Below are 57,671 nucleotides of genomic sequence, written 5' to 3'. Positions count from 1 at the left end.
TCACTATTGGTGACAGCTAGTACATTGATAGCGTGAAGAATATCTAGCATTTCACGCTTTCGGATTACTTCTACATTGTCGCGTGAAACCGTTGCGGTATTTTCAATATCAGCTTCATTTAAGTTGAAATCGTTTCTCAGTGATTTAGGTAATAGAGAACTTACTGCCAATGCTATGCGGCGTTGGTTGATATTAGCTTGGTCATTAAAACGGATTGTGTTGTTCAACAACTCACGAGACTCGCTTAACGCTTCTCGGGCTTCATCCCTAAACTTTTTAGATTCTTGGTTTAACTTGATTGCTTGTTCTAATTCACTCATCTTCTATGCTCCTACGCTAAGACGAAAAAAGCCCCCTGTTACAGGGGCAAGGCTGGCTAGGTGATTAATTCACGTTGCAAATATCGGAGTGTTTCAAGCGGCGGACATCGCCTACTTTGCGGTCAAACTTCAACACCATTTCTTTTAAAAACTGCATACCAGAACGGACTTTCTGCAGCTCTAAATCATCAAATGAATCGAATGAGCGGTTGTAGTCTTTCGGTGACATACCTCCTGCGATCAGGATTAGCCCACGGCTGCGATCACTCATTTCGTCATACATCTTGCGAAGCTTTTGACGCTTTGCGCCTTTATCGAAAAGCGACTTACACGCAGCAATACTTTCTAGTGCGCTTGGTGTACTTACTTGATGAACAGGCGGTTGTAGTTCTTGTTTATTAGCTAACTGACTCATGGTTGCTCCTTAGGCTAAGCCGGGGATAGGTGCACCATTAGCCAAAAAGTCTGTGCCCATTTGTACAAGTGGGTGCAAGCCTGTGGTGCGGTGTTCAAGGTCATTAATTAGCAAAACCAAGTTGCCTAAAGCAGCTTGTGCCTTGGCTAGTGTTTTGCGTTTGGTAGATCGCGGTAAACGCTCTGCGGTGCACATGGCTAACGCATCGCTAGAAAGCTCACCAGAATGGGTGTTGAGTTGTAGAACTCGTTCAAGTAGGTTCAGATCATCATCAGCTTTTGGTAGTGGGATAGTGACCACCCCATCATCTGCAAATAACGTATTTACGATTGAGTAGTCACCAGAAACACGGCTGATAGAAGCAAGCACAACAGGTTTAAGCACGTGCGGTTGGTTTGGGTTCAGCATGTTGCGAAGCATTGTGCCGTTAAGCTCAAGCTTTCGGGCAATCGCTTCAACATCGTGATTGACAACAAAATCACAGCAAGCCGCATCAAAAGCTTGTTGTTTGCGTTCACGCAATACGCACATTGAGTTATTTGCGTCCATAACTAATACTCAATTGAAGAAGAACGGTACGAAAACGAAAGCCCAGCCAATTACTTCTAGCCATACTGGGCATTTGTTCGGGTATTTATCTTCCCAAGACTCACTCATTGCATCTTGCTGGGTGAGTTTGGTTTTAGGTGGGATAGCGAAGCTCATACTTGTTGCTCCGCAGCACGTTGATAAAGCTTTACCAAGTTGATTAGAACGCTGCCGCTTCTGCCTTTTTTTTCTAAGATAGGGATTTCGCCAGCAGTAATTGCGCGGTCAAGTGAAGATGACGACCAACCAGTGCGACGCAGAAACTCTTTTTTAGTACAAAAAGGTGCGTCAACCGCTATTTGAATACTTGCCATAAGTGGTATCCTACTTGTTTGTGTGTATTTGATGGTGATTGAGTGAGATTGATTCACCAATTTTGTGTATGTGAAAAGCCTACGATCATTTTTTCTTGTTTGCAAAATTTATTTTTCTCTAACGAGGAATTTAAATCACTAACGTGATCTAGAGCAATTCATTTACCTATTTGAATAGGAAAATTTCTCTTATGAGCAGGTTGAAAGCAAAAATTCCCCCATTTGAATATCTTGGAGGTCGAGATTTCACTGAAAAGCTCAAAAAAGTTACTGGTTGTAAGACTTTTGAATTAATGAGTGACCGCTACGGTGTGCCAAACTCAACTTTCTCTACATGGCACACTCACAATCGAACTGGTTTTGAACTGATAGTTAGGGAGCACTTAGCTACTGGTGCATCTGTTCGCTATATGGCTTTAGGCGAGGGTGAACCTTATGACAATGGTGAAGACAGAACGCCAACCGACTCTATAGTTGTTCATTCGATAATGAATGGTGCACTTGTTGAATCAAGCCAAGTTGCCATTGATGCATTGACTCTTGACGGCTACGGATTGAAAGCAGGTTCAACACTTATAGTTGAAATTGAAAATCAACGTTGTTTTCTAAATACAGAAGAAACCAATGCGACCTCTGGCAGGTACTTGATTGAAATAGATGGTGCTCACTCAGTAAACCATGTTCAGCGCCTACCCGGCAAAAAGCTGGCGATCAGCTTTGGAAACTCGACCATTGAAGTATCAGAAGAAGGCATAAATGTGCTTGGTCGAGTAACCATGAGCATGAACAAAGAATAATAATTTTGTTAATTGGCTAGGAGCAAAAAATGAAGTTTTTAATCGGTGTATTCCTCTCTTGCGTGACTTTGTTTAGTTATGCCCAAGACATGAATGTGGTTTTAGTTGGTGATGGATTTACCAAAAACAATCAGCCGGCTGCAACCATCTACTACTGTGCACCAAATGAAACAGATTGTATTCAATACACATTCAATCGTTCTTCTTTGCAAAAGTTACTCGATGGGAAAAAAGTTTCAAACAAGATGCGAAACAATCAAAACATTGAAGCTACAGCAGACTTTTCCGGGCAACACTTTGTAATCACAAACAAACATGCTTCTGTTTTTTCAGCAAAGATATCCGAACATGATGCAGCTACCAAAAGGCTGACTTTCAACTATAACTTACTGCTCATTTCAACTAACGGCAGTCAACAACTAGCATTGAAAGACCGTTATCTTTCCGTGGGCGGCGAGTACTACCAGACTCTAATGAGTATTTTAAATTAATGTCTGTTCGTAAAGTCGAAGACGGAAACAAAAAGCCATGGCTCTGTGAGTGCTACCCGCAAGGGCGAAGCGGAGCAAGAAAACGTAAACGCTTCGCTACCAAAGGTGAAGCATTGGCTTACGAAAAGTTTTTAATGAAAGAAGTCGATGAAAAGCCTTGGCTGGGCGACAGAAAGGACTTGCGGTCACTTCAAGATTTAGTCGAACTTTGGTACAAGCTTCACGGCCAGCACCTAAAATCTGCGAAGAAAGTTTACCCTCGCCTTTGCACGATAGTGGAAGAACTCGGCAACCCGTTTGCAATCAAGTTTACTGCAAAAGACTTTGTTCACTGGCGTTCTAGCCGCAAGGCAAAAAACCGATACGGGGATGAAACTACCGCAGGCAAATTGATTTCTGCACCTACTAATAACCTCGACCTGAGATATTTACGCGCCGTCTTCAATGAGCTGATTTCACTTGGCGAGTGGACGCAACCAAACCCACTTGCCAGCGTTAAATCGATTCAAGTTTCAGAATCCGAAATGGGCTTTTTCTCAAATGACGATATTAGTGCGCTATTCGACAGAATAAACAAAAGTAAACGAGCCAAAGAATATGAACTAGTGTGCAAAATTTGCTTGTCTACTGGTGCCCGTATTTCCGAAGCTAATAACCTACGTTTGCCGCAAATTACGAAATACAAGATCACGTTTCTTGATACTAAGAGCAAAAGAAACCGTACTGTGCCGATCACCGAAAAACTCTATAACGAGTTGATAGAGTTTAAGCGAACGGGCGAAAAGGATAAGTTGTTTAAATGCTGTCTCCACGGCATTGCGTATATCGTTAACAAGACATTTCCAGATTTACCGGAGGGGCAAAACACACACGTGTTTCGTCATACCTTTGCCAGTCGATTCATGGAAGCAGGCGGCAACATTCTGGTATTGCAAAAAATCCTTGGTCACAGCGACATCAAAATGACAATGCGCTATTCCCATTTCTCACCCGATCACCTGATTCAAGCAGCCGAATTAAACCCTATTTCTAGGTTAGGTCTGTAGCCACTTTTTATCGAAAAATGGCGACAAAGTGGCGACAATTTTTATTAACACTGATGGATATTGAGTGACATTGATTAAACAGGCGTTTTGCAAGGCATTGAAATAGCAGTGAAATCCTTGGTTTTACCGAACTCTAAAAACCACTATTGATTACACTAAGTAATTACGTCCTGTAATATTTATTGAGATTACTCCATATCTCAACAAAGATTGATAAAGGTCTAGCAGAAGTGCTAGACCTTTTGTTTTGCAATCAATCATACTCCTCACCATACATTTCTCTCAGCACATAGCACTCCGCGCACGTTCATCTGCATTTTTCTGCGCCTCTAACCTACCCACGTCGTTGAATCAGTTGAATATTGTTTTGCTTTTTTTCTATGTAATCCTCAAAAGTTACAGAATGATGTTTCGTTTATATTTTTTGTCTGGTATTATCGGCTCTATATGGAGATGGCACATTAGGTAATATGAAAGAGTCACTTGTTGTTTCGATTTCTACCATTGATGGTTCGAAGCACTTTTTTATCGGTAAAAGCCTTAAGCAGTTTTACAAATTCTTAGTGGTTTTATTCGCATTGAGCGCAGCCAGCGTCGCTCTGTGGATTTATTATCTTTCTGACGAAGTCGTCAAGGCCAAGTTCAAGCAAGATGAGCTCATCACTCATTCAATGTCGCTAAGTGAGCAAGTCACCTCTTTGAATGCTTTAAAAAGTGAGCTCGAAAGTGACCTCTTTGAACGAGAGGAACGTCTTGCACAGATATCTGACCGTTTAGGCGACATCGAAAAATCGCTTGATGTCGATGCCTCGTTTGGCGAAATCGAGTCTCGACTGGATGCTGCTGCTATTACGTCAAGCGTCCGTGTGAGCATGCTTACTCAAATACCAAATGGCTCGCCAGTTCAGGGCGGGCGCATATCTTCCAGTTACGGTAAGCGCCTACACCCAGTAACAGGTAAATATCAAATGCATCGAGGCCAAGACTTTGCAGTGAGTATTGGGACTCCCGTTTACGCACCTGCTGATGGTGTGATCTCGATGGTTCGTCCAAGTAAGAAAGGGTCAGGAAACTTTATTAAGCTACAGCACTCTCATGGTTTTGAGAGTACCTACTCTCATTTAAGTAAATTTAAAGTGCGAACGGGTGACTTTGTTCGAAAGGGTGACCTTATCGCACTTACAGGTAACAGTGGTCTGTCTTCAGGTCCACACCTACATTATGAAGTGCGTTTTCTAGGAAAAGCACTTAATCCAAAACCCTTCGTCCGTTGGGGCGTGGGAGATTTTGAGTCCATTTTCAGTAGTATACAGGGGGTACAATGGGCATCTTTGGTAAACAGAGTGGAACAGCGAATAAGCAATCAGCTACAACTGTCATCGCACAAGGCTGCCGAATCTCCGGGAAGTTAAGTGTTGAAACAGATATCCAAATCGATGGCTACGTTGATGGTGATATCCAAGTCGATAAAACACTGATCATCAGTGAAGTCGGTCGTGTAGAAGGCGATATCATTGCGAGCAGCGTCATCATTAATGGCAGCTTTGATGGTACATGCCGTGCGAACAAAATAGAGGTTTTAGCGAAAGGACAAGTCAAAGGCACTATTTATACAGATGACTTAAGTATTGAGCCTGGTGGTAAATTTTTCGGTACGACGAAAACCAATGACTCTGATCAAGTTGTGGCTATTAAATCAACCGATAAAAACGACAAAAAAGCCGATAGTGCTGGTAAAGCTAACAACCCGAAAGCCAAAACCGCATAAGCATTTAGCAGATTGGCTAGAGATGAGAATCTCACCGTAGAAGAATATTGTTGTTTAATAGAAGCCCGTATAACACGGGCTTTTTCATTTGCACCGTTAGATTTCGCCAATAAAACTTGGGGCGACAATCTCAACTGGCACACCATTTTGGGCCAGTATCGCTGCTCTTGCTTTCACATCCGATTGTTCAAACGCTTCCAACCACCAGCTTAGCTCTTGCGGGATTGCAAGGTTCTGTTTGATGCCATCGCTACGGGTTAGAGGTTCATGCGCTTCAAGGAACACACTGCGATCAGGTTCTAGTGCGACTTTAATCGGCTCATTAATCACCGTTACTTTTTCACCCAGCTTGACCTGAGGGAACAACCACTCGATATCTTTAGGTTCCATACGAATACAGCCGGAACTAACCCGTAGCCCGATACCAAAATCTTTATTCGTTCCATGTATCAAATAATCGCCAACACCATGTGCCAGTCTTAACGCATATTCACCCAATGGGTTTTCAGGCCCAGCAGGAACAACTCTAGGCAACTCGATCCCCTTTTCTAAATACTCTTGGCGAATTGAGTTAGGGGGTGTCCATGTTGGATTAGGTCGTTTTTGGCTAATTGACGTTTCCATCTCAGGTGTGTCGCGACCAACACGCCCAATCCCAACAGGGAAAATATGCACTTTGTTGATTTCAGGTTCGAAATAGTACAGTCGCAGCTCGGCGAGGTTAATCACAATCCCCTCTCGCTGTACATTAGGCAAAATAATCTTAGTTGGTATGGTCAGAACATAGTCTTCTTGAGGAAGGAATGGATCAACCCCTTTGTTAGCGGCCATTAAAGACAGAAAGCCAACATCATACTGCTTAGCTATATTGGCAAGCGTATCGCCCTTCTCAATTTGATGATATTGAGTTCGGCCAACAATACTGCTCCCTTCTATCGGCAGATCATATGTCGCTGCATAGAGGGGAGAACTTAGACAGGCAATAAGCGCGATAAGTTTACGCACGATCCACACTTTCCTTTGCTTCTTTGTAAAGATCTAAGGTTATCGCTCTTTCGGTCTTGTGATCAACTATCGGTGAAGGATATGACAGCACTTTTGCATCTAACCATGTCCACGGCTTGTGTAAGTGTTTCAAAGGAACCTCAGTAAGTTCAGGAACCCAACGACGTACAAACTCACCATTCGGGTCGAACTTCTCTCCTTGAGTGATTGGATTAAAGATTCGGAAATAGGGCTGGCCATCACACCCCGTTGACGCACACCACTGCCATCCGCCATTGTTGGCTGCGTAGTCACCATCAATCAAGGTGGACATAAAGTATTGCTCCCCGATTCGCCAATCTACATGAAGGTCCTTCACAAGAAAGCTAGCGACAATCATCCTAAGACGGTTATGCATCCATCCCGTTTGATTTAACTGTCTCATTGCCGCATCTACAATCGGATAACCTGTTTGTCCCTGCTTCCAGGCTTCAATATGTTGAGGATTATTCTTCCAATGAAGCTGGTCTCCCCACGCAACGAAGCTCTTTCCTTTCGAGAGTTTGGATTCAAAATGAAGCAAATGTTGATAGAACTCCCGCCAGATCAATTCGCTTTGCCAGACTTCTCTCCCCGTACTCAGTGGAGATGATTGTTGATAAAGCAGCCTCGCCATACATTGACGAACCGAAAGCGCACCTATAGCTAAATACGCAGAAAGTCGACTCGTCCCCTCAATTGCAGGGAAATCACGCTCGTCGTTGTATTGATTGGCTTGTTCGCTAACAAATTCTCTCAACTGCAGGAGGATATCTTCTGTCTCGACCGAGTACGCCTGACTGTCTTTCCTAGGGTAGGTAAACTGGCTCGATGGAGAGAATTCTTCAAGGCCAACACACTTCGCTGTCCCACCAGTAGAAACCGGCTTACTTACAACAAATGATTCTTGCTCAAGCTTAGCGAGATAGGCTTTTTTGAAAGGGGTGAACACTTTAAAATACGCACCCTGCTTATTAAATACACTGCCTGGTTTGAATATGCACTTGTCGTCCAAACCAATACACTCGATGGAGCTAGATTCCAAGAGTTCTTCTAAGTGATGATCACGTTGTTGCTCGTCGAACTCATACTCTCTATTAAAGTAAACGCCGGTAATACCATTCACTTTAGCTGTTTCTGCAACAAAGTCAGCAGCACTGCGGTAAGTGCTAACTTCGGCGTAGTATAGAGGAATATTTTGCATCTCTAGTTCAACGCGAAGGGACGATAAGCGCCTAAACATCAAATCTGCTTGAATAGGCGCTAGGCCATGACGCGACCATGTTTCTGGTGTCGCGACATACAAAGCGGCTACCGGTTCACCAGACTGGCTAGCAGCGACCAATGCTGAGTTATCAATGGCTCTTAAGTCACGTCGCAACCAAACCAACTTCATCCTTCCCTTCCTTCTATTTATATATCGTGAAGCGTCGAACTAGACAGCTCACCTTGATAAGACTCCCCTATTTTTTCAATAGCGGTTAACTGCGCAGATGTCCAAGGGCGTGAACTAAACAGAGCCAAAGAAGCGTAGCCATTTAAACCTTGATGCTCAATGAATCCAGAAAAGTCGTCCACACCATCAAGAAGCACCACGTACTTTCCTTGCTCACATAACTTCAGGGCTTGAAGACGCGCTGCTATAGAACCGCTCGCATCTCCGCTAACCATCAAACACTTACCGCCGCGTGCCGCTTTATTTTCTGACTCAATGATGGCGTTAATTCTCGAAAGTATAATGCCCTCAAACAAGCTAGTTTGTATCGTCCTAAGCGCGTACCTCACCACTGATAAAGCGTTATAAACGGGTTGAAGAAACTGACTTTCGACAACATCGAGGGGATACTCTTTCATGACGTTACCAACAATAGAGTCTGCTTTCGTCTTGTTAAGATCAGAAAGAGCCTCGAGAAGCGCCTGAACTTCTTCTAACTCGGAAGTACCGACGCCTTCCTCGTTATCCAACTCGTCTGTTTTACCCAGCAAGTCTTTGACCTTCCCAATCGGTACCCCTTTGTTGAGCCAGCTTTGTATTTCACCAATCAAAGCGATGTGCTCTTCGCTGTATAGTCGGTGCCCTTTCTCTGTACGCAATGGCTGAACGAGATTGTAACGTCTTTGCCACGCTCTCAGCGTAACGGGTTTGATACCAGTACGTTCAGACACCTCTCGAATAGCAAAGTAATTTTTCTCATAATCCATATCGTAAACGTAACTCCTGAGGGTAAGGGGTAAAGAAAGCTTGTTCCGCTAGATAAGCGTCTGGGTGTGCGGATAAATAGTGCTTAATCAGCGTCAATGGTGCGAGTAAAGGCAGCAGTCCTACACGATAGTCATCAATAACCTGACGAAGCTCCTGCTTTTGCGACTTATCAAGGTCGCGTTTAAAGTAGCCTTGGAGGTGCATCAAAACGTTGGTATTGTTTTTGCGACTTGCTCTATGCTTAATCGCTTGCATTAGCGCCACACGGTATAGCACGAAGAACTCGTCGATATCATAATCTTTAATGTTAGCCACCAGCTTACCCAGCTCTTTGTAGGACTCAGGATGGTGCGCCATTAATGTCAACTTGTAACGTGAGTGAAAGGCAACAATCTTGCCTCGTGTTGGAGCATCACCCATCGAACGATAGAAATCATCAAGGGTATAGACGCGAGTAATAAAGTTCTCTTTCAAAACGGGATCGTTAAGTCGACCATCTTCTTCCACAGGTAACCATGGCATCGATTCCATCAACTCTTTTGTGTAAAGACCGATACCAACCGCTTCAGAGCTCTGAGTTTTGTACACTTTTACGCGCTCCATGCCACAGGTCGGTGATTTCGCACACACTATGTAACCACGAAGATGCTCTTTTTCTAGTTCAGCAACACGCTGCTTAGAGTAGCTGACCATTTTCTCTGTATGGTCCTTCGAAGGGTCTTTCGTTTCAACCAAAGCAATGCGTTCTTCATTCGATACCAAACGGATTGTCGGTCTAGGCACGGTCATTCCTGAGCCAACTTCTGGGCATACAGGCAAAAAATCAAAATAGGGTGACAGCTCCTTCGTTACAAACTTGCTAATTTTGTGTCCAGAGTCAAAACGCACTTTGTCGCCTAACACACATGCACTAATGCCGATTTTAATTTGTGAGTCCATACCCAGCTCCTTGTGGTGACGCTATACAAATTTAATTCTTGTATAAGTTTTAGCACCAAATTGAAAAACTGTACAACTTTTATTTTTGTACAACGTGTTTTTTCCTTACGTTGAAAACTCTTTTTTGGTTCACAAGAGAGGCAAACGTTTTTACGAATCGATTGCCTTATTACTTTCAACATATTTAGTTATTAACTTGTAGTGTTAGCCAACAACAAGGCTCTTTTGTGATATACCTCTCATGGAGTCTTGCTATATCTAGCTAGTATTGCCTCAACAGATTTTTGAGAATCAACACATTTAGTAATCAGAAACTGATTGACTAAGAAGATTTGGAGTAAAAACTATGGCAACCCCACATATTAATGCACAACCAGGTGATTTCGCTGAAACAGTACTGATGCCAGGCGACCCGCTTCGTGCAAAATACATTGCCGAGACTTTCCTAGATGACGTTAAGCAAGTTTGTGACGTTCGTAACATGTTCGGTTACACAGGTACTTACAAAGGTAAAAAAGTATCAGTAATGGGTCATGGTATGGGCATCCCATCATGCTGTATCTATGTTCACGAGCTTATCGCTGAATACGGCGTGAAAAATGTCATTCGTGTAGGTAGCTGTGGTGCAGTACGTGATGACGTGAAACTTATGGACGTTGTTATCGGTATGGGTGCTTCAACTGACTCTAAAGTGAACCGTATTCGTTTCAACAATCACGACTTCGCAGCAATTGCTGATTTCGGCCTACTAGAAGAAGCGGTTAACCAAGCTCGTGCTCAAGAAGTACCAGTAAAAGTGGGTAACGTTTTCTCTGCAGACCTTTTCTACACACCTGAAGCAGACATCTTCGAGAAGATGGAAAAACTAGGCATCCTAGGTGTAGACATGGAAGCAGCAGGTATCTACGGCGTAGCCGCTGACCTAGGCGCGAAAGCACTGACTATCCTAACAGTATCTGACCACATCATCCGTGGTGAGAAGCTAAGCTCAGAAGAGCGTCAAAAGTCGTTCAACGACATGATGAAAGTGGCTCTAGAGACAGCAATCAACATCTAAATCGATTCATTTTGCCACCGAGCGTCCGCTTGGTGGCCTGAATAATCCCGAGGGGGAGATAGTGACGACTGGCAAACTGCCACAGGAAGCAGACGGATTACAGCTCAACTTTTGTAAAACATTGGCGTGTGACAACTTTGGATTGAGTGATGCACATCGTTACGTTGTGCAGCATGCGAATCCTAAGCGCCCTGCGATGGTATGCCGTGAATGTGGCGCTTTCCCCCCCTTACTTAATAACCAAGAAGTTCTGAATGAACTTCATCGCCTACGCTATCTTCATAGTGATGGCCTGCCAGCTTGTCGCAGCGACGACTGTGAGAATTTCGGCCTCTCTGTTCACACTCATAAACACCTTTATCACGCCTTTGGCTACAGTGGTGATCGCCAACGATACCGTTGCAAATGTTGCCAATCGACCTTCGTAGACAAATGGTCTGGTGCAAATAAAAAACTTCACTTTCAAGAGAACCTTCTTGGCTTGCTCTTTATGGGGTATTCCGTTCGCGAGATATGCCGTAAGTTAGAGATCAATCCAAAAACGTTTTATGACCATCTCGATCACATCGCTAGTCGATGCCGACGCAAGCTTGCAATGTTTGATGCAAGGTGGGTCAATCACGCCGCCAGTTATGAGCTTGCTTCCCACTATGTGCCTCTGCAGCCTAAAAGTAACAATGGCGTATTATGGATTGCCACTGGAGAAGCACACAGCGGTTATATTCTGTGCCAACATGTCAACTACTCTTCAGCGGAAGACCCCGTAGGCGAAGTTGATCATGACCCCTATCAATACCCAGCGAGGTTTGTCTCTCGAGATCACTCTTCAGAAGCAAACATGCCCGCACCGACGCCATCTCCGATTCTTCGTGAGCGTATTGATCAGCAGTATCAAACCATTTTGGCGCGCGGCAATGTAGAAGATCCTATGGGTAACCTGACGGTATTCAATTACCCATCAAAAGGAGCATTGATTCGCCCACCCTACACATCTTATGCGCACTTTTTGCACGTGCTCGATCTGTGTCAGGATGAGCGACGGGTCTCCATCTATCTGCCACAAGATCCGGTGCTTCGCTCTGCAGCCCTCAGTATTTGTCTGCCGCGTATACAGCGTCAAAATATCGACCTTATGTATGTTGAGGAAGATAGTAACTGGCAAGCTCAATACAATATCAACAAGATCGATATTGTTCATATGGGGTGGTGGCGCGACCGCTGGGCGATCACAACCGATCAAGATGCTTCTAAAGGGATCTGTTACTTAGCCGGTGATAATAATCAGCCGAAACACTGGCTACGTAACGCCTCGATACGTCACACAAAGTTTTATCAGAACCGTTTTCAGACTCTGTTTGAAAGCTTCATTAATGAACCAAGGCGTAAATTGCGTCCTGGAGGTTTGCTGCCAATGCTCGATATTTTCCGTGCTTGGCACAATTTGTGCTATCAAGATAGGAACGGAAAAACGGCCGCGCAGACGCTAGAGCTAACACAAAATCCTTTAACGCTGCGTGAGCTACTATCATAAATATTAGTAATGTGACGAGGAGCGTTAAACCGTTCGCGTTTTTTTACTTTTTGTAGTGTTAATGAGACCTCTATTCATATAATGACATAGTGTAAGATGACATCTCAGCGGTAAAGGATTGATTCATTGGATAAAAGCCAGCGACTATTAGAAGTAGAAATTGATCAGCTAAAGGACAGAATTGAATCTGAGCCAGACAAAGTGTGGGCGATTGCTGAACAGTGTGCTTCCCGCTCCGCGCAAATCCTTTATCCTGAAGGTGAAATTCAGTGCCTGATTATTATGTCACGCTGCGCATGGTGCAGCATGGACTACCGCAAAGGGCTCAAGTACATCAAAGAGGCGTTTGGAAAGCTAAATGCACTCGATACCGACGACCTCCTCCCTGAAATTCTTCATATCCATGCACTCCACTACTGGGGACAAGCGAAATACTACTCTGCCCAACAATTCTGGATAAACGCGTTAGAGCAATCAGCACTGGTTGACGAAGTCGAAGTCCAACTTGAAGCGTTAATCGGCCTGGGGAACGTATGGCGTATAACTCACGAGTATCAACTGGCGAAGTCTACACATGAGTTGGCAGTAATGGTTGCCAATAACGCACGGATCTCTTGGCTTGAAGGTAAAGCAAGAATTCTGTTGGCTTGGGATCACTATCTACTCAATAACTATGTTGAGATGCTGTCTGTACTCGATGGCGCAAATGAGGCATTGATTGGCCATCATGACAAAACATGGCAAGCGGAAGTATGGGACTTTAGAGGTTTAGCACTGCTTGGGCTTGAACGAATTGAAGACGCAGAACAAGCGACTAAGAAGGCCCATGAACTCGCCGTAGAGCATGATTTGGTCTGGATGAAAGCGCACTCTTTCATTAGCCGAGCCCGCGTTGAATTATTGAGAAAACGCCCTCAAGAAGCCGCAGAGCTATTGATTCAGGCAGAGCAGTCTGCCAATTCCTTTGACAACGGTGAACTGCTTTCACAGATATGCTTTCAGCAATCTCGGGTAGCGGAAGAGTCTGGAGACTTCAAACTCGCACTTGAAGCTTTTCAAAAATACCGCAAACACTCTACTACGATGTTGCGTGAACAAACCGCTCGCGTTAGCAATGACAAAGCCCGCACCTCTAAACGCCAACTAGAGCAACGTGCGCGCAAACTGATCAACCGAATTCGTGGTCAGCACGAGTTTGATCCTGAGAAGCAACTCAGCCAGATGGTGTCAGAGACCTACTGGTGGGAGCAGCTAATCCTATTTAAAACGGAATTAAAACGTTCAAATCACGCCGTTATCATGATTCAACATGAAGACCCTGGCTACCTCGAAGTGTGCGCTGAACTCGCGCATTCTATCTGCAATAAACAAGACCTCCTATCGCGCCTCAGTAGTGAGCGTTTAGGGCTGTTGCTAGCAGACAAAGGGGATACCGCCCTTAATGTATTCAAAGTCTTAGCGCAGATGATCGAAATTTACCCTTGGAGCAGAAAAGGACTCAACAAACCATTACCGAAAGTGATTTATCAAGATATCCTCTCTTTCCCATTTACGTTAGAGCAACTCGAAGAAAACCAACGACAGGAAGCACAGCATGGACACCCTACTGAATAAGATTTCTGATTCTGGTCTCGATGCTTCTTCGGTTTATGGTGAAGAGGCACTGATTTTTTGGAATCACGTTAGGCAACATGTCGCGACCACTCTTCAAGAAAAAGCGCAATGTTTGGTGATAAGTGCTGAGTTTCGCTTTGAACTTAAGCAATACCAAACCAGTATCGATGAACTAAAAGAGGCATTGGGCTACCTGAGTTTGCCTGAAGACTCTGAGCTTATTCTAGAAGTTCGTAATGCCTTAGCAGATAAACTCATCGAAAATGGCGATTATCATGGTGCGTTAAATGAATACATCAGTGCCTCAACGATTGCGGTTGAAAATGGCTATATCGATGCGTACGTACTGGCGATTCTTGGCATGGGCAACCTGTGTGATGCCTACGGAGATCACAACCGAGCATTACGTTACTATCAAAAGATAGACAGTATCGACCATGCGATTGAAAGCCGTTCACTTCGTCTTCGCTACAAGCTCTATATGCTTGCCTGTTACATTGAACTGAATCGTTTAACCGCGGCTAACGACCTCATCAAAGAGTGTGAAGAGTTAAGTATTCTCGTCAGTGATAAAGTCCTTTCTGGTCAGATACTTCTCTATCAAGCTAAGCTCTATCGCCAAGCGAAACAGCTCGAACAAGCAATGAGCTGCTTAGGTAACATACAATACGCCACGGGTAACATTCACTCAGCTTGGTTATCTAATTCCGTGCGTTTAGAGCTTGCAGCCTGCCTGAGTGAAGAGAATAAGCCACATATTGCCAATTGGGTATTGGAGACCACCCATAAACGCATCAAACGCTTCGCTTCGCCTATCTTAAATCTCAAACTGTGTAACTCTCTCGCAGAGATCAGCGAACAGAAACAAGATTTTAAAAGTGCGCTTGAGTACCAAAAGCGTGCTTTTCGGATTGAAACCGATTTAATGAAAACCATCCCTATCGGCGAGCTTGGTGCGAACCAATTACGTCGCTTATCTCGCTTTGAGTTGCAGCTTAAACTCATTCTTTCCGAACAAGAGAACAAAGAGCTAAAAGAGACAACTGAAAGCCAAAAACACACCGTGGCACAGCTGCAACAAGATGTCTTTACCGACCCACTGACCAGCTTGCACAATAGACGCTGGCTGGACGTGAAACTCAAAGATCTGTTGCTGCATGACGTTCCATTTGCCTTGATGGTCGTGGATATAGACCACTTTAAATCGATCAATGACGAGCTCAGTCATTTGGTTGGGGACAAAGCCATTGTTAACGTGTCACACGAACTGTCTGCCTACTTTAAGTTTAGAGGCGCCTCTTGCGTCCGCTTTGGTGGCGAAGAGTTCTTGGTAATTTTAGAACGCTCAACGTTAGAACAGGCTGAAATGCACGCCGAAAACTATCGTGAGCGGATCTTCAACTTCGGTTGGCAAAGTATCTTAGGTGAAAGGGGCTTGACCGTAAGTGTTGGTATTACCCTCCATCGTGAAGGAGAAAATACTCAGCGAACCTTCTATCGTGCAGATAAAGCCCTTTACCGAGCGAAAGCCAACGGACGAAATCAAGTTTGCACTGAGTAATATATCTCCAGAATTAAGCTAAGCCTGCCACTATTTAAATTGGCAGGCTTTTTTATTGAATGAAAAACAGCGAGATACCCACTACAGCAGCAACAGTCCCTAATAGGGCACGTTTTGAAATCGGCTCGCCTTTAATCGCATAAATCACCAACATAAACAAAGGGCTGGTGGCTATAAGGCTTTGGGCTATCGCTGGATTCGCGTACTTGAGCGCAATTTGCTGAAGCCAAAGCGCCAGAAAAGTTCCGACGAAAATTGCGGCAAGCAACCAACCAAAGCCACTTTGGCCTAACGATTTAAGGTGAGCTCCCATCGTTTGGTATGGCTTTCTTTCAACCCAGAGAATAATCATCATCACAACGAGCACCCCCATAGACAATCGAATCAGTGCGCCGAGCAATGGCGGGAGATCGCCTGCCACCAGCGCATAATGCGAGATAACGACCCCACTCGCCTGACAAACGCTCGCTACAAGACCATAGCCTACCCCTTGCCAGTCAACCTTTGCATCGTCTGCATGAAAAACCGTCGCAGAGACCGCCAATGTAGTAATTACGACACCGAGCCAGCTTTGTAATGACAATACACTGCCTAAAGCTAACAGTGCCAATACCCCAGAAAGCGGTGGCGCTAGCGACTCAAGAAGCAAGGTTTTGTTGGGGCCGATACGTTTGAGAGATGCAAAATAAGCACTGTCGCCAATGGCAATCCCAATAACACCAGACAGAGCGAGCACAGCAAAGTGCAATGAAGAGAGCTCAGGCATAGCATCAAGGGAAAGCGGAAAAACCAATAACATCATCCCTGACGCAATCACACCTTTTACTATGTTTAGCTGAAGGGCACTAAATTGATGGCTAAATTGACTGTAGATCCAGGTGGCGATAGCCCAAACTAGTGCAGCGCTGACTGCCGCAATCTCACCCTGAAAAGGCATATGAATCTCCCGTCCGCCAATTAATAAAATGTAACTCGAGTGTAACTGATATCGTTCTAATTTGTTGTTTTTATTCTTTTACTTTAAATCTCATCGATCGTATTCTGTATTCACTCCATTTCACTGAACAAGGATTGTTAGAATGTTCTTGGATTACTTTGCTCTCGGCCTTTTGGTCTTTGTAGCACTTGTCATTTTTTACGGCATTATTGTCATTCACGATATCCCTTACGAGATAGCAAAAGAACGTGAACACCCTCACCAAGATGCTATCCACTACGCTGGCTGGGTTAGCCTATTCACCCTTCATGCTATTTGGCCATTTCTTTGGATTTGGGCAACGTTGTGGCGTAAAGAGCGCGGTTGGGGGTTTCAAAAGCTTGAAGCTGAGCAGCACGACATTCATCACCGTGTTGAGTCTCTTATCGATGAAGTTAGCCAGTTAAAAGAAGAAGTGAAATCGCTGAAGCAACAAAACACTTCTCACCCAGTTACACCAAGTGTTAACAGTCACGAGGAGGAGCAATAATGGATTTACTACTCATTCTGACTTATGCCGCACTGTGTATTACGATTTTTAAAGTCTTCAATATCCCTCTTAACAAGTGGACGGTTCCAACCGCAGTTTTAGGTGGCGTTGTATTGATCGGTACTTTGATCCTTCTGATGAACTACAACCACCCATTTACCCAAATCGGTAACCAGGTTTACTCAACTACACCAGTAGTTTCTGGGGTTAGAGGTCGTGTCATTGAAGTTCCTGTTGAAGCAAACAAACCTTTAAAAGAAGGCGATGTACTATTTAAGATTGACCCAATTCCTTATGAAGCCGAAGTAGGTAAAAAGAAAGCGCAGATTAAAGAAGCAAGCCAAGGTGCGTTGGGGTTAGATTCTTCACTTACAGAAGCCAATGCTTCGTTAAATAAAGCGATTGCCGAAAGAGATAAAGCCAAGAGAGAGTTCCAACGTTACCAGCGTGGCTTCGACAAAGGCGCATTCACCGAGCAACAACTTGATACAAGAAGACAGGCATACAAAGCGTCTGAATCGGCGGTAAACGTCGCTAAAGCGAAAGTTGAACAAGCTGAACTTGCACTTGACTCAGAGATCGGCGGTGAAAATACAACTGTCGCAAGGCTTATTCAAGAGCTTCGCCAAGCTGAGTTCGATTTAGAACAGACCGTTGTTCGCGCACCAACCGATGGCTTTGCGACCCAACTCGCTCTAAGACCAGGCGTTATGGCTGTGCCATTGCCGCTTGCGCCTGTAATGACCTTTGTTCATACCGAAGACTTATTATATACAGCGGCGTTCAGGCAGAACTCTCTGCAACGCCTTCAGCCTGGTTATGAGGCAGAGTTCTTGTTTAGAGCACTGCCAGGTAAGGTCTTTAAAGGCGAAGTTATAGAGGTGTTGCCTGCAATCGGTGAAAGCCAATTCCAAGCAAGAGGTGCGCTACTAGGTACTGAAGCACTTCGAACCAGTGGTCGTGTGTTTGTCACTCTAAAAATTACTGATGACTTAACAGACTACAAACTTCCTTTAGGTACTGCCGTTGAAGTCGCCGTTTATTCAGACAAATTTACTCATGTATCTATCATGCGTAAGGTATTGATCCGAATGAAGAGTTGGCAGAACTACCTATACCTCGATCACTAATATTAGACTCCATTTTAAGGGCTTCATTCGAAGCCCTTCTTTTATCTACGAAATAGCAACCCCTAATCCATTTTCACCATCTCACTCAATGCGGCAATTTATCTGTACGTCACTATTTAGCCGTCTAGACAGTTATCTTTCCAAAACGGCAACTAGAGGGTATAATCTGCGCCTCATTTCTGTAGGCGTATAAAATTCAACCAAAATAAGCGCTTGTAGACTAAGTTCTTTAAAGATTTAGACAAAGGGTTATCTATGAATCTTTCGGCAAAAACCGTTGTTGTGATCGCTATTGGCGCTGCTCTATATGGTATCGGTGGTTTACCTATGTTTGGCATCCCAGTGTTCGCGAACACAACGCTAAAACCTGCAATGGCTGTACTTGCACTTTTCTCTGTTCTTTTTGGCCCTCTTGTCGGTTTCTTAGTTGGATTCATCGGTCACTGGGTGACAGACCTATTTGCTGGTTGGGGCGTTTGGCTCACTTGGGTATTAGGCTCTGGTATCGTTGGTATGGTTTTAGGTTTCTTCCCGATGCTGACCAAAAACCGTCTCTCTCAAGGTGACTTCAACCACAAAGACTTTGCCCTTTTCGTTGTTCTTGCGCTGGTCGGGAACATTGTTGGCTACGGCTGCTCAGCTTTCTTAGACACTATTCTATACGCGGAACCGTTTACTAAAGTGTTCACACAACTTTCAATCATTGCTGCTGGCAACACCGTACTTATCGCAGTGGTGGGTTACTTTATCTTGAAATCTGTTGCCAAGCGCAACAAACAAAGCCGAAACCTTACTGAGGCTTAATTATCAATGACAATTGAATTTTCTGACTTCTCTTTTAGATATGAGTCGCTTGATAAACCGACGCTAAAACATATCAATCTAAGGATAGAGAAAGGAGAGAAAATCGTCATTATTGGTCCAAGTGGTAGCGGGAAGTCTACCCTTGGTCAATGTCTAAACGGCTTAATCCCACATGCGATTAAAGGTGAAGTCTCTGGCCAGTTAACCATAAATGGTCAAACTTCATCACAGCTCGATCTCCACCAATACACAGAGCAAGTTGGTACCGTATTACAAGATACGGATAGCCAATTTGTTGGGCTCAGCGTCGGTGAAGACATTGCGTTCGCTCTCGAAAACCAATTGGCTTCAAACATCGATATGTACCCTGTGGTGAAATCGACCGCGAAGATGGTTGAGCTAGAAGAGATGCTTGAGCGCTCACCTCACGACCTTTCGGGTGGTCAAAAACAACGTGTGTCTCTTGCAGGCATCCTCGTGGATGACGTTGAGACATTGCTTTTTGATGAGCCGCTTGCGGCACTTGATCCTAAAACAGGACGCAAGACGATCGAAATCATCGATCAACTGCATAAGGAAACCGGTAAAACCATCATCATCATCGAGCACCGTCTGGAGGATGTTCTACATCGCCCTATTGATCGCGTCATTTTGATGGAACAAGGTGAGATCATTGCAGATATGTCACCTAACGAGCTGCTCGCGTCACCGTTGTTAAATACTCATGGTATTCGTGAGCCGCTCTACCTTTCTGCATTGAAAAAGGCAAACTGTCCACTTAGCGACGAAGAGCCACTAGCCTCACTTGCAAGCTTATCGGTGAATGAATACAAAACTCACTTTGCTTCATGGCAAGCCCCCCAACCTGAGCTAAGCACTCAAGCTGACGTTCTTCTGTCGGTGGATAAGCTGACTTACTCCTATGATGGAGAGAAAAACGCACTGGAAGATGTTTCATTCAATATCCACCAAGGAGACTTTATCTCTATCCTTGGTAAAAATGGCTCGGGTAAGTCCACGATTACAAAGCTCATCATGGGTGTCATTGAACCTGACTCCGGCTCTATTGCACTGAATGGTCAAGATATTTCTTCACTATCCATCTTTGAGCGTAGCCAGAAGATCGGTGTGGTGATGCAAAACCCAAATCATATGATTTCACACCATATGATTTTCGATGAGATAGCGTTTGGACTGCGCAACAAAGGGCTGAGTGAATCAGAGATCAGCGATAAAGTCCTTGCCGTACTCGAACTTTGCGGGCTAAGCAAATACCGTAACTGGCCAATCGAAGCATTAAGCTATGGGCAGAAGAAGCGTGTGACTATCGCTTCGATTCTCGCACTTGAGCCAAGCTTACTTATCCTTGATGAGCCGACAGCTGGACAAGACTATCGTAACTATACCGCTATGCTCAGCTTCATTGAAAAGCTCAATCGTGAATTGGGGATTACTGTAGTGATCATCTCTCACGATATGCATTTGGTGCTTGAGTACACCCAGCGTTCGATCGTCATTTCCGATAGTAAGCTAATCGCAGATGCACCAATGACACAAGTGTTCAGCCAACCGGAACTGTTAGACAGAGCTAACCTCACAACCACCAGCTTATACGACCTTGCTGAGCGTATAGGAGTCAATGATATCAATAGCTTTATGCAGTTCTTTATCCAATCGGAGAGTCGTGTCGCATGAATGCCTCAAAGATGAAGTTTGGTATCAGCTATGTCGATACTAAGTCACCGCTACATGCACTAAATGGCATTACTAAATTTGCGCTATTTATGGCTTGGGTGACAGTTGTTCTCACCACATTCGACTTACGTTTAATCGGGGTAATGATTGTAGTGGGGCTCGCGCTGCTTAAGATGACTCTCGTTCCAGTTAAGGTCTACAAGCCACTGTTACTTGGTACTGGAACCGTACTGCTGCTCAACGCACTGTTCATGTTCTTGCTTGCGCCTCAACAAGGTAGTGAGTTTATGGGCAGCACCACACCGCTACTGGTGCTTCCAGGTGCTTACTCATTGACGCAAGAAACTCTGTTCTACTTGGTAACGGTTACACTGAAGTATTTCAGCATGTTCCCGATCGCGCTGGTGTTTGTTTTTACCACTCACCCAACCGAGTTTGCCGCAAGCCTTAACCGCATTGGCGTGCCTTACAAAATCGCCTACGCAGTCAGCCTGACACTTCGTTATCTACCTGAAGTAAAGAATGACTTTGTTAATATCATGCACGCTCAGCAGGCAAGAGGACTTGATATCTCCAAGAGCACCCCTTTGTTTCAGCGTCTAAAGAATGTCGCTAAGATCCTTGGCCCTTTGATTTTTTCTAGCCTAGATCGAGCTGACGAAATATCAAATGCAATGACATTGCGCGGATTTGGCCGCCATAAGAGTCGAACTTGGTATAGCGCTAAACCATTAACGGCAAAAGATAAGTTAACTCTTGTCTTGATATTGGCAGCCGTCATTCTCGCCATCACGAAACGATGGATAGAAACCGATCTATTTTGGTACCCGTTTTAACGCAAAAAAGCCTAGGAGTCTTACCTGGGCTTTTTTATGCGCTCACAAACGCTCTCGTCCATACCGCGAGCAGTATCATCGCAGACATAATCCAAACGAGTGTGGCCATTGATAGCGTCTGAATTAGGCTCATCCGATAACTAAAATAGTAGACCGCCAGAAGATAGCTTGCATAAGGTAACAGAGAGTACAGACCAAACAGCGCGGTAACACGTAACTCCTCCATCCCTCTTTCATTTCCTACGATAAAGTGAGCAATAAGAGCAAACGTTGGAAACAACGGCACTAGTCCTGAAATGTAAAAGCTTTTACTCTTCGACAATAAGGCAATCATCAATACTGCCGCAGCGCCAAGCAAACATTTAAGAAACAGAGCAATCACGGTATGGCCTTATGCAAGATTAAGAAACAACTCTTCATCTGTCATGTACTTATGCTTAGAGCCTAAGTTACGTAAATGCATGAACATAAAGTCAGGGAAACCTGGGGCTAAAAGATCATTTGGTTGCCAAACAATCCCTCCAACAAACACATATCGCCCTTGTTTTTCGTCAGTGTGCAGTGTGTTATTAATTTCTGTTGAGAGCTCTGGACGAACTCCTTCAATAACACAAACTATCTGACCCTTAGCAACCCCGACGACACGCTTAACTAAGTTCGCTTTCATACCGCATTTCCACGCTTGGCGAGTCGCTAACTCGAAGCCATGTTTTCGCACACCTTTGTGGATATTCACGATCAAATTCATCGCAATAAGCCCATGGATAAAGAGAATTACTTCTAGATTATTGCCCAATGAAATAATTAACGACTGTCCATTTACTTCTGTTTCTCACCAGATGAAAAAACCAGCAAAATCTCAATTTAGATTCTGTGGACCCTAGCCACTATCGGTCATCTAATCTTTTCTCCTATTGCTAATCTGACCAATTTCGTTCACATTGGCGTTACAAAAAATAAGGAGTATCAATGAGTACTGCTAGCTTTCTTCGCTTAATATGTCTTGCTGCAATTTGGGGAAGTTCATTCCTCTTCATGCGCATCGCTGCCAATACCTTTGGGCCTGCATACCTTATCGAATTAAGAGTCGGGTTTGCCGCCGTAACGCTTTTTCTGGTTTCGCTTGTGATAAAACGAAACCTCGCCTTTCGCGCCAATTTCAAACACTTTATGATCATCGGTTTGTTTAATACTGCCCTGCCTTTCATTTTGTTTGCTTATGCTGCACAAACGCTCAACGCTTCAACTCTTTCAGTCCTTAACTCAACCGCGGCAATTTGGGGCGCAATGATTGGCATATTTTGGCATCAGGCAATCCTGACAAAAAAGGCAACACTTGGAATGGTCATTGGTGTAGTGGGAGTAATCACCTTGGTTGGGATGGATGCCATCAATATTGGTATCGATGCCGCATTACCCATCTTGGCCGGAGTCATGGCAGCCAGTAGCTATGGAATTGCGACCAATTACACTAAGAGCGCGCCAAAGATCCCTTCGTTCGACAACGCTCATGGCAGTATGTGGGCTGGTGTCCTAATTATATTGCCACTGTTACCTTTCATCCCTATGCGATCGGAACCTACCCAAATCGAGATGATGTCGGTTATTGCGCTGGGCGTAATCTGTACTGCAGCAGCTTACCTGCTTTATTTTCGCTTAGTCGCCGATGAAGGTGCAGCCTCTGCGCTGTCGGTTACGTTCCTTATTCCCGTATTTGGTATTTTCTGGGGATGGTTGATATTGGACGAGCCAATTGGCTTCAATACCGTTATTGGCACTACACTTGTTCTATCTGGAACAATGATGGTGACAGGCTTTTCACCCGCTAAGTTCATACTCAGGGCAAAAACTGCATAGCTCACTTTCACACGTCCGCAGCCAATCCCTACCTCGGCTGCGGTTCATCTCCAATGGCTTTCCCACCACCTCCTCCATCGTCGTTGACTACAGATCACGTCCTTAGTCTGCGCAAAACCACATTCAGATCACAAATCTAACAAGAAAAGCACTTTCATTTACAAATAAATGCGACCCACAACAAATAAATCCCTATGTTGTTTCGATAAATTTATAAATACTTTCTTACAAATACGGTTTAGCCACTCTGATGGAATGGAAATATGAAAGAAGTTAAATTTCGAACGATTGACCGACTGTTTATCAAAATGTCTATCAATGACAAGATTTGGACAATTGTGGGTCTATTCTTGTTATCTATTACAATCATTGCCGGAGGACGCTACCTCCATACGCTCGATAGCATTGAAAGCAATACGATTTTAGCTGCCGAGCAGTACCTCGAAGGCGCACTCAATGTGGCTTCATTGAGTGACAATAGCCAAAACACGTTAAATTCGTTGGACAATGTGATAGAAGTACAACGCGCGCAGCCTTCAACCTACTCAGAAGGCGTTGCCGTCGTTACAAAGGCAGCCAACAACGGAAAGACGTACCAACTGACGTTTCACAACACCTTAGCCATCGAAGAAGAAACACAAGCACTGACCACTTTTGCACTCAGCTTTTTATGTGCTCTCCCTTTTGGGCTCTTCTGTTATTGGGTAGCGACTTTCCTAGGCGGCGCATTGTGGGTTTTATATACCACAACGCAACGCATTGGTGAGGGCGACCTAACTTCTCGTCTTGGCTTTCACCCTGGTCGTGACGAATTCGGTACAATTGGTTGTGCATTAGATAAGGCGATGGATACGTTGACCGAACTGGTAGTGACCGTTAAAGACAGTGCCACGACTCTAAGCGAAACGTCTTCATCGTTTGAGCAAGAAATCAAGACCAGTGAAACCCAAATCGGTCACCAATATAGTTCTCTAGACTCGGTCGCCACAGCGATGGAAGAGATGACAGCGTCGGCTAAAGAAGTTGCAAACATATCACAGCAATCGACTCAACAAACTGAAAACGATTCACAACATATCGAGCAGAGCCACGCACGTGTTCAATCTGCGATCAACGAGATCAGCAAACTCTCTGATTACATCGGTCAGGCTTCACAATCGGTTTCAACTCTAACCGAAAATACGACCCATATTAATGAGGTGATCACAACGATCAATTCCATCTCGGAGCAGACTAACTTACTCGCACTCAATGCAGCAATTGAAGCAGCACGAGCGGGAGAGCAAGGTAGAGGCTTTGCGGTGGTTGCAGATGAAGTTCGAACCTTGGCTGGCCGTGCTCAATCAGCAACAGTAGAGATCCAAACAATGATCGAGAAACTGCAATCAGAAACACAAACTATTGCATCGATCACTGAGCAGACCGTAAGCCAAGCTCAAACAAGCAGTGATTTAGTTGAGGAGATTGGCCATGACGTTCAAGCTATCTCCCAGTCAGCTCATGCACTTATGGAAATGAGTATTCAAATATCAACATCTGCTGAGGAGCAAAGTTCTGTCGCGAACGATATTGCTTCCGAGCTTAGCGATATCCGAACTCAGTCCAATACGATTCGCACCATCGCGGAGCAGTCTTCACAGGGCATCGCAAATCTAAGTCACACGTCAAAGTCGTTAACTGAAGTGCTAACGCAATACCAAACTCAATAACACGATTCACTTGCCTGTAGCGCAAAAAAGCCAGTACTAAACTGGCTTGCCTTACCTATACTTAGTTTAACTTCTAAGGTGGGACAAGGATGGCGCTATGGGCACCTTAATACTCGCATTACTACTCTCTACCCCAAACGCTGGTGCGACATCAGCATCAATACCTCTTAAATGTACTTTACTGAACACAGCAGATACCTTTTGGTTTTATCGTGAACAGCTAGTGTATGAGAGTGAGCAATTCGTAATTCTTCAGAACTTTAAAGGGCGAACGGTTACTCAAGTTGACATGAAAACTGGGGAGCTTATCCGAACGACTTACATTGGTGATCCTTATGATCCCAAATATCAAATTCTCTTGGGCCGTTGTTTTGATTCAGCACATACCCTAGAGATGTGGAAGCTTGATAGTGTGCCATACGACAATTAACGGATGTTGGCGCAAGCGTAGCGTTTAGATTCACATTTCTTTAACATTAATATCCACCAGATCGAATTTGCATTTAGTATATTTACTCAACTAAATGGAGGATTGGTCATGGAAGAGTTATTAAAAGAATTTGCGGTTGTGACAGAAATACCTGTCGCTTGGGGCGAGATGGATGCGCTTCAACATGTTAATAATGCGGTCTACTTTCGCTACTTTGAAACGGCAAGGCTAGATTACTTTAAGGAGATAGACTTACTCGTCAACCTTAAAGAGAGCCGAATAGGTCCTGTCCTTGGGCACACTGAATGCCGCTATAAACTGCCCGTCACCTACCCTGATACACTGCTCATTGGATCTCGTGTAATCGACTTACAAGACGATCGATTTACTATGGAATACAAAATCATCAGCACTAAACTTGGCAAGGTAACAACCGTTGGTAATGCCACTTGTGTGATGTTTGCCTTCAAAAACAACACCAAAGCGACATTACCAGAGTCAATTAAAACTGCTATCAAAACGACAGAGGGTCACTAACGTCCTAAAAAGTCACTCCCAGGCCAATAAAGTGCATTTGGCCTGAGAAAGTTCCATTTACGGGAGATACAGAGCTTTCATGAAGCATATCGACATCGCCTAAATCCGCGTATTCATAGAATAGATCAAAGGTATAATCGTTCCACGAAGTCGACGCGCCTACCGAATATCGATATTGTTCGCCAACAGGTAAGTCGACCCATTGATACGTCGGATCATTTTGCGGAGAAGTTTCATACGAGAAGCCTGCTTTTAGCTTCCAATCACTCGAAACTTGATAGTCAGCCCCAAGCGCGATTTTCCAAACATCATCCCATTGTCGGTCAATACTTGCTTGAGCTCCACCAGCAAGCTCGAAAGCAGTTTGATCCCATTCGCTCCATCGATGAAGTTGAACGCTGGTCAGTAAGTTGAGTTTATCCGTCGCTGCATATTTCGCACTGACATCATAGATAGCGGGTACCGAAAGATCCGTCGCGACAGACGGGCTCAACGCAGCTGGCCCAGTCATTGTGGTCGAGAATTCGTGCTCCACTTTAGAGCGGAAGCTAAAGCCAAGGTCAACCTGCTCATTGAGTTTGTACATCACGCCCACGTTATAGCCATAAGCCCAATCTGAATCCTCATCTAAGTTAACTTGACCGTTAAGCATGCCCATCTCTAGCGAGGCCCAGCTAAATTGGATCCCCGCACCGAATGAAAGGTTTTCATTTGCCTGATAACTCACAGACGGATTCAATTGAAGCGCGGTCAGCGTGATGTCACTCATCAGCAGACTCCCTGCCCACTCTTGCCCATAGTCGATACTGGAACCACCAACCGTTCCTAGAGCAATACCTGCATGCCATTTGTCTGTTAACTGCTGAGTATGGAACACGCCAACAGCGGGCATAACGGTGTGGCCATTAGCATTTCCCCCGCCCTGTTTGTCGTCATAATCCATTTGTAAGTCAAACAACAAACCATTTACCGTGGTTTTACTCTCTCCCATATATGACATTGTCGCTGGGTTCGCCCACATAGCGGCCGCAGAGTCTGTATAGACCCCGTCTCCTGCACCAACCGTACCTGCGTTAGCAACTACGGCTTCTTGGAGTAAAAGCCCACTTGCGTAGACCGGCGAAATGAGCAACGAAGAGACGCCTATAACGGGGATTATGAGATTGGGTAAGAGACGTTTCGTAGGTACATTGAAATCAGGCATGCGTATTCACTATGTTAGGTTTTATCACCAACCACGATTGCTTGGCTAAATTACACTGCGTATTTTAAGGCACCTGATTTGCCTTGTATGAATATCCATTATTACTTGCGGCTATATCCTACGGGGAATTTTCAACCGTTTACCTGTCGATTCGTCACGTACTTGGTATATACTCACCGCTTCGTCAATTATCTAGTTTTAACTCCCCCATGAACAAAAGCTTACTTACTAACATCATTGCTTTAGCGCTATTAGCCGGTGGCTACCAAACCGATAATCAACTTGCCTTCTATGCTGGCCTGTTTGCCTTTTCTGGCGCTATTACAAACTGGCTCGCAATCCATATGTTGTTTGAGAAAGTTCCAGGGCTATATGGCTCGGGTGTTATACCGGCTCGTTTTGAAGAGTTTAAAGCCGCGATTAAGAATCTGATGATGGAACAGTTTTTTACTCAAGAGAACATCGACAAGTTCTTAAACAAAGAGATGGCGGGCGGGAAATCACTCAATCTCGAACCTGTGATTGAAAAGATCGACTTCAATCCTACTTTCGATTCACTGGTTGATGTTATCGCAAACTCTCAGTTTGGCGGGATGCTCGCGATGTTTGGTGGGACAGAAGCTCTGCAACCACTAAAACAACCTTTTGTAGAGAAGATGCAAGAGGCGATTATCGACATGAGCCAGAGTGACACCATCAAAGAGGCTTTGAAAGAGCAATTTGAATCCCCGGCAATGATGGATGAAATCCGCGACAATGTTGAAAATATTATCGACCAACGTTTAAGTGAATTGACGCCTCGTTTAGTTAAAGAGATGGTTCAAAAGATGATCAAAGAGCACCTAGGCTGGTTAGTCGTTTGGGGTGGCGTCTTTGGCGGTATTATTGGTGTTATCTCTTCATTTGTAGCCTAAGCACCCAAAATACGGACAGTAAAAAGGGAAGCCACCGAGCTTCCCTTTTTCTTTGCACATCGTGTTAAAGCTTACCTATCAAATCAGCATTCACACCAAAACTGGTTTTGTGCTCTTCTATCACCACTTCGCTACGAGTTTGGATTACTCCTGGCAAAGTACCTAATTTGGTCGACATGAAGTTTTGATACGCTTTCATATCTTTGACTCGCACTTTAATCATGGTGTCAAAGTCGCCAGACAGTGAATAGCACTCTTCAATTTCAGGCATATCTGCTACGGCCTGAGCGAACTTTTCGAAGATAGAAAAACTGGTTTGATCTAAACGGATATGAATAAAGACCTGAACATCTAACCCTAGTTTCTCTGGGTTTAGTTCAGCATGATAGCCTTTTATATACCCCTCTTTTTCTAACCGTTTTACACGATCTGAGCAAGGGGATGTGGTTAAGTTAACTTGTTTGGCAAGCTCTACAACAGGTAGTCGACCTTTTAAATTTAAGGCACGGAGAATTTCTCGGTCGATTCTATCTAGTTCCATCGGCGAATCATTATAAGTGAAGGTAGAGAAACACTATTCTAAAACAAAAGTGCAGTTCTACTTACACCCACACCAATCTTTGCAGAAGTTTTGTGAAGGTTACGCGATTTTTACGCCAGAGAACGAATCTTCTTGAGAAGTCGCGACACTGCTTTGAGCATTACATACGCGACAGAAGGCTTGTTTTTCCATTTTCACATAGTGATCGCCCTTAAACACAGTAGCGAAAAAGCAAGCCATCGATTTCATCACAGAGTCATGTTCTTCGCTACAACGTTTAAGGACAACTTTGTGTGGGGTGCTCTTTTGGCAGCAATGGCAGTGCATTTGTGGCATGTGTGTTCTCTCCGTTGAATCAGTCTGCTACTGATAATCGACATATTATGAACATGAGAGTTCAAAAAACTTAAACGAAAGTTTATAAAGTGTGATTTCTGTTCAATTAATACACAGGCAAGAAATTATTCTGTGCGCTAGCAATACCGTCATAAAAAAAACAAAAAAGCCCCGCTAACATTAGCGAGGCTTGAATACATTATCTAAATGACGCCTTAGTCTAATTCGACAAGCTGCTTTTTGAATGTCGCATGCTGAGACTTCACCGCTTGCTCAGGCTCACCTGTCATCAAACTAACACCAACGATAGCAATCGTTGAGAAGATGATTCCTGGTACGATTTCGTACACATCAAACCAACCACCAGATAGCTGTTTCCATACTACAATTGTGATACCACCAACTAAGATACCCGCTAGAGCACCATTACGGTTCATACGCTCCCAGTAAAGACTTAGAATAAGTGCAGGACCAAATGCGGCACCAAAACCTGCCCACGCATAAGAAACCAAGCCAAGTACTGAGCTGTCAGGTGTCATTGCCAGTACAAGCGCCACAATCGAAATACCGATTACCGCAATGCGGCCAACCATAACGATCTCTTCAGATGTTGCATCTTTCTTGAAAACTTGTTTGTAGAAGTCTTCAGCCAGTGCTGATGAAGATACCAGTAACTGAGAGTCGGCTGTACTCATTACCGCCGCAAGAATAGCCGCCAGTAAGATACCTGCGATAACTGGGTGGAACAGAGAGTTAACCAACAGCATGAAGATTTTCTCACCATCATCAACACTGATACCAGAGTTGTTCGCGTACACAAGACCAACCAGACCGACTAGCATTGCACCAACCATTGATAAGCCAGTCCAAATCACAGCAATACGACGAGCTGTGGTGAGATCTTTGTTGCTACGAGATGCTTTGAAACGCGCCAAGATATGTGGCTGACCAAAGTAGCCTAAACCCCAAGCCGCTAGCGAGATGATCGCAATCGCAGATAGTGGTTCACCTTTCGCATCGTTCCACAGTGTAAGAAGCTCTGGGTTGATTGCTGTCAAATCACTGCCCAGTTGGCCAAAGCCACCTTCAAGCGCCGTAATAGGCACAATCAGTAGCGCTGCAGACATCAGTAGACCTTGCACTAAGTCAGTCCATGAAACCGCTAAGAAACCACCAAATAGTGTGTAAGACACAACACAGATCGTGCCGATCACTACCGCTGTGGTGTAATCAAGACCAAAGACTGTTTCAAATAATTTACCGCCTGCTACTAAGCCTGAGCTTGTGTAGAAAAGGAAGAATAAAAGAATGAAGAAAGCAGCGATTACCTGAATCATCTTTGAATTATCATTGAAACGACGTGATAGGAACTCTGGCAGAGTTAGCGCGTCCGTCGTAATGCTGTAAGTACGTAGACGTTTCGCTGTGATCAGCCAGTTCAACCATGTACCTACCAATAGACCGCCCGCAAGCCAAAATGCCTCAATACCAGCCGCGTACGCGTAACCTGGTAGGCCAAGCAGTAGCCAACCACTCATGTCCGATGCACCTGCTGACAATGCCGCAGGCCATGGGCCTAGCGAACGGCCGCCAAGGAAGTAGTCACTTGAGCTTTTCGTTCGTTGGTAAGCAATAACGCCAATTGCAAGCATCAGAATTAGATATGCAATAAACGTGGTTGTAATAGCAAAGCTATTTTCCATTTGATTTGTCCTCTTGTAAAAGATCGCCTTCCCTGAATGCCTCCATCTCGGGAGGCAAATCATTGAAGTTTAGTGAGCTTCGCTCCCTAGCTCTAGCAAGGTTGCGTTGCCACCCACTGCAGTTATATTTATTGTTCTAGTACGCTCAGTAATAAATCTCAGCGCTAGATGTGGATCGTGTGCAACAGGAATGTTGACCAGATCCGTTTCAGACGTCAGGCTCACAATGGCACCTGAGCGTTTTGCCAGTTGGCGGTTGATACTGGTTTCAACCTCTGGATTTCCTACATAACCAATACTGCGTACATCGGACTCAAGCAGCTGATGATAAGCATCGAGTGCTGCAAACTGTACAAGGTTAGTTGGAAGTGAAGACTGCGTATAAGCCGCCTCCAATGCTTGGCTAAGCTCAGTATCATCACCACATAAGATGACACCGTTACCAGCAACAAGTGCAGCAATAACCTGCGCTACTACGGCTAGCTTAGCCTGCTCTTGTGAGCTGTCCTGAATCACAAGAGCCACACCACGTCCCGCGGTGTAAAGTTCATTTGTTTCACCTGTTGGGCCAACCAATTGATGCGTTTCAGCCAAAAATGCTGATGCTTGCTCAATATGGTACGACGCCACAGACGCTAATTTAGGCTGCGTCATTTGCAAAGCCTGTTTAAAAGCGAGTAGACACTCACTCTTTGAATCAAAATCGGTAAGATTCCAGTTTTCCCACGCTGAAAATGCATCAGAAAAACGTGTTACTTGATGAACCATGCTACTTCTCCTGCACTAAATTAAGAAAACTGAGTTTGAGTGAAACGGTATAGGTAGTGTGGACCACCCGCCTTTGGCCCTGTACCGGATAAGCCTTGACCACCGAATGGCTGAACACCAACCACCGCGCCGACTTGGTCTCGGTTGATGTAACAGTTACCGACTCGCGCGTGTTTCTCAATCCAGCGATAGGTTGTTTCATTGCGGCTGTGGATACCCATTGTTAGGCCAAAGCCTGTGGTATTTATCTGCTCAACAATCTGAGTCAACTCACTCGCTTTGAAACGAACAATGTGCAAGATAGGGCCAAATTGCTCCTCTTTCAGGCACGATATATCACGAATTTCAAATGCAGTCGGTGCAACGAAATCGCCACGCTCGTGCTCTTCAGAAAGAGCAAGTTGTGCAACTTTCTTCTCACTGTTCGTCATGGCTTCGATATGAGCCATCAGTTTGTTCTTGGCCGTTGAATCAATCACAGGACCAACATCAGTTGAATGTAGGTATGGTTTTCCAACGCTCAGCTCTTGCATCGCACCTTGAATCAAAGCAACGATACGATCAGCAATATCTTCCTGAACATACAGAACACGAAGCGCGCTACAACGCTGGCCTGCAGACGCAAACGCCGAGCGAATAACATCACGTACAACCTGTTCTGGAAGCGCAGTACTGTCTACGATCATCGCGTTTTGGCCGCCTGTTTCCGCAATAAATGGAACAGGATCAACGTCGCGCTCTGCTAACGTGCTATTGATTCGCTGAGCGGTTGGTGTCGAGCCTGTGAATGCCACGCCTGCAATCGCTGGGTGAGAAGTCAGCGCAGAGCCAATCTCAGCACCACGACCAGTAAGGAGCTGAATAGTGCCTGCAGGGAAGCCTGCATCCATCATCAGCTCAACAGCGCGCGCTGCAATTAGGCTTGTCTGCTCGGCTGGCTTAGCCACAACAGTATTACCGGCTACTAAGGCTGCGGTAACCTGACCTAAGAAAATCGCTAGGGGGAAGTTCCACGGACTAATACAAACAAAGACACCTCGGCCTTCGCGTGATACCAGTCGAGCTTGCCCATCAAAGCCATCAATTTTGATAGCACCCAACGCGTTAACTTGCTTAGCGTAGTAACGACAGAAGTCTACCGCTTCACGGACTTCATCAATACTGTCATGAATCGTTTTACCTGCCTCTTGGTGGCATAGAGCAACAAGCTCTGCAAGATTCTCTTCTAGCAAATCGGCTAGGTTTTCTAGTTTCTCGGCTCTTGTCGCTTTATCGCTGGTGCTCCACGTTGAAAATGCTTGCTGCGCACCTTCAATCGCTTCGGAAACATGATCAAGGGATGCGAAAGCCACCTTTCCGACTTCAATAGTACGGTCGTAAGGCGCAGTCACTGTTTCAAGGTTTACACCTTCCTTGATCATGCTTTCGGCAAGTTGTTGACCGTTGATGATCGGTCCTGCGTTCCACTCTTTGTTTAAAAAGCTCTCGACTTCATGTTCAAACGGCTTCGCTTCACTCTCAATATCTACGTTGATACCAATAGAGTTTTTGCGCTCAGGGAATACAGCAGGAGGTAGTGGAATCTGACCGTTGTTCAGCGTGTCAAACGCATTCAACATATCAACTGGATGCTGCGTCAATGTATCAACCGGGCAGCGTGCATCGACTAGTCGGTGAACAAAGGAACTGTTTGCACCATTTTCAAGTAGACGTCGAACAAGGTATGGCAATAGATCTTTGTGGCTACCAACTGGCGCATAAATACGAACAGATTGCTGATACGCTTCCATCGCGTGATTGTAAAGTGAATCTCCCATACCATGCAGGCGCTGGAATTCGAAATCTTTGTGCTCAGCCATCACAGCAATCGAAGTCACTGTTTGAGCATTATGGCTAGCAAACTGAGGGAAGATGTTGCCGCGTACATTTTGACTCAACAAGAAACGTGCGCAGGCTAGATAAGCCACATCGGTCGCTTCTTTACGGGTATAAACTGGATAATTGCTGTAACCAGCTTGCTGAGACCACTTAATCTCACTGTCCCAATAAGCACCTTTTACTAGGCGTAGAGGAATCAGGTCGCCTTGTTCTTTTGCTAGGCCATTTAGCCAAACAAGTACAGGAAGTGCGCGCTTAGAGTATGCTTGAACAACTAAGCCAAACTTACCCCAGCCTTGAACAAGTTCACTACGATAAACCTTTTCAAATAGCTTAAGCGACAGCTCTAAACGATCAGCTTCTTCCGCATCGATAGTAATCGCAACATCAAGCTCTACTGCTCGGCGTAAAAGCTGCTGAATGGTGTCGTATAGTTCGTTAAGCACACGCTCTTCATTTGCAACCTCATAGCGAGGGTGCAGTGCAGAAAGCTTGATAGAAACAGACGGTGCTGGGCTAACATCTGACGCATAGTTATCACGGCCAACCGCTTCAATCGCCATCAAGTAGTCTTTGAAGTACTTGTTGGCATCTGCAGTGGTTAAGGCAGCCTCACCTAGCATGTCATAGGAATAGGTGAATCCTTTGTCGCGCATTGGGCGACCATTCTTCTGCGCTTCTGCGATTGTTCGGCCTAAAACAAACTGATGCCCCATCACTTTCATTGCTTGGTGCATCGCTTTACGAATCACTGGCTCAGACATTTTGTTGACGAGTCGATTTACTGCACTCACTGGGCTTTGTGACTCGTTCTCAGAAAGGCCAACGACCTTACCTGTTAACATCAGCCCCCATGTCGATGCATTCACGAACACAGAATCAGAGTTCTTTAAGTGTGACTTCCAATCCGCGACCGTTAACTTATCGCGAATTAAAGCGTCAGCCGTTGCTGAGTCAGGAATACGCATCAATGCTTCGGCCAAACACATCAGTAAGATGCCTTCTTGAGTATCTAGACTGTACTCAAGTAACAACGCATCAATCATCTGAATAGACTTTTTGTCAGCTCGAATCGACTCAATCAGTTGGGTAGTCTTTGCCGCAATCTGCGCTTTTTCGTTATTAGTTGGTATTGCTAGCGGCAGTAATTGCTCAAGCCATTGTGATTCGTCCACCATATAAAGTGGCGAGATCAACGACCAAAGCTTGTTAAGCGGTTGCTCAACAAACTCAGCGTTTAACACATCAGTCGCTGTAAACATGCGTTTTCCTCAATCTCACACCTGAAATCAGTTCAGGTTTCCTACAATGGCTGCAGTGTATTTTGAGCTTGAGAAGATTACTTGTCAAAAACTCCGAGTTTTTTGCTAAAAACTCTGATTTTTAACAAAACTAAAACAGGGTCACATCCAAATAAGCAAAATATTATATGGTTTACGTTATCTTATTTAACCGAATTGTTTCTTATACAAAGATGGTGACATCCCTTGAAGGCGAGAAAAGGTGTGAGTAAATGCACTTTGGCCAGAAAAACCAGTGAATTCGGCGACCTGCCCTAAGGTGAGGTGTCCTTGCTCGATAAGCTGCTTGGCCATATCAATTCGCTTACCAAGGACATACTGGTGAGGAGTAATACCCATCTGTTCTTTGAATAAGGAGTGGAACTGGCTTTCGCCCAAGAAAACACTGCCCGCTAATTGAGTAACGGAGATTTTATGGCTCAGGTGCTGCTCAATGTAACGATCAATCGCCTCTAAGTCGAAACGGGACTCTTTGCGGACCGCTTCAAAGGCTGACATGTGTCTTTGTAGTAAGGCAACCACCGTATCGTTACAAGCTCGACTTAAAAGCAGGTCATCAGGGTTGGATTGCATTTCTGCAACTAACATCTGAATCAGTTTTTGAATTTGACCATCTAGTTGAAAATAGGTATCCCTTTGATTCAGTTCATTTAGCCTTTGCAGCATAAGAGGGTCGTCCGTATTCGGCATTGGCATATTCAAAACCAGTATATCGGACTGCCCGACAACCCCACCAAATGCATGACCACTGCCGGATGTCACCACACAACCCTGACCTGGGCCAACTAAGTTCCCATAGCCCCCAACTTCAAACTCTGCCTGCCCCTTCAAACCGATAACCACTTGCGTGTAGTTATGATCATGACAATCCATATAAGAAGGTAGAGTCACCAGCTGCGCAGGCTTGGGTGACGATTCTTTGGCAGTATCTAAGAGGCTTTCTGGGGGATTGGACGAAGACATAAGCAGGTTCAACATAAAATCTTTCTAATTTATATATGGTATAACAAAAGTGATATAACTCGAAATTTGCACGTATACATATGCAACACACACTCACTTTCCCTACTTGAACCAGTACCTTGCCATGCTGTAGATGCTGAAATATTGCTCATAAAAACAACTGGAAGAATGACCAAGTGCACATAAATTACGGTCAATGTCACTTCTATAGAAGTTGATATGACTTGAGCTCAAATCTTTACTTGCATATTTTTCTAATGGAATCAAAATGTATAACCTAGAAGTGAGTTTGATTTGACTCTTTTGTTGAATAGCTCAACCATTAGAACGGAAAACTGGAATTACAAACCTGCATCTCATGCGTAAGTTGCAAAGTGTCAAAAGTTTGTCCTTTTTCTGAATACAGTGCTCATATGGATATTAAGCACCGATTTTTATTCTATGACCAATAATTTACACATTAATAGTTTGCAGAAATTTATGATCATACGTCGCGTTCCAGCGCTTTTGCTTGCGCTAAGCCCGTTTTGGGTTACTACATCAGTTTTGGCAGAACAGACTGCTCAAACTGATCCAGTATCCGAACTTGAGAAGAAGATAAAGACCAAACAAACTGAAATCGACAACATGGCAACGGAGTACAGCTCTGAGTCAAAGCGTCTGCAGCAGCTAGAAAATGATTACTCAATATTAAAGCATGAAGAGCAAGAGCTCGATGCGAAGCGTAATCGCGCTAAGTCAACATTAGACAAGCAGTATGGAAGACTACTCGATAATCCAGACATCGATCTTGTTACTTTCCAACGAGCTTACCAAGATGCGTGGACTGAAGTTAAGAAGAACCAAAATGCTTTGCTTGAACTTCAACAGGCAACTGCAGAAAGCAAAATGCGCATTTCTCAGGTAAAGCAAAAGCAAACCAGATTCGATTCAGAATTGTCATACCTGAAAGAACAAAAAGTAGAAGCTCGTGTTAACCGTTTAAACTCTGAGTTGAGTGAGAGCGAAGTTCTAGAAGCAAGCTACAGAACTACCTGTTCTGCAACCATGACACTGGGTGAATGTACTAGCCAAGGCCAGTACCTCACTAAGCAGCAAGCTGTCAAAACGTTTAAAACTAAACTCATGGATAGCCTAACTGAAGCAGACATTGCTAAAAAGAATGCCGATGGCGTGCAACTGAACATTCATGTTCAAGATAGCCAAGTTATCAGCGCAGGCTTTGAGGGTAACAACGGTTACTATGCTCAGCTTCAAGCGACGGTTCAAGCTCACCCAGAAGCGGCAGCTGCTTGTAAACTATTAAATATTTCGACCCGTTACTGTTTAAAAAACAGCACGACCAACGAAACTAAGACAAACTATAAAAAATGGATTAGTGTCACTGTTCGTTCTGACCAATACGAAGACAGCGTGATGATCAACGGTATTAACTACGGCAGCACACCAGTAGAAGTCGTATTACCTCGTGGTCAACACGAAGTTACCGTGTCAAAAGATGGTTTCCAGACCTATAACCGCACGATATCTGTCACTACAGATGATACTGTTTGGGTCAAGCTACGCCCAAGCGGCTAGTAAACAAGTATTAATTGGGAATACTTAAATGAGTCTAAACGCTAATCTGAGATCTACCGATCAATTTCAGTTAGCGTTTTATTCGTTTTCGGTCTCACTAATTCACCAATAAGATGTAGAAGAAAGTCAATGCGCCTAGGTTTATCTGCCCTTTTAATAGCATTATCTCCCTGTTTAGCTCTGCCAACGGTATGGGCGCAGGAAAATGCTTTGTCCATAGAACAAATTGACGAGCAATTATACAGCAAGCATGATGCGTTGCGTGCCGCAGAGCAGTTAAAGCTAGAACAACAGTCTACATTAGTGCAATTGCAAACCGATGTTAAAGCACTCCAAGCACGCTCCAAATCTTTAGATTCAGCTTTATCGAAGGCAAAAACTAAGCTGTCTGAAAGCTATAAATCGTTAGACGAAGATCCAACGACAGACTTATCTTCTCTTCAAGCAAAGTATCAAGAAGTTTGGACATCAATAAAAACTAATCAGAAAGCATTGCTAGACGCTGAGCTTGCCCTCGAAGAAACTCAAAATACAACGGCTCAGACTAGCCGAGAAGTTAATGCTATTCGAAAATCGCTCAATAACCTTGAGCAAGCGATGGTACGGGCTCGAGTCAACCGCCTAAAATCAGAGCTGGCGCAACCAGAATCGGTGACGATTAGCTACACCAACCGCTGTTCATCTTCATTGACTCTCGCCCAGTGTGATAGCCAAACACAAAGCCTCGCCTTACAAAAGGCTGTAGAACAATTTCGTTCTAAACTTCCTGCGCGTGTAACAGAACAATCGCTCGTTGCGAATAATCTAGATAATACCTCACTCAATATTCACGTAGTTAAACACTCAACTCGAAGCAGTAACTTTCAGGATGGTGAACAGTTCCATACTGTCATGGACGTGGAGCTAGAAGCTAGACCTAGCACTACTGCGCCATGCCAACTACTGTCAATCAGCTCTCAGTATTGTTATGGTGCTGGAACAGCAACCAGCACGTCCCAATTAGATCAAGAGATCGCTTGGGTCACCCTAAACGTCAGTTCAAACTTATCTAACTCCCTAGTCTTAATTGATGGAATCTCATATGGAGTGGCTCCAGTCGAAGTGATGCTCCCTGTAGGAGACCACAATGTTGTTGTACAGAAAAAAGGCTACAACAGTTTCTCGAAGACTATGGCGTTAGAGTTTGATTCAGAGTTACGTGCAAAACTAGAGTCTGATCTCTACCCTCTCAAAACGGGGCGTAAGTTTTCTGACAAAATGAGAAATCAAAGTCGAGCACCTGAATTAATCACGATCACGTCAGGCACATACTTTATCGGAGAGCACGCATCCAACCAGGTTCGCCTCAAGTCTTCTTATGGCGTAGGTGTCACACCAATTACAGTTAGCCAGTTCACACGTTTTGTTGAAGATACCGCTTATAGAACAGACGCTGAACTTAAAAACACGTGTACCGCGTTAATAGATGGTGAGACAACCCCAGTTGAAAACAGCAATTGGAGAAGTCCAGGCTTTAATCAACACCCTAACTCTCCTGTCGTTTGTGTCAGTCAAAACGACGCCAGCTCTTATGCTAAATGGCTAATGAAGCAGACAGGACAGAAGTATCGACTTCCTACAGAGGATGAGTGGGAAATCGCTGCTCGCGCAGGAACCAGCACGAAATTTTGGTGGGGTAACGAGTTTCTTACCGGGCGCGCAAACACAGGTTGGAGCGGAACGCCTTGGTCAAACACCAGTACTTCTCCGGTAAGCGCATTTAAACCTAACCAGCTTGGTCTTTATGATACGGTTGGTAATGTTTGGCAATGGACCAGCAGCTCCCGAGGTATTGCAAAGGGTGGAGCTTGGAACTTCTCTCCTGAAATGGCCGCTGCTGACAAGCAATTGTATTTGTCACCGTCTTCAGCAGCCAACTACCTTGGCTTTAGAGTCGTAAGAGACATCCGATAAATCACCACCTAATACTAAAAAGGCCTAGTCCATTACAGACTAGGCCTTTTTGACATTTGGCTCAGAGCATTAAGGAGCTAATCGGTCAATATTCCACTGCTCCTGCTCACGTGAGAACAGGAATCGGTCATGCAGTCGATGCTCGCCACCTTGCCAGAACTCAATGCTCTCTGGCTTAATTCGGTAGCCTCCCCAGAAACTCGGTACTGGAATATCACCACTCTCAAATTTTTGCTTCAACTCTAGGAACTTACCTTCCAGTACACCACGCGCAGAAATACGACTACTCTGCTTACTTGCGATTGCAGCAAGCTGGCTAGCTTTAGGGCGAGAAGAAAAATACTTAATGTTTTCTACGGCTGTTAGCTTTTCAGCGACACCAGTAATGTGTACCTGGCGCTCTAGAGGGTGCCAAGGAAAATGTAAACTTACCTTAGCATTACCTTCGATCTGCTGAGCTTTACGGCTACCTAAGTTGGTGTAAAAGATAAAACCCTGCTTATCAACATCTTTCAGGAGAACAATACGTTGAAATGGTTGACCAGTTGCGTCAACCGTCGCGACTGTCATCGCAGTTGGATCCGTCAGTTTGGCGTCAATCGCTTGTTTAAGCCAAACATCAAACTGTGCAATCGGATTGGCCAATAAGTCTTTTCTTCGCAAGCCACCTTTTGTGTACTCGCGGCGAATATCTTCAAGCTCCATCTTTACTCCTAGGCGAAATTTTTTCCAAGATTGTGCGCTCTTAATCTACATAACTCAAGGTCAGATGTCTGTAATTAGTCCATTTGATAGACTAACTAGATAAAATTAAGAGGATATATCACTCAGGACTGCTATTCTTACATCAAATCCTTAACATTTCGTTAGATGAGTAATAAAATCAATAAAATAAAGCTAATTTTCGAGGGACAACCATGAGCAAAAGCAGTTATGACAAACTAACTCCTAATGAGTTGGAATATGTCGATGATAAAACTGCAGCACTTCTACTCAACACCCCAACCAGCGCAAGAATTATGCTTTGGATAATGGTGTTGTTTTTCGTGCTTGCTGGCTTATGGGCATCTTGGGCTGAAATTGACAAGGTCACTGTCGGCCAAGGCAAAGTCGTACCATCATCGCAAGTCCAGGTTGTACAAAACCTTGAAGGTGGCTTAGTTAAAGAAATTCTCGTTCGTGAAGGACAAACTGTTCAGAAAGGGCAGCAATTGTTGCTCATCGATGACACTCGCTTTCGTTCCGACTACCGTGAACGTGAACAACAAGTCGCTAACCTGACCGCCAGCGTGCTTCAGCTGTCTGCCTCAATTACGAGCGTGCAAATTAATGAAGACTTCAGTGAAGATAATTGGCAAAACAACGTTCAGCTTGATTTCAATAAACTCGCTTTCCCACCGTTATTGGAAGAGGTTCAACCCGACCTAGTTGCCCGTCAACGTGCAGAATACCGCCAAGACCTCAATAACCTGCGTAACCAAGTCTCTTTGATCGATCAACAAGTAAAGCAAAAACAGCAAGATCTTGTCGAAATTCAAGCGCGTGTACGTAACCTACGCGAAAGCCATCGATTCGCGAAGAAAGAGCTAGAAATCACACGCCCTCTCGCTGAAGAAGGTATCGTACCCCGCATCGAACTGTTAAAACTGCAGCGTCAAGTGAATGATACTCGTCGAGAGCTTACCTCTAGCGAACTTAAAATGCCCGTCCTCAAGTCGGCTATCAGAGAGTCGATGCTCAGCCGCATAGACGCCGCACAGAAATTCCGTTCCGAACAACAAGAGAAGTTAAACGAAGCTCAAGATAAACTGTCGTCACTTACAGAGTCTACCGTAGGGCTAGAAGACCGAGTCAATCGTACTATCGTAACGTCTCCTGTAATGGGTACCGTCAAAACACTCAACGTCAATACAGTGGGTGGTGTAATTCAACCGGGAATGGACATCGTAGAGATAGTGCCTAGTGAGGACACGCTCTTAGTAGAAGCTAAAATCGCCCCTCAAGATATTGCGTTTTTGCGCCCTGAACTGCATACCGTGGTGAAGTTTAGTGCTTACGACTTCACCAAGTACGGTGGTTTAGAAGGCACATTGGAACATATCAGTGCCGACACGACGACTGATGAGGAAGGCAACAGTTTCTATTTGGTTCGAGTTAGAACCAAAGAAACAAGCTTAGATAAAGACAACTCTCTTCCTATCATCCCTGGTATGACAGCTTCTGTTGATATTATCACCGGTAAGCGAACCATACTTGAATATCTACTGAAGCCGATACTCAGTGCACAAACCAATGCGCTTAAGGAATAAATGGATGATGGTTTTGTCTCCCTTTCAGTCACAAAGGTGTGAGATTGAAAGGGCTTAATAATCTCAGCGCTGCGGTCGCAATTACCGTGGTGTTACTCGCCTCTACTGCCTCGTTTGCTCTTAATACACAAGAGCAACGTTGGGTTGATGCGGTACGTCAGACTTATGGAGACCGAGCGGGAAAACGTGTTGAAACATGGCGTAACGAAATGTCTCAGTACAAGTCTCTACCAGAAAGAGACAAACTCACGAAGGTAAACAACTTTTTCAATCAACTCTATTTTGTCAATGACATCAACCTGTGGGGCAAGAACGACTATTGGGCAACACCGCTAGAGTTTTTAGGCAGTAACGCTGGAGATTGTGAAGACTTCACTATCGCTAAGTATTTTTCTCTGCTTGAACTCGGTGTCTCAGATAAAAAACTTCGACTTGTGTATGTTAAAGCCATTGAATTAAATCAGTTTCATATGGTATTAGCTTACTATTCAAAGCCCAGCGCTGAACCGATATTGTTAGACAATATCAACCCACAAATAAAGCGAGCTTCATTACGCCGAGACCTTCTACCGATATACAGTTTTAACGGTAAAAACTTGTGGCTAATGAAGTCGAAAAATGGACAACTGGCAGGGAAGTCATCAAGGCTAAGCCTATGGAATGATCTCCGTGCCCGCGAGAAATCGCTCCAATTAAATAAACCCAAAATTAATTATGATGAGTAGGCAACATGACGTTATATAAACAACTTGTCGCGGGAATGATTGCGGTTATTTTGATGCTTTTGATATCGGTGTTTATCATCGAGTTCAATACCACTCGAAATAACCTCATTCAGCAACAGCGCTCTGAAGTAAACAACACCATTAATACTGTCGGACTAGCACTTGCGCCTTATTTGGAAAGCAAGGACCAAGTTGCAGTTGAATCTGTTATTAATGCCTTGTTTGATGGCAGCAGCTATTCAATCGTGCGTCTCATCTTTCTCGATACTGGCGACGAAATCCTACGGTCGTACCCTATCAAGCCCAATCGAGTGCCGAAATGGTTCACTAGTCTGAACCTATTCGAAAAAATTCATGATCGCCGCGTTGTGACAAGCGGCTGGATGCAGCTAGCAGAAGTCGAAATTGTCAGTCACCCTGGGGATGCCTACACCCAGCTTTGGCTTGCTTTTGAACGCTTGGTCATCGCGTTTTGCATCATCATGTTAATTGGTCTGTTCTCTATCTCATTTATCCTTAAACGTGCGCTCAAGCCACTTCAGCTGATTGTTGATAAGATGGAGCAAGTGGCTCGTAACCACTTTGGTGAGCCTCTACCTCGCCCGACAACACAAGACTTGATTTACGTTGTCGACGGTATTAACAGCATGTCAGCACAACTTGAACAGTCTTTCAAAGCTCAAGCAAAAGAAGCTCAGCAACTTCGTGAGCGTGCTTACATCGACCCGGTTTCACAATTGGGTAACCGCGCGTACTACATGAGCCAGCTAAATTCATGGATTGGCGAAGGTGGTATTGGTGGCGTTGCCATACTTGAAGCAAGCTTTATTCGCGAACTGTATGACGATAAAGGCTACGAGGCAGGTGATGGTATGGTGCGTGAACTAGCCGATCACCTCAAGGTGTCACTCACATCACCAAACGTGACCATTGCGCGCATCTCTACCGAAGAGTTTGGTTTTATTCTACCGAACATGGAAGATTCCGAGCTTAAGCTCATCGCTGATAGCATTGTGACTTACGTACAAGACATCAATGCAGACCCTACAGGGATGGCAACATCGAATCTAGCGCTTGGTGTGGTATACAGCAAGTCATCCACCAGCTCATCTAAGCTTCTGACTATGCTAGATAACGCTCTGGCAACCGCTAAATCCAATCCTGAGATCACTTACGGTTATGTGACGGAAGAACATACCGATAGTCTAATGGGTAAACAGCAGTGGAAGAGCTTAGTTGAAGAAGCCATCAATAACGATTGGTTCAGCTTCCGGTTCCAAGCTGCGAACAACACTTGGGGTCAGACTTACCACCGAGAAGTGTTCTCTGCGATTGAAAAAGATGGTGAACGATTCAGTGCCAACCAATACCTGTTTGCGTTAGAACAGCTGAATGCAAGCCACCTGTTTGATGAATATGTTATCGAAGCGATAGTGAAACGACTTGAAGCGGGAGAATTCAACGAACCTGTCGCAATAAACATTTCGCAAAGCAGTATTGCTCAACCAAGCTTCATTCGTTGGGTCACTCAGTTACTCAATAAGCACGCTTCAGTGGCCGCATTGCTTCACTTTGAGATCCCTGAAAACTGCTTTATTCACTCTCCTCACCACACAGCACTATTCTGTAACGCAATTCGTGGGACTGGCTCTGACTTCGGGGTGGATAACTACGGACGTAACTTCCAATCGCTTGATTACATCAATGAGTTCCGCCCAGCCTATGTGAAGCTAGATTACCTCTACACCCACCACTTGGATGATGAGAAACAGAAGTTCACATTGACGTCGATTTCAAGAACTGCGCATAACTTGGGTATCAAGACGATCGCTTCTCGTGTTGAGACTCAAACTCAGCTTGATTTCTTGTCTGAACACTTTATTGAAGTCTTCCAGGGCTTCATCGTAGATAAATAACAATAAAGGTATAGCATGCAGGATCCGCTATTAAATTCGCTTATCTACGTCAGTCGTTACTATGGCTTAGCTAATTCACCCGAAGCTTTAATCAATGGCTTACCGCTGACAGACGGTAAGCTAACGCCCTTCTTGTTCCCACGTTCTGCGGAGCGCGCAGGCTTGGTGGCTAAAGAGAATCGTTCTGATTTGCTTGACATTTCTCAGCTCGTTTTACCTGTCGTACTAGTTTTAAAAGGTGGTGACGCCTGCGTACTGAATAGTTTCAACGATGAAAAGACTGAGGCTGAGATCGTAACCGGTGAATCAGGTTTAGTGCCTATTTCAATTAGTGTTGACGAATTAAAAGAACAGTACATTGGCCGTTACTTCCTAGTCAAAAAGCAGTTTCGCTATGATGAGCGTTCACCTGAAGTACTCAAAACACGTGAAGGCCATTGGTTCTGGGGAACTATTTGGCAATCAAAACGCATCTATCGTGACGTGTTGATAGCTTCAATTCTTATCAACTTGTTCGCCGTCGCTGCACCAATGTTTACCCGCCTTGTCTATGATAAGGTTGTTCCAAACCTTGCATTTGAAACGCTCTGGGTGCTAGCTAGTGGTATCTTCGTCATCTTCTTGTTCGATTTGACCTTGAAGCTAATGCGAAGTTACTTCATTGACGTTGCAGGTAAAAAGTCAGACATTCTGATTTCATCCAAACTCTTTAGCAAAGTGCTCGGTATTCGAATGGAGGCACGCCCTGCTTCTGTCGGTGCGTTTGCTCGTCACCTTCAAGAGTTCGAGTCAATCCGAGAGTTCTTCACCTCTGCTACCATTGGTTCTCTTATCGATCTTCCATTCGCCATTCTGTTCTTAGTACTAATTTGGCTGATGGCGGGTAACTTAGTGATTGTGCCAATTATTGGTGTATTGATTCTGGTTATCTACTCGCTGCTGATTCAAGGGCCATTACGTCATACGATCGAAGAGGGCTCTCGCCTTGCTTCTCAAAAGTATGCAAACTTAATTGAAAGTCTATCAGGTCTAGAGACCGTTAAACTGTTTGGTGCTCAAAGCCAGTTCCAGTTCCGCTGGGAAGAAGCTGTAGCACATATGGCAAACTGGAACATCAAGAGCCGTCGTATTACCGATGGCATACAAAATACCGCAGGCTTTGTTCAGCAAGCCTCTAACGTTGGTATGATCATCTTGGGTGTGTACCTCATTTCTGAGGGTGAGCTCACGATGGGTGGCCTAATTGCTGCGACCATGCTGAGTGGTCGAGCAATTGGACCTATGGTTCAGCTCTCTCTACTATCGACTCGATACAACCAAGCCAAATCATCAATGACCATCATTGAGCAAGTCATGTCGATGCCTGACGAACAAGAAGAGGGTAAACGCTATATCCACCGCCCGATCGTTCATGGAAAAATTGAGCTGGATAAAGTTACTTTCCACTATCCCGACTCACCTATCGCTTCAATTCGCGACCTTAGCATCACCATTAATCCAGGTGAAAAAGTCGCTATCATTGGGCGAATTGGTTCAGGTAAAACAACACTCGAACGCTTGATTATGGGGCTATATAAGCCCACTGAAGGCCATGTCCGTATTGATGATACCGATATTGATCAGTTACACCATATCGACATACGCCGAAACATTGGCTGTGTTCCACAAGATAGCCAACTATTCTATGGCAGCATCCGCGACAACATTACGCTTGGCCGCCCATTAGCCGATGACCGAGATGTGTTGGATGCAGCAAACCGTGCTGGCGTCACCGTATTTACGCAACAAGACCCAGCAGGCCTAGAACGCCAAGTCGGAGAAGGCGGCATGTTGCTCTCTGGTGGTCAGCGTCAAGCCGTCACTATTGCGCGAGCGATTCTGGGGCGCCCACCAGTTCTTCTTATGGATGAACCAACCAGTGCTATGGATAACCGTTCTGAGATGCACATTAAGCAGCAACTGGCCCAGTTGAAGCCTTCAGAGACGTTAATTCTGATTACTCACAAAACCTCAATGCTCGATGTTGTTGATCGAGTGATTGTGATGGAGAAAGGATGCGTAATCGCAGACGGACCGAAAGCAGATGTACTGAATAGTCTCAAACAAGGCAAAGTTAGAGCGGTGACTTAATTCCGTTTAGCCCTAAAAACAACAAAGCCATTCGATAACATCGAATGGCTTTTTCTTTAAATGGAAGTAGGATTAGTTAGTTGCACAACTTGCTGGGCCAACTTCACTCCATACGCCCCACTCTCCTGCTTGAGATGGATCGTCACCTTGTGTCCACCATTTCGCTTGCCATACCTTACCAGCCCACGAAACTTGGTCTCCACCATTGTAAACAGTTGAAGACTCCCATAGGTTGCTACACAACTCACCACCGCTCGATACTTTAGCTACCGTGACTGAGGTAGATGCAGCATCAGTCGCTTGACCGTCACTAACCGTCACACTAAAGGCAAGCTGAGTATCTTGTGTATACTCTGGAGCAACAAAGCTAACGCTTGCTCCATCAACTGTTGCATTTAGGCCTGCTGGAACTGACCAAGTGTAAGTGAGAGTATCGTTATCAGCGTCACTAGAAGCTGAAGCATCAACAATCACAACATCACCGGCATTCACATTTGTTGGTGCGCTAACAGCAGCCACTGGAGCTTGGTTCACAGGCGGTAGATCTTTCGAGTTCACCGTTAAAACAACGGTATCAACCGCTGTCGCACCCTCGTTATCTGTTACCGTCACTTTGAAGCTAAGCGTTTCAGTTTGCGCTACTTCCGCTACATCAAAGCTCGCTACGGCACTGTTTGCACCCGTTAAAGTAACTGAAGTACCAGAAGTTTGCGTCCATTGGTAGCTAGCAATTGTTCCATCAGAATCTGATGATGCGCTCGCATCAAGAACCACGCTTGCAGGTCCTACAACTGTGATATCTGCGCCCGCATTCGCTACTGGGTCACGGTTAAGAACCGGACCACCCGCTAGCCCTTCGTGCATCGCATTAAGAATGTCGCCGTTATCTGCATCAATCTCCCATGAGAACAGACCCGCTAAGCCTAGGTCACGCACATACGCACCTTTAGCTTTCACTGAACGGTCGTCATCAAACGTAATCAGCTGACCTGATGTTGGATTCCATACCCAAGCGGCTTCTGCTTGAGCATCGTAACCATATTCAAAGCCATTGATACCTGTGTTATCTGGACCTAACATGAACGACTTAACTCCTTTGTAGTCAATCACGCCGTCTTCCCAAACACCCTGAGCAGTCTCACCTTTCAGCTTACCGTTACCCACACCTGTCATAGGATCAGTTGGGTCACTTAAAGTATCAGGAGTCACGCCTTCCCAGCCACGCCCATACATTGCTGCGCCAAGTACTAGCTTGTTTGCAGGCACGCCTTGAGCGAGTAGAAGCTGAATACCGTTGTCTGAAGTATAAGCTGGGCCTGTATAAGGTTTACCATTTTCATCGACACCCGTACCATCACATTGACCAGGGCGCATGAAGTTACCGCAGTAAAGCGCTGTTTGGTGTCCAACAACGTTATTCCAACCACCGTAGAAGTCATAAGTCATCGCGAAGATGTAATCCATATACTGGATAGCTTCACCGTAGTTCACATCTTCAATCTTGTCGTGGCCAACACCAATTGCAGAAGTCAGCTCATACGTTCTGCCTGTTTCCGCTTCAAGCTCGTCAAGCATCACGCGTAGCTCTTGCATTAGTGCAATGTACGCTGGGCCATCATTAACTGGATCACCAAGGTTTGCGGCAGCACCGCCACCACCTGGGAATTCCCAGTCGATGTCCACACCATCATAGAATTTCCAAGTGTTTAAGAAACGTTTTACAGATGCAACAAAGGTGTCTCGGTTTGCTTTCGTCGTGAAATCAAAGAATGGATCTGACAACGTCCAGCCACCGATTGACGGAATGATTTTCAGATCAGGATTACGCTGTTTAAGCGCCATCATCATTGCGTAGTTACCTTTGATTGGCGAACTGTATTCATGACCTGCTTGAGGGAAACTTTTTTGGAATGCTGCCCAAGGGTCATGGATAACCACTTCATAATCAGGCACGCCCTGACATGCGGTCATCAATGCGTTGTAGCTGTTACCGCCAACAGATTTAACTGACTCATTTGGACCACAAATTGGGATAAAGCCATATAGGATGTGCGTCAAGTTGTCAGCAGGAAGGTTGTCGACTGTATAGTCACGACCATAAATACCCCATTCAACAAAGTAAGTACCTACCACGGTGTTCGGGTCGGTATTGTATGACTTGTTGTTTGGATCGATGTTCATCGTCAAAGGCTTTAAATGCGCACCGTCTGTATCTGCAACCACAACTTCCACCGGAGCACTCACGCTACAACCTGTAGCATCACACGCCTCGATGGTCATTTGGTAAAGACCACCAGTCCCATATTTAAAGTTCGCACTCGTTTGGCTGCCTGCGATTGGGCCAGTTGCGACTTCTACTCCGTCGAAGTAGATCTTGTATGTGTCGCCTGTTGAACCACTCCACTGATTAAACTTAATCGTAATATCAGCTTGATCAGAATACTTCACCATTTGGTTGTAACCTGAAACGGCTTCCATCGCGAGCTCGATCTTCGAGAACTGAAGATTGTTTGAGCCATAAACATCGACACTCGGAGCCGTTGGTGCGGCAATCGCTGCGCTAGACATCGCAAGAGCGATCCCTGCAGCGCACGTAGTAATACGATTCATACCTATTTCTCTCATTCCTTGATTGTTTGCCCTAACATTGGGGCGAAAACTGTCTCCCATGAGTGGGAAACATCAATTTCAGTATTTAAGAAACTTTTTTTTAGGAAGAAAAAATAAAGGTCAATTACGAGGCAAGGTCAAAAAACAATTGCACGTTATCAGAATGTTACATGACAATTTGAATCTTGAGTCAAAATTTGTAACCCGTTCGAATCGCAGAATAAACTACAGAACCGAGTACGTTTTGCAGCAGTTAGAACTAGAATAAGATTGGTGTGCGATATGGAACACTGCCGCAACTAGCATTCACGGCAGTGTATTTAAAGGGTTATTTGATGGTTAGATCATTATTTAGACTTAAAACGAGCAGTGAAGTGACGCAGCACTGGTGGTTCATAGTCAAAAGTTAGACCTTTCAGTTCATGTGCCCGCTCCTTCAGAGCAATGATCGCATCGGCAATGTAGTCCATGTGGTCATTTGTGTAGACACGTCTAGGAATGGTTAAACGCATGAGCTCAAGCTCAGAGGCCTTCTGTTCACCTGTCTCCGGATCACGGCCAAGTAACAATGAGCCAATCTCAACCGCTCGTATACCAGCCTCTAGATAAAGTGCGTTACACAGTACCTGAGCAGGAAACTCATCGGCTGGAATATGCGGCAAAATCTTAGCAGCATCGACAAACACGGCATGACCGCCCGTTGGATATTGGATCGGAATACCGCCTTCTCTTAATCTTTCCCCCAAATACTCAACTTGGCTAATACGGTAATGCAGATAGTCTTCATCTGCCCCTTCATACAGACCACGAGCCAGCGCTTCCATATCACGACCAGCCATCCCGCCATAAGTGACAAAACCTTCCATTGGCACACAACGAGTGCGAACCGCTTGAAATAGCTCTTCATGATCTCGAATACAACAAAGCCCACCAATGTTCACCATTGGGTCCTTCTTCGCAGACATGGTTAGCATGTCACCGTATTGGTACATCTCTCGAATGATTTCTAAGATTGATTTGTCTTGATAACCGTTTTCTCGCTGCTTAATAAAGTAAGCATTTTCACAATATCGAGCGGAATCGATAACGACAGGGATATCATTTTTAGTCGCGATTTCATATACGGCACGCATATTCGCCATTGATACCGGTTGCCCCCCAGAGCTATTACACGTCACGGTCGTGATGATGGCGCAAATGTTCTCCGCTCCATACTCAGCAATGGTTGATTCCAGTTTGTCTAAATCAAAGTTCCCTTTCCAATCGTATGGGGTTGTTGTATCAAACGCATGCTGATCAACAACATTGATCGCTTTACCACCATTGAGTTCGATGTGCCCTGCCGTTGTATCAAAGTGATAATTTGAGATAAACACTGGCTCTTTGCCACCGCGAACGGTCTTCATTCGTTCAATTAACGCAGGAAACAAAATTTGTTCAGCACCACGCCCTTGGTGAGCGGGCACGGTGAGCTTGTACCCAAAGAAGTGTTCAACCGCTGCGCATAAATTGTAGTAGTTACGACTACCCGCATACGACTCATCGCCCATCATTAAGCCAGCCCATTGGTTGTCGCTCATTGCGCCTGTGCCTGAATCCGTCAGCAAATCAATATAGACATCATCACTGCGAAGTAGAAAAGGGTTTAACCCGGCTTCATTCAGTGCTTCAACACGATCGTCAAACGTGGTCATTTTGATCGGTTCTACCATTTTGATGCGAAAAGGTTCTGGGATACGTTTCATTATTAATTTCCTTTAAATAGATCGGTGCCGTCCGGTGAAAATAGAGTCGGCAATAAGTATTCGATAGCTTTAAGTTGACGTCGTTACAACGTCACGAGGAAATCAATGCAGAGAAGATTCTTTGCTGAGTAGGGATAGGGTGTAGTCCAAGTTGTACCATGGTGACAACACTAGTCTGCTGTCAAACACATCTTTTAATGCCATAGCGTCATCCTCCTAAGTCGTTGAACATTTCATTAATATAGACGAAACGCAGATGCCATGACCGTGAAACGTAGCTCAAATTTAAAATTCTCTTAAATCTAACTCTGGTTATGAAAAGCAGTGACTATTCATGTAACTTTCATATTCGCAATTTAAGGTTTGGTGAATCTTTCAAACTTCTTACATTTGGATATTGAAATCCAGTCGATTGCTAGGCACTCTTTTCGACGAATAAAAGCCTGTTTATTAGGGAATCATAAAAATGAAAATTAAAACAACATTGATCGCTTCAGTTGCATTAGGGTTAAGCGGCGCGGCGGCGGCAGACGTTACTCTGACGGTTCCAGATACTGTTGAAGTACTCGTGGTTAACGACGCAAAGCCAGAGTTGTCTGGTAGCTTCTTCTCAGCGTCGAAAACGTTGACTCTACCAAACGGTGAAAACCAAATTCTTTTCACCTACCAACCATACTTCGACCAGGGTAAAGATAGAGTCATTTTAGAAAGCGATCCTATTATTGGTACGTTTAACACATCAGACAAAGAACTGACTTTCGACCTACCTAAGTATCGTAATGAACACGAAGGTTCTAAACAGATCACTAATCTTAAGTGGGGCTTAAACGATGCTCAAGGTGCTGCTGTTTCTGTTAAGCAAGACAAGCTTATTAAAGACGGTATGCAGATTGGCCGTAATCACCAAATTGAGCTAGCAGAGTACAACCGTAGAGGCGGTGTTGCTGCAATTTCTACCGCTGCAGTTGTACCCGTTACCTTACCTGCTCAAGTTTCAAAGAGTGACGTAAAGGGCGCCGACACTACTGCCGAAGAAATGCTTCACTTCTGGTACAGCAAAGCCGATGCAAAAACACAAGCTCGCTTTAAAGAGTTTGTAAACCAACAGTAGTAAATACGGATTCAATCACCAGTGCTATGGCAGCACTGGTGAACTATTCCTGTCCCGTAGAAATCCGATAACATTCTTGAGCATTATCCAATAAGCACTGGAAGACCTTATCATCGAGTTGATGATTCTCTACTAGAGCCTCGATAATTCCGACCGCTTTAGATAAAGGCAACCCAGGTCTGTAAGGGCGAGATTGCGTGAGCGCTTGAAATACATCGGCAACGGCAACCAATCGGCTTGGTCCATCTAATTGCTCACCGCTTAATCCTAACGGATAGCCTGAACCGTCCAAACGCTCATGATGGTTTGCAGCCCATTCGATCACGATAGAATCTGTAAACATGTTCTCTAAAGCGTGCCTTGAGTCGGTCGCATGTCGCTTAATGCAGCAGTACTCTTCATCCGTCAACGCACTCGGTTTATGTAAAATCGCGCTCGGGGTTTTTAGTTTACCGATGTCATGAATCAGTCCTGCGAGGTAGAGCATTCTCTGCGTTCTTGGCGCATACCCTAACTGCTTTGCCAGATACTCTGCCAACTCTGCAACATACCTTGAGTGGTGATAAGTGAACGAGCTTTTCGCATCAACAATCTGGGCAAATAATTCCGCAACCTCTATCGACTCTTCCAAACCGACCTGATTCGCAAATAAAGGCAAACTCGAGAACTTATACGCGATGCTTTCAATATGACGAGAGTCCATCGAAAACCAAAAGTCATCGCATTCAATGAGTTCATTCATGTATTTGACGAACTTCGGTTCAAACATCGTCCCTGCATGCAATGATAATTCGCTCTTAATGGCTGCTTTCTGTTCTGCCCTCAAATTACCATAACCGTCAAGAGGGCAACGACTGTGCAAATAATCCAAGCGGTCGGCAATGAATACGAGCGCCGCAAGCTGCTTGTCTTCATCATTAATATCATCGATATGTTGAAGTTGCTGCCACCAAGTGTGGTGATAAAGAATCGGTAAAGCGAGAATAGATAACGGCTTGCACTCACTGAGAAGTTCATACCCTTTGATGCAATGAGGCTTCGTTCCTTTTGGCGTAAAAGTTGAAAGTAGTTCACCTCTTTCTTCGCCGTCAGACACACCACAATCGTGAATTAAGCCTAAAGAAAAGACAAGTTGGCATCTCTCGTCACTCCATCCCATTTTCTCTGCGCAGCGATGAGCAATGTAAGCCACTCGGTGGCCATGATAGATATCATCAAAACCAACCGCATCTAAGGCATAAGCAATTTCGAACAACAAACGACGTAAATCAACACGCACGTCTACACCACTGAATTCCATACTGACGTAAATTATTTTATAAATATTAATTATGCGCTAGAGGGTATACGAAAGTGGTATCCATAAACCATATTTATACCATGGTTATTAACAAATTTGTGACTTATGCAACGTAGTGCGGTTTTTTTGTGCTAGAAAGAAAATCAAATTACAACAATACCTTATAGCGGTCACTTTCATAATTTGATACGTTGATTGAGGTAACTTAATTAGGGGTGTCTATGTTTTCGCAAAGAATTGATGATGAGGTTTCTATCGCCCTCGTTCAAGAATCGTTTGCCGAGCACTATGCTGAAATTGTATCGGAGCAAAGTGAATATTTATCTCAATGGTTAGCTTGGCCTCGATTTTGTCAAAGTGAACAAGACTTTCGACTGTTTGTTCAGCGTGTACTTCAAGAATACGCAGATGGAAAGTCGATGACCTGCGCGATTATTTACCAAGGCAAAGTTGTGGGAAACTGCAGTTTTAATACCATCAACTACGACACTCAAATGGCCGAGATTGGCTACTGGTTATCCCAGAAACATCAAGGAAAAGGGATCGTCACTCGCGTCGTCAAACATCTGATTCGCATTGCCTTTGATCAACTAGGGCTTGAGAAAGTACAACTCTCCGCTGCCGTCGAAAATACTGCCAGTCGTAATGTAGCAGAGCGAGTCGGGATGACGTTAGAAGGTATCCTCACCCGCCAAGAAAAAATCGGTGATAGAGTACTCGACCACACTATCTATGGGATTCAGAAATCGGATTGCGTTCGTTGATTCCGAGCACAGTTTGAATCATTCACTTAATGCTTTATAAATCATTATGCTAGGATTGCGCCCGATATTAACCTATGGATATACCCAATGCCTTCTGTAGCAAAACTGCTTTTATTGATCGTAGCGGTAAGCGGTGGATTCTTCGCTAGTGATATTGTGAATTGGATAAACGCAAAAGATGAACCGATCTCTTTAGAAGAGTATTGTTTGTTGAGCACTTCACCATGTATTCAAGGCCAAACTCAACTCCAAGCGAGTAAAGACACCAGCCAACCTCTAGTCCCTACTACTGTTTCTGTTGATTGGCCTGTTGAAAGTGATGAGCTTCTCGTATCCCTTCAAGGTTTGGAGATGGATATGGGCACTGTCGTATTCAAACTAGAGAAAAGCGAGTCTGGCCAATTCCGTGGCGATATCATTCTTCCCGTATGTACTACAGAAGCAATGACCTGGTATGGCACTATTTCTGACGGCAGCACCTCGATAAAAACTTCGGTAAGGATGGAACGATGAACAAGAAATGGGCATTGATCTTAGTAGCAGCGTTTGCCTTGGGCGTAGGTGTAAAAAACTATTTAGATACTCAATCAAACGCGGTTTCGACTGACGAGACTGTCACTCTGTATGGTGAGAACAACCAAGCAGTCAAACTCTTCGATCCTCAGGATACACGAACCCGAGTAGTCTACTTTGGATTTACTCGTTGCCCAGACGTCTGCCCGACATCGCTTGCAATGCTCGCAGGGGCGCTGAATCAGGTGGATGACGAGACAAAACAACAGTTTCGCCCAATATTTATCTCGCTCGATCCGGAACGTGACGCCGCCGCAGACTCTTTCAAGTACGCGCAATATTTTCATCCGATGATTGAAGGACTATCAGCCCCGCTTGAAGTGACCAAGCCGATTGCTCATCAATATGGTGTTATCTTTCGAAAAACAGAGTTAGAAAACTCCGAGCTCAAATACACGCTTGATCACAGCTCCTATTTCTATTTTTTAAAACCAGATGGCACGCTTATTACCAAAGTGCCACACACCTTAACGCCAGCCCCACTGGTTGAAGCCTTTAAAACCATTACTTCACAAGGTCATTAGAATGAAATTAAAAGCCCTTCTGTTAGCAACACTAGCGCTAAGCCCGGTCGCACAAGCTAAAATGGATGTCATGACACACCATGCTTATGCACGCGCGACTCCGCCAAATGCAGCGACTAGCGCCGTGTTTACTGAAATCATGAATCGTAGCGAGCAAGTACGTTACATTGTCGCGGCTTCGACTGACGCAGCGGATAAAGTAGAGTTACATGATGTGTTAAAAGAGGGCGATGTGATGAAGATGCGTCAAATCGACCGCATCGAAATTCCAGCAAACGGCAGCGTAGAGCTTAAGCCAGGCAGCCTACACATCATGTTGTTTAACTTGAAAAAGCCGCTAGTAGAAGGTGAAGAGATCGATGTTCAAATCACTTTTGCTAATGGTGACAAGCAAACCTTCACCGCACCAATTAAAAAAGTAATGAGTGGAATGAAACACCACAATCACTGAATGCATTTCAACGGATAAGAGGTGGGCAATTGCTCGCCTCTTTTGTTATGATGCTTGGGTAAACAACAAATCCTAGGAGGATACGATGATTGTATTAAATACCCGCCCGGCAAAGCAGGTGAAGCGCGTTTAACTCAAGCCACTTTTTAAGGCCACGCCTACCCTTCCCTCAAATTGCCCGGTGATACGCAACCGGGGTCTAAGACCCTAATGAATTCTAATTCATACAGATATTCTGTATTTTTGGGGCATATAATGAATACCAAAAACAATAAATCAGTGCCATTAGCCACACTTGGTTGGAATAACCTTTTTCAGCAACAACTCACACTTGACGACCTTGAACAGCAATACTGCGCGGCAAGGGTCACAGAGCACCATCGTAGCGGCTATAAACTCGTTAGTGAGTTCGGTGAGATAACGTTACCGATACACAAAGCTTTACCGTCAATGACCGTTGGTGATTGGCTGCTCGTTAATAATGAACACGGTTTCGTCCGTCTACTAGAACGACAATCTCTGTTTCATCGCAAAGCTTCAGGTAGCAAAGTGAGTGAACAATTGATTGCCGCAAACGTGACAACTCTGTTTATTGTCTGCTCACTCAATGACGATTTTAATCTCAGCCGTATTGAGCGCTATCTCGCTATCGCAAACGAAGCACAAGTAGAACCTGTTATCGTTCTGACTAAAGCAGATTTAGCCAGCGACGAAGCAGAAAAACGCTCGCTCGTTCAAAAGCTCGATCCATTGCTGATGATCGAAAGCCTCAACGCTTTAGACTCTAAAGAGTGCGAACGACTCAGTGCTTGGTGCCAAGGCGGAAAGACCGTTGCTTTTATGGGTTCTTCAGGCGTTGGAAAGTCAACATTGGTCAACACTCTTTTACAGGAGGAGACGCAGCAAACGGGATCAATTCGAGAAGATGACAGCAAAGGTCGGCACACCACGACCAGCCGCTCTATGCATTTCATGCCAAGTGGTGCGGTTTTGATCGATACTCCTGGAATGCGAGAGCTACAGCTCATCGACTGTGCTGATGGCGTTGCTGAAACTTTCTCAGACGTAGAAGGCTATGCGAGTCAGTGCCGATTCAGCGATTGCCAGCATCTTGATGAACCGCAATGCCGTGTTCGTGAAGCCATTGAGTCAGGGGAACTTGATGAGAGACGCTTGAGAAACTATCAAAAGCTGCAACGTGAACAACAAAGAAACAGCGCAACGATTGCGGAAAAGCGAGCGACATTCAAGCAACAGACTAAGTTCTACAAAAAAGTTCAAGGAGCCGGTCGTTCTGCTAAGAAAGGCGGCTATTAGCTTTTCATCTATCAAAAGGGGCCTGCGCCCCTTTTTCATTGCGAAACAAATAACACCTCACCAAACACACACCGAAACAACATAAAATTAACAACAAACCTGAAAAGGTAACTTTTAATGCTATTTTTCAAATAATTCTAGACACATAATTTCAAGCCGTTAGTATATCCGGTTCAGTTTCAATAACTGAAATTACTACAAATCTATAAAACTATTCACTGTAGGGATAACTATGCAACACAACTCACTTATTGCCCGTTTTGCTCGCGGCAATCTGGTTCTGCAGATCCTAGCTGGTATCATTTTAGGTGTCGGACTAGCGATTGTATCTCCAGAGCATGCTCAGAGTGTGGGTCTACTTGGAAGCCTGTTTGTCGGCGCCCTTAAAGCGGTCGCTCCTATTCTTGTTTTTATTTTGGTTGCGGCATCGATCGCCAATCAAAAGAAAAACCAACACACCTATATGCGTCCTATTGTCGTTCTTTACCTTTTCGGTACACTTGCTGCAGCGTTAACCGCAGTTGTACTTAGCTTCTTATTCCCAACGACTCTAACGCTTGTTTCTGGTGCAGAAGGCGCAACGCCTCCACAAGGTATCGGGGAAGTCCTAAATACACTGCTATTTAAACTGGTCGATAACCCTGTGAATGCACTGATGAATGCAAACTACATCGGTATTTTGGCTTGGGCGATCGGTCTTGGTCTTGCTCTTCACCACGCTTCTGACACGACCAAAGCGGTTTTTGAAGACTTAAGCAATGGCGTATCTCAAATCGTTCGCTTCATTATCCGTCTAGCGCCTTTTGGTATTTTTGGTCTAGTTTCAGCAACGCTGGCGACTACAGGGTTTGAAGCATTAGCTGGTTACGCTCAACTACTGGTTGTTCTATTAAGCTCAATGGCGATCATTGCTCTAGTGGTCAACC

At 44.7% G+C, this 57,671-nt stretch carries 55 protein-coding genes (2 of these 55 only partly in view); 32 read left to right on the top strand and 23 right to left on the bottom strand.

Going from position 1 to position 57,671, the window contains the following annotated elements:
- The 5 genes from F0231_RS01855 to F0231_RS01835 all read right to left on the bottom strand — a co-directional run.
- A protein-coding gene (locus tag F0231_RS01855; RefSeq protein WP_171758013.1) for a hypothetical protein crosses the window boundary here: on the bottom strand, window positions 1-320 show its 5' portion. 235 nt of this gene lie to the left of the window's left edge; only the first 320 of its 555 coding nucleotides appear in the window; its start codon is at window positions 318-320; its stop codon lies off the left edge, out of view.
- A 64-nt stretch (window positions 321-384) separates the two neighbouring features.
- Window positions 385-735 (bottom strand): hypothetical protein, encoded by a 351-nt coding sequence (locus F0231_RS01850; RefSeq protein WP_171758012.1) that lies wholly within the window; start codon window positions 733-735, stop codon window positions 385-387.
- A gap of 9 nt (window positions 736-744) precedes the next feature.
- Window positions 745-1,284, bottom strand: coding sequence for a phage regulatory CII family protein (locus tag F0231_RS01845; protein WP_171758011.1), 540 nt, complete (start codon window positions 1,282-1,284; stop codon window positions 745-747).
- Between the two features lie 9 nt (window positions 1,285-1,293).
- The gene (locus F0231_RS01840; protein ID WP_171758010.1) at window positions 1,294-1,440 is read right to left on the bottom strand and encodes a hypothetical protein; all 147 of its coding nucleotides are present in this window, start codon (window positions 1,438-1,440) and stop codon (window positions 1,294-1,296) included.
- The gene (locus F0231_RS01835; RefSeq protein ID WP_171758009.1) at window positions 1,437-1,637 is read right to left on the bottom strand and encodes a Rha family transcriptional regulator; all 201 of its coding nucleotides are present in this window, start codon (window positions 1,635-1,637) and stop codon (window positions 1,437-1,439) included. Before F0231_RS01835 ends, F0231_RS01840 begins: the two co-directional genes overlap by 4 nt.
- A 191-nt stretch (window positions 1,638-1,828) precedes the next feature.
- On the opposite strand from F0231_RS01835, the gene F0231_RS01830 reads away from it, so the two are divergent.
- The 5 genes from F0231_RS01830 to F0231_RS01810 all read left to right on the top strand — a co-directional run bounded on the left by F0231_RS01830 (window position 1,829) and on the right by F0231_RS01810 (window position 5,739).
- The gene (locus F0231_RS01830; RefSeq protein WP_171758008.1) at window positions 1,829-2,434 is read left to right on the top strand and encodes a phage repressor protein CI; all 606 of its coding nucleotides are present in this window, start codon (window positions 1,829-1,831) and stop codon (window positions 2,432-2,434) included.
- A gap of 29 nt (window positions 2,435-2,463) precedes the next feature.
- Window positions 2,464-2,925: a hypothetical protein gene (locus F0231_RS01825; protein ID WP_171758007.1), complete on the top strand. Its 462-nt coding sequence runs from the start codon at window positions 2,464-2,466 to the stop codon at window positions 2,923-2,925.
- Entirely contained in the window at window positions 2,925-3,971 is a 1,047-nt protein-coding gene (locus F0231_RS01820; RefSeq protein WP_171758006.1) for a tyrosine-type recombinase/integrase, read from the top strand. The genes F0231_RS01825 and F0231_RS01820 overlap by 1 nt, the downstream gene beginning before the upstream one ends.
- A 470-nt stretch (window positions 3,972-4,441) precedes the next feature.
- On the top strand, window positions 4,442-5,383 hold the full coding sequence (locus F0231_RS01815) for a M23 family metallopeptidase (RefSeq protein ID WP_171758005.1): 942 nt from the start codon (window positions 4,442-4,444) through the stop codon (window positions 5,381-5,383).
- Complete coding sequence (locus F0231_RS01810; RefSeq protein WP_171758004.1) at window positions 5,293-5,739, top strand: polymer-forming cytoskeletal protein; 447 nt, start codon at window positions 5,293-5,295, stop codon at window positions 5,737-5,739. The genes F0231_RS01815 and F0231_RS01810 overlap by 91 nt, the downstream gene beginning before the upstream one ends.
- 96 nt (window positions 5,740-5,835) lie before the next feature.
- Here F0231_RS01810 and F0231_RS01805 read toward each other — a convergent pair whose 3' ends face one another.
- From F0231_RS01805 to F0231_RS01790, 4 genes are read right to left on the bottom strand one after another with little or no spacing between them, the layout of a single operon-like run.
- The gene (locus F0231_RS01805; protein ID WP_171758079.1) at window positions 5,836-6,747 is read right to left on the bottom strand and encodes a L,D-transpeptidase family protein; all 912 of its coding nucleotides are present in this window, start codon (window positions 6,745-6,747) and stop codon (window positions 5,836-5,838) included.
- Window positions 6,737-8,158: a deoxyribodipyrimidine photo-lyase gene (gene phrB, locus F0231_RS01800; RefSeq protein WP_171758003.1), complete on the bottom strand. Its 1,422-nt coding sequence runs from the start codon at window positions 8,156-8,158 to the stop codon at window positions 6,737-6,739. The genes F0231_RS01805 and phrB overlap by 11 nt, the downstream gene beginning before the upstream one ends.
- A 17-nt stretch (window positions 8,159-8,175) precedes the next feature.
- Window positions 8,176-8,964, bottom strand: a complete 789-nt coding sequence (locus tag F0231_RS01795; protein ID WP_171758002.1) for a MerR family transcriptional regulator — start codon at window positions 8,962-8,964, stop codon at window positions 8,176-8,178.
- Entirely contained in the window at window positions 8,954-9,904 is a 951-nt protein-coding gene (locus tag F0231_RS01790; protein WP_171758001.1) for a DUF523 and DUF1722 domain-containing protein, read from the bottom strand. Before F0231_RS01790 ends, F0231_RS01795 begins: the two co-directional genes overlap by 11 nt.
- Window positions 9,905-10,250: 346 nt before the next feature.
- On the opposite strand from F0231_RS01790, the gene deoD reads away from it, so the two are divergent.
- From deoD to F0231_RS01770, 4 genes are all read left to right on the top strand, one after another.
- Window positions 10,251-10,961, top strand: coding sequence for a purine-nucleoside phosphorylase (gene deoD, locus F0231_RS01785; RefSeq protein WP_171758000.1), 711 nt, complete (start codon window positions 10,251-10,253; stop codon window positions 10,959-10,961).
- Window positions 10,962-11,022: 61 nt separating this feature from the next.
- Window positions 11,023-12,492: an IS1 family transposase gene (locus F0231_RS01780; protein WP_171757999.1), complete on the top strand. Its 1,470-nt coding sequence runs from the start codon at window positions 11,023-11,025 to the stop codon at window positions 12,490-12,492.
- A 126-nt stretch (window positions 12,493-12,618) separates the two neighbouring features.
- Complete coding sequence (locus F0231_RS01775; RefSeq protein WP_171757998.1) at window positions 12,619-14,106, top strand: hypothetical protein; 1,488 nt, start codon at window positions 12,619-12,621, stop codon at window positions 14,104-14,106.
- Window positions 14,087-15,667: a GGDEF domain-containing protein gene (locus F0231_RS01770; protein WP_171757997.1), complete on the top strand. Its 1,581-nt coding sequence runs from the start codon at window positions 14,087-14,089 to the stop codon at window positions 15,665-15,667. The genes F0231_RS01775 and F0231_RS01770 overlap by 20 nt, the downstream gene beginning before the upstream one ends.
- A 52-nt stretch (window positions 15,668-15,719) precedes the next feature.
- On the opposite strand, the gene F0231_RS01765 is transcribed toward F0231_RS01770, so the two are convergent.
- Window positions 15,720-16,604 (bottom strand): DMT family transporter, encoded by an 885-nt coding sequence (locus F0231_RS01765; protein WP_171757996.1) that lies wholly within the window; start codon window positions 16,602-16,604, stop codon window positions 15,720-15,722.
- 142 nt (window positions 16,605-16,746) lie between these two features.
- Here F0231_RS01765 and F0231_RS01760 point away from each other — a divergent pair, with 142 nt between their 5' ends.
- From F0231_RS01760 to F0231_RS01740, 5 genes are all read left to right on the top strand, one after another.
- Window positions 16,747-17,133 carry a DUF3302 domain-containing protein gene (locus tag F0231_RS01760; RefSeq protein WP_171757995.1) on the top strand — a complete coding sequence of 129 codons (387 nt, stop codon included), beginning with the start codon at window positions 16,747-16,749 and terminating at the stop codon, window positions 17,131-17,133.
- Entirely contained in the window at window positions 17,133-18,263 is a 1,131-nt protein-coding gene (locus F0231_RS01755) for an HlyD family secretion protein (RefSeq protein WP_171757994.1), read from the top strand. The genes F0231_RS01760 and F0231_RS01755 overlap by 1 nt, the downstream gene beginning before the upstream one ends.
- A gap of 255 nt (window positions 18,264-18,518) precedes the next feature.
- The gene (locus F0231_RS01750; protein WP_171757993.1) at window positions 18,519-19,067 is read left to right on the top strand and encodes an ECF-type riboflavin transporter substrate-binding protein; all 549 of its coding nucleotides are present in this window, start codon (window positions 18,519-18,521) and stop codon (window positions 19,065-19,067) included.
- 6 nt (window positions 19,068-19,073) lie between these two features.
- Window positions 19,074-20,762, top strand: coding sequence for an ABC transporter ATP-binding protein (locus tag F0231_RS01745; RefSeq protein WP_171757992.1), 1,689 nt, complete (start codon window positions 19,074-19,076; stop codon window positions 20,760-20,762).
- A complete protein-coding gene (locus F0231_RS01740; protein ID WP_171757991.1) occupies window positions 20,759-21,598 on the top strand; it encodes an energy-coupling factor transporter transmembrane protein EcfT in 840 nt (279 codons plus the stop codon). Before F0231_RS01745 ends, F0231_RS01740 begins: the two co-directional genes overlap by 4 nt.
- A 34-nt stretch (window positions 21,599-21,632) precedes the next feature.
- Here F0231_RS01740 and F0231_RS01735 read toward each other — a convergent pair whose 3' ends face one another.
- Window positions 21,633-21,980: a GlpM family protein gene (locus tag F0231_RS01735; RefSeq protein ID WP_171757990.1), complete on the bottom strand. Its 348-nt coding sequence runs from the start codon at window positions 21,978-21,980 to the stop codon at window positions 21,633-21,635.
- A gap of 9 nt (window positions 21,981-21,989) precedes the next feature.
- On the bottom strand, window positions 21,990-22,346 hold the full coding sequence (locus F0231_RS01730) for an acyl-CoA synthetase (protein WP_171757989.1): 357 nt from the start codon (window positions 22,344-22,346) through the stop codon (window positions 21,990-21,992).
- Window positions 22,347-22,567: 221 nt separating this feature from the next.
- On the opposite strand from F0231_RS01730, the gene F0231_RS01725 reads away from it, so the two are divergent.
- From F0231_RS01725 to F0231_RS01710, 4 genes are all read left to right on the top strand, one after another.
- The gene (locus tag F0231_RS01725; protein WP_171757988.1) at window positions 22,568-23,455 is read left to right on the top strand and encodes a DMT family transporter; all 888 of its coding nucleotides are present in this window, start codon (window positions 22,568-22,570) and stop codon (window positions 23,453-23,455) included.
- Between the two features lie 263 nt (window positions 23,456-23,718).
- A complete protein-coding gene (locus F0231_RS01720; RefSeq protein ID WP_171757987.1) occupies window positions 23,719-25,164 on the top strand; it encodes a methyl-accepting chemotaxis protein in 1,446 nt (481 codons plus the stop codon).
- Window positions 25,165-25,261: 97 nt separating this feature from the next.
- A complete protein-coding gene (locus F0231_RS01715; protein WP_171757986.1) occupies window positions 25,262-25,594 on the top strand; it encodes a hypothetical protein in 333 nt (110 codons plus the stop codon).
- A gap of 108 nt (window positions 25,595-25,702) precedes the next feature.
- A complete protein-coding gene (locus F0231_RS01710; RefSeq protein ID WP_171757985.1) occupies window positions 25,703-26,131 on the top strand; it encodes a thioesterase family protein in 429 nt (142 codons plus the stop codon).
- A gap of 4 nt (window positions 26,132-26,135) precedes the next feature.
- On the opposite strand, the gene F0231_RS01705 is transcribed toward F0231_RS01710, so the two are convergent.
- Window positions 26,136-27,263 (bottom strand): OmpP1/FadL family transporter, encoded by a 1,128-nt coding sequence (locus tag F0231_RS01705; protein ID WP_253825694.1) that lies wholly within the window; start codon window positions 27,261-27,263, stop codon window positions 26,136-26,138.
- A gap of 281 nt (window positions 27,264-27,544) precedes the next feature.
- On the opposite strand from F0231_RS01705, the gene F0231_RS01700 reads away from it, so the two are divergent.
- Window positions 27,545-28,249 (top strand): DUF445 domain-containing protein, encoded by a 705-nt coding sequence (locus tag F0231_RS01700; RefSeq protein WP_171757983.1) that lies wholly within the window; start codon window positions 27,545-27,547, stop codon window positions 28,247-28,249.
- Between the two features lie 64 nt (window positions 28,250-28,313).
- Here F0231_RS01700 and F0231_RS01695 read toward each other — a convergent pair whose 3' ends face one another.
- From F0231_RS01695 to F0231_RS01670, 6 genes are all read right to left on the bottom strand, one after another.
- On the bottom strand, window positions 28,314-28,790 hold the full coding sequence (locus tag F0231_RS01695; protein WP_171757982.1) for an Lrp/AsnC family transcriptional regulator: 477 nt from the start codon (window positions 28,788-28,790) through the stop codon (window positions 28,314-28,316).
- A gap of 99 nt (window positions 28,791-28,889) precedes the next feature.
- Window positions 28,890-29,126 (bottom strand): hypothetical protein, encoded by a 237-nt coding sequence (locus F0231_RS01690; protein ID WP_171757981.1) that lies wholly within the window; start codon window positions 29,124-29,126, stop codon window positions 28,890-28,892.
- 215 nt (window positions 29,127-29,341) lie between these two features.
- Window positions 29,342-30,829 carry a sodium/proline symporter PutP gene (gene putP, locus F0231_RS01685; protein WP_171757980.1) on the bottom strand — a complete coding sequence of 496 codons (1,488 nt, stop codon included), beginning with the start codon at window positions 30,827-30,829 and terminating at the stop codon, window positions 29,342-29,344.
- 69 nt (window positions 30,830-30,898) lie between these two features.
- On the bottom strand, window positions 30,899-31,597 hold the full coding sequence (locus tag F0231_RS01680) for a 1-pyrroline-5-carboxylate dehydrogenase (protein WP_171757979.1): 699 nt from the start codon (window positions 31,595-31,597) through the stop codon (window positions 30,899-30,901).
- A 20-nt stretch (window positions 31,598-31,617) separates the two neighbouring features.
- Window positions 31,618-34,737 carry a bifunctional proline dehydrogenase/L-glutamate gamma-semialdehyde dehydrogenase PutA gene (gene putA, locus F0231_RS01675; RefSeq protein WP_171757978.1) on the bottom strand — a complete coding sequence of 1,040 codons (3,120 nt, stop codon included), beginning with the start codon at window positions 34,735-34,737 and terminating at the stop codon, window positions 31,618-31,620.
- Between the two features lie 186 nt (window positions 34,738-34,923).
- Window positions 34,924-35,739 carry an AraC family transcriptional regulator gene (locus F0231_RS01670; RefSeq protein WP_171758078.1) on the bottom strand — a complete coding sequence of 272 codons (816 nt, stop codon included), beginning with the start codon at window positions 35,737-35,739 and terminating at the stop codon, window positions 34,924-34,926.
- 480 nt (window positions 35,740-36,219) lie between these two features.
- Between F0231_RS01670 and F0231_RS01665 the strand changes: the two genes are divergently transcribed.
- The gene (locus tag F0231_RS01665) at window positions 36,220-37,317 is read left to right on the top strand and encodes a PEGA domain-containing protein (protein WP_171757977.1); all 1,098 of its coding nucleotides are present in this window, start codon (window positions 36,220-36,222) and stop codon (window positions 37,315-37,317) included.
- A 129-nt stretch (window positions 37,318-37,446) separates the two neighbouring features.
- Window positions 37,447-39,270, top strand: coding sequence for a formylglycine-generating enzyme family protein (locus tag F0231_RS01660; protein WP_171757976.1), 1,824 nt, complete (start codon window positions 37,447-37,449; stop codon window positions 39,268-39,270).
- 69 nt (window positions 39,271-39,339) lie between these two features.
- Here the strand turns inward: F0231_RS01660 and pdxH are convergent, their stop codons facing one another.
- Window positions 39,340-39,975, bottom strand: coding sequence for a pyridoxamine 5'-phosphate oxidase (gene pdxH / locus F0231_RS01655; RefSeq protein ID WP_171757975.1), 636 nt, complete (start codon window positions 39,973-39,975; stop codon window positions 39,340-39,342).
- A gap of 212 nt (window positions 39,976-40,187) precedes the next feature.
- Here pdxH and F0231_RS01650 point away from each other — a divergent pair, with 212 nt between their 5' ends.
- From F0231_RS01650 to F0231_RS01635, 4 genes are read left to right on the top strand one after another with little or no spacing between them, the layout of a single operon-like run.
- The gene (locus F0231_RS01650) at window positions 40,188-41,579 is read left to right on the top strand and encodes an HlyD family type I secretion periplasmic adaptor subunit (RefSeq protein ID WP_171757974.1); all 1,392 of its coding nucleotides are present in this window, start codon (window positions 40,188-40,190) and stop codon (window positions 41,577-41,579) included.
- A gap of 44 nt (window positions 41,580-41,623) precedes the next feature.
- Complete coding sequence (locus F0231_RS01645; RefSeq protein ID WP_171757973.1) at window positions 41,624-42,304, top strand: transglutaminase-like cysteine peptidase; 681 nt, start codon at window positions 41,624-41,626, stop codon at window positions 42,302-42,304.
- A gap of 5 nt (window positions 42,305-42,309) precedes the next feature.
- Window positions 42,310-44,220: an EAL domain-containing protein gene (locus F0231_RS01640; protein ID WP_171757972.1), complete on the top strand. Its 1,911-nt coding sequence runs from the start codon at window positions 42,310-42,312 to the stop codon at window positions 44,218-44,220.
- A gap of 15 nt (window positions 44,221-44,235) precedes the next feature.
- Window positions 44,236-46,350 carry a type I secretion system permease/ATPase gene (locus tag F0231_RS01635; protein ID WP_171757971.1) on the top strand — a complete coding sequence of 705 codons (2,115 nt, stop codon included), beginning with the start codon at window positions 44,236-44,238 and terminating at the stop codon, window positions 46,348-46,350.
- A gap of 72 nt (window positions 46,351-46,422) precedes the next feature.
- Here the strand turns inward: F0231_RS01635 and F0231_RS01630 are convergent, their stop codons facing one another.
- Window positions 46,423-48,960, bottom strand: coding sequence for a glycosyl hydrolase family 18 protein (locus F0231_RS01630; protein ID WP_171757970.1), 2,538 nt, complete (start codon window positions 48,958-48,960; stop codon window positions 46,423-46,425).
- Window positions 48,961-49,307: 347 nt separating this feature from the next.
- Window positions 49,308-50,705 (bottom strand): tryptophanase, encoded by a 1,398-nt coding sequence (locus F0231_RS01625; protein WP_171757969.1) that lies wholly within the window; start codon window positions 50,703-50,705, stop codon window positions 49,308-49,310.
- A gap of 466 nt (window positions 50,706-51,171) precedes the next feature.
- Here F0231_RS01625 and F0231_RS01620 point away from each other — a divergent pair, with 466 nt between their 5' ends.
- The gene (locus tag F0231_RS01620; protein WP_171757968.1) at window positions 51,172-51,816 is read left to right on the top strand and encodes a DUF2057 family protein; all 645 of its coding nucleotides are present in this window, start codon (window positions 51,172-51,174) and stop codon (window positions 51,814-51,816) included.
- A gap of 43 nt (window positions 51,817-51,859) precedes the next feature.
- Here the strand turns inward: F0231_RS01620 and F0231_RS01615 are convergent, their stop codons facing one another.
- Window positions 51,860-53,116, bottom strand: coding sequence for an HD-GYP domain-containing protein (locus F0231_RS01615; protein WP_171757967.1), 1,257 nt, complete (start codon window positions 53,114-53,116; stop codon window positions 51,860-51,862).
- Between the two features lie 221 nt (window positions 53,117-53,337).
- On the opposite strand from F0231_RS01615, the gene F0231_RS01610 reads away from it, so the two are divergent.
- The 6 genes from F0231_RS01610 to sstT form a co-directional block, all read left to right on the top strand.
- Entirely contained in the window at window positions 53,338-53,880 is a 543-nt protein-coding gene (locus F0231_RS01610; protein ID WP_171757966.1) for a GNAT family N-acetyltransferase, read from the top strand.
- 87 nt (window positions 53,881-53,967) lie between these two features.
- The gene (locus F0231_RS01605; protein WP_171757965.1) at window positions 53,968-54,393 is read left to right on the top strand and encodes a hypothetical protein; all 426 of its coding nucleotides are present in this window, start codon (window positions 53,968-53,970) and stop codon (window positions 54,391-54,393) included.
- A complete protein-coding gene (locus F0231_RS01600; protein WP_171757964.1) occupies window positions 54,390-54,977 on the top strand; it encodes an SCO family protein in 588 nt (195 codons plus the stop codon). Before F0231_RS01605 ends, F0231_RS01600 begins: the two co-directional genes overlap by 4 nt.
- A gap of 1 nt (window position 54,978) precedes the next feature.
- Window positions 54,979-55,428 (top strand): copper chaperone PCu(A)C, encoded by a 450-nt coding sequence (locus F0231_RS01595; protein WP_171757963.1) that lies wholly within the window; start codon window positions 54,979-54,981, stop codon window positions 55,426-55,428.
- 255 nt (window positions 55,429-55,683) lie between these two features.
- Window positions 55,684-56,745, top strand: a complete 1,062-nt coding sequence (gene rsgA, locus F0231_RS01590; protein WP_171757962.1) for a ribosome small subunit-dependent GTPase A — start codon at window positions 55,684-55,686, stop codon at window positions 56,743-56,745.
- Window positions 56,746-56,977: 232 nt separating this feature from the next.
- Window positions 56,978-57,671: the 5' portion of a serine/threonine transporter SstT gene (gene sstT, locus F0231_RS01585; RefSeq protein ID WP_171757961.1), read on the top strand. 527 nt of this gene lie beyond the right edge of the window; only the first 694 of its 1,221 coding nucleotides appear in the window; the start codon lies at window positions 56,978-56,980; the stop codon falls past the right edge of the window.

Origin of the sequence: Vibrio sp. RE86 (assembly GCF_013114545.1) — a bacterium.
In the GTDB taxonomy this organism is placed as follows: domain Bacteria; phylum Pseudomonadota; class Gammaproteobacteria; order Enterobacterales; family Vibrionaceae; genus Vibrio.
This window is presented reverse-complemented; position numbering and strand designations above follow the sequence as displayed.

Excerpts from the sequence above, each read along its gene's own strand:
- F0231_RS01850 (WP_171758012.1), bottom strand. The coding sequence starts at position 735 with ATGAGTCAGTTAGCTAATAAACAAGAACTACAACCGCCTGTTCATCAA.
- F0231_RS01845 (WP_171758011.1), bottom strand. The coding sequence starts at position 1,284 with ATGGACGCAAATAACTCAATGTGCGTATTGCGTGAACGCAAACAACAA.
- F0231_RS01840 (WP_171758010.1), bottom strand. The coding sequence starts at position 1,440 with ATGAGCTTCGCTATCCCACCTAAAACCAAACTCACCCAGCAAGATGCA.
- F0231_RS01835 (WP_171758009.1), bottom strand. The coding sequence starts at position 1,637 with ATGGCAAGTATTCAAATAGCGGTTGACGCACCTTTTTGTACTAAAAAA.
- F0231_RS01830 (WP_171758008.1), top strand. The coding sequence starts at position 1,829 with ATGAGCAGGTTGAAAGCAAAAATTCCCCCATTTGAATATCTTGGAGGT.
- F0231_RS01825 (WP_171758007.1), top strand. The coding sequence starts at position 2,464 with ATGAAGTTTTTAATCGGTGTATTCCTCTCTTGCGTGACTTTGTTTAGT.
- F0231_RS01820 (WP_171758006.1), top strand. The coding sequence starts at position 2,925 with ATGTCTGTTCGTAAAGTCGAAGACGGAAACAAAAAGCCATGGCTCTGT.
- F0231_RS01815 (WP_171758005.1), top strand. The coding sequence starts at position 4,442 with ATGAAAGAGTCACTTGTTGTTTCGATTTCTACCATTGATGGTTCGAAG.
- F0231_RS01810 (WP_171758004.1), top strand. The coding sequence starts at position 5,293 with ATGGGCATCTTTGGTAAACAGAGTGGAACAGCGAATAAGCAATCAGCT.
- phrB (WP_171758003.1), bottom strand. The coding sequence starts at position 8,158 with ATGAAGTTGGTTTGGTTGCGACGTGACTTAAGAGCCATTGATAACTCA.
- F0231_RS01795 (WP_171758002.1), bottom strand. The coding sequence starts at position 8,964 with ATGGATTATGAGAAAAATTACTTTGCTATTCGAGAGGTGTCTGAACGT.
- F0231_RS01790 (WP_171758001.1), bottom strand. The coding sequence starts at position 9,904 with ATGGACTCACAAATTAAAATCGGCATTAGTGCATGTGTGTTAGGCGAC.
- deoD (WP_171758000.1), top strand. The coding sequence starts at position 10,251 with ATGGCAACCCCACATATTAATGCACAACCAGGTGATTTCGCTGAAACA.
- F0231_RS01770 (WP_171757997.1), top strand. The coding sequence starts at position 14,087 with ATGGACACCCTACTGAATAAGATTTCTGATTCTGGTCTCGATGCTTCT.
- F0231_RS01765 (WP_171757996.1), bottom strand. The coding sequence starts at position 16,604 with ATGCCTTTTCAGGGTGAGATTGCGGCAGTCAGCGCTGCACTAGTTTGG.
- F0231_RS01760 (WP_171757995.1), top strand. The coding sequence starts at position 16,747 with ATGTTCTTGGATTACTTTGCTCTCGGCCTTTTGGTCTTTGTAGCACTT.
- F0231_RS01755 (WP_171757994.1), top strand. The coding sequence starts at position 17,133 with ATGGATTTACTACTCATTCTGACTTATGCCGCACTGTGTATTACGATT.
- F0231_RS01750 (WP_171757993.1), top strand. The coding sequence starts at position 18,519 with ATGAATCTTTCGGCAAAAACCGTTGTTGTGATCGCTATTGGCGCTGCT.
- F0231_RS01745 (WP_171757992.1), top strand. The coding sequence starts at position 19,074 with ATGACAATTGAATTTTCTGACTTCTCTTTTAGATATGAGTCGCTTGAT.
- F0231_RS01740 (WP_171757991.1), top strand. The coding sequence starts at position 20,759 with ATGAATGCCTCAAAGATGAAGTTTGGTATCAGCTATGTCGATACTAAG.
- F0231_RS01730 (WP_171757989.1), bottom strand. The coding sequence starts at position 22,346 with ATGAATTTGATCGTGAATATCCACAAAGGTGTGCGAAAACATGGCTTC.
- F0231_RS01725 (WP_171757988.1), top strand. The coding sequence starts at position 22,568 with ATGAGTACTGCTAGCTTTCTTCGCTTAATATGTCTTGCTGCAATTTGG.
- F0231_RS01720 (WP_171757987.1), top strand. The coding sequence starts at position 23,719 with ATGAAAGAAGTTAAATTTCGAACGATTGACCGACTGTTTATCAAAATG.
- F0231_RS01715 (WP_171757986.1), top strand. The coding sequence starts at position 25,262 with ATGGGCACCTTAATACTCGCATTACTACTCTCTACCCCAAACGCTGGT.
- F0231_RS01710 (WP_171757985.1), top strand. The coding sequence starts at position 25,703 with ATGGAAGAGTTATTAAAAGAATTTGCGGTTGTGACAGAAATACCTGTC.
- F0231_RS01700 (WP_171757983.1), top strand. The coding sequence starts at position 27,545 with ATGAACAAAAGCTTACTTACTAACATCATTGCTTTAGCGCTATTAGCC.
- F0231_RS01695 (WP_171757982.1), bottom strand. The coding sequence starts at position 28,790 with ATGGAACTAGATAGAATCGACCGAGAAATTCTCCGTGCCTTAAATTTA.
- F0231_RS01690 (WP_171757981.1), bottom strand. The coding sequence starts at position 29,126 with ATGCCACAAATGCACTGCCATTGCTGCCAAAAGAGCACCCCACACAAA.
- putP (WP_171757980.1), bottom strand. The coding sequence starts at position 30,829 with ATGGAAAATAGCTTTGCTATTACAACCACGTTTATTGCATATCTAATT.
- F0231_RS01680 (WP_171757979.1), bottom strand. The coding sequence starts at position 31,597 with ATGGTTCATCAAGTAACACGTTTTTCTGATGCATTTTCAGCGTGGGAA.
- putA (WP_171757978.1), bottom strand. The coding sequence starts at position 34,737 with ATGTTTACAGCGACTGATGTGTTAAACGCTGAGTTTGTTGAGCAACCG.
- F0231_RS01670 (WP_171758078.1), bottom strand. The coding sequence starts at position 35,739 with ATGTCTTCGTCCAATCCCCCAGAAAGCCTCTTAGATACTGCCAAAGAA.
- F0231_RS01665 (WP_171757977.1), top strand. The coding sequence starts at position 36,220 with ATGATCATACGTCGCGTTCCAGCGCTTTTGCTTGCGCTAAGCCCGTTT.
- F0231_RS01660 (WP_171757976.1), top strand. The coding sequence starts at position 37,447 with ATGCGCCTAGGTTTATCTGCCCTTTTAATAGCATTATCTCCCTGTTTA.
- pdxH (WP_171757975.1), bottom strand. The coding sequence starts at position 39,975 with ATGGAGCTTGAAGATATTCGCCGCGAGTACACAAAAGGTGGCTTGCGA.
- F0231_RS01650 (WP_171757974.1), top strand. The coding sequence starts at position 40,188 with ATGAGCAAAAGCAGTTATGACAAACTAACTCCTAATGAGTTGGAATAT.
- F0231_RS01640 (WP_171757972.1), top strand. The coding sequence starts at position 42,310 with ATGACGTTATATAAACAACTTGTCGCGGGAATGATTGCGGTTATTTTG.
- F0231_RS01635 (WP_171757971.1), top strand. The coding sequence starts at position 44,236 with ATGCAGGATCCGCTATTAAATTCGCTTATCTACGTCAGTCGTTACTAT.
- F0231_RS01630 (WP_171757970.1), bottom strand. The coding sequence starts at position 48,960 with ATGAATCGTATTACTACGTGCGCTGCAGGGATCGCTCTTGCGATGTCT.
- F0231_RS01625 (WP_171757969.1), bottom strand. The coding sequence starts at position 50,705 with ATGAAACGTATCCCAGAACCTTTTCGCATCAAAATGGTAGAACCGATC.
- F0231_RS01620 (WP_171757968.1), top strand. The coding sequence starts at position 51,172 with ATGAAAATTAAAACAACATTGATCGCTTCAGTTGCATTAGGGTTAAGC.
- F0231_RS01615 (WP_171757967.1), bottom strand. The coding sequence starts at position 53,116 with ATGGAATTCAGTGGTGTAGACGTGCGTGTTGATTTACGTCGTTTGTTG.
- F0231_RS01610 (WP_171757966.1), top strand. The coding sequence starts at position 53,338 with ATGTTTTCGCAAAGAATTGATGATGAGGTTTCTATCGCCCTCGTTCAA.
- F0231_RS01605 (WP_171757965.1), top strand. The coding sequence starts at position 53,968 with ATGCCTTCTGTAGCAAAACTGCTTTTATTGATCGTAGCGGTAAGCGGT.
- F0231_RS01600 (WP_171757964.1), top strand. The coding sequence starts at position 54,390 with ATGAACAAGAAATGGGCATTGATCTTAGTAGCAGCGTTTGCCTTGGGC.
- F0231_RS01595 (WP_171757963.1), top strand. The coding sequence starts at position 54,979 with ATGAAATTAAAAGCCCTTCTGTTAGCAACACTAGCGCTAAGCCCGGTC.
- rsgA (WP_171757962.1), top strand. The coding sequence starts at position 55,684 with ATGAATACCAAAAACAATAAATCAGTGCCATTAGCCACACTTGGTTGG.